The following is a 57,671-nucleotide window of genomic DNA, read 5'->3' as shown; positions in this document are numbered from 1 at the left end:
TTTCAGGATCACTTAGTTATTTATTCAATCGATTTTCTTCTGAAGAGGTTCCTTTTTCACAATTGATTAAAGATGCCAAAGTAAACGGTTACACAGAGCCTGACCCGCGTGATGATTTAAGCGGAAAAGATGTGGGTAGAAAGCTCCTAATTCTCGCGCGAGAACTTCAGCTTGAAAAAGAGTTTAAGGATGTACAGATTCAATCGCTTATTCCGCCTCACCTCAATGGAGAATCTACAGTAGCACAGTTTGAAGAGCGAATGGATGAACTAGATGTACTCTATGGCGAGGAGAAGTCAACTTCAACAGATAAGGTTTTACGGTATATTGGCGAATTAGATGTAAGTAAAGAAGCGCTGTCGGTCTCTCTGCAAAATGAACATACCGGTAGTGCCATCGGGCAGTTACAGGGAGCAGATAATGTGGTCGAAATTTATACAAAGGATTATGATCAACATCCACTAGTGATTAAAGGTGCGGGTGCAGGAGGAGCAGTGACAGCACGTGGCGTTTTTAATGATATTCTAAAGGTGGTTAGTCAATGCTGAAGAAACAACTTCGTTCAATATAGTATCCAGTTCTTTTTTTATTTGAAAAGGAGTTTCTCTAAAAAGCTCAGCTAATTCTAATTGTATACGATCACTAACATCGTCCTTTTTTAAGTCAATTACTTCCTTAATAGAGTTCCTATAAGAGGTATTGAATCTTAATGTGGCTTTATCAACTATTCCTTTTTGAAGTAATATTTTAGTCTTTTTTGGACAGCGGCAGGGGTTTGTTGAATCAATTAAACCGCACCTGCCTGAAACATATTGAAATAGGTCCTTCTTGGCACGATATAATCTTACTCTATAATTCTGTGGACTTATATTAAATAAAGTTGCTCCCAGCTGATGGTCTGCATTGAACACCTCGCCAATAATATATAGCAGACGTTGTTCTCGATTTAAACACATCAACATGGCGGTAGAGCATAGAATTCGCACTTCTTCTATAACTTTTTCGGGAATAAATTCATGACTTGATTCTTCTATGTAAACAGATCTTTTGTATGTTTCCAAGGACTCCATTTTTTGTTTTGGCATTGCTAAAAAATGATTAAAGGTAATGCGGTAGAGCCATGTTCTAAATTGGCTTTTACCTTTAAAAGTCTTCAAATGAGTAATCACTTTGATAATTACCTCTTGGGTGGCGTCTTTGGCGTCTTCGGGATCTAAAAAAAGCTTGAGAGAAATATTATAGATATAATTTTGATGATTTTGTATAAGTCTGGTAAGTGCCTGTTTGTTGCCGCTTAAAGAAGCTGTGATCAATTGTTGATCATTTAAATCGTCATATGTGGATTTAAATATCATAAAGAAGATTAAAAATAGAGCAACAGGTCAAAAAAGTATATTGATTCTTCATTTGAAAAGTGGTAGTGCGCGTAACTGGAATCTGTCCAGGTAGAAAGATAGTAAATTGTTTGATTGGAATCGTATAAGGTAAAGATGGTATTTAAACCTATTGGTGGATTAGCCAAGATTTTTGAGCTGCTTTTTTCGGCGCTTAATACAGCGTAGGTGGATTGGGATATTTTGCCAAATTGATATTTTCCTTTTAATGTATAATAAAGCACTGTGCCGGTTTCTCCATATTCTTTTTCAATGCGTTCGTGCCACTGCTTATTAAACCAATTCTCTACAGACGCTTTACTCTCCCAAAAATAAATTCCGCCAAAGTTAGGCTCACCATCTAATAATGTATAGAACTTATGATTTAATCCCTCAATGGATTTAAATTTTTCAATGGTTTTATTCATTCTGTTTTTAATAATTCCTCGCCATGCGTACCAGGGTTTTTTAACTAACGTAATGGCTAAGACGGCAGTTTTTTCATCAGCATAAATAGTTTCTTCTGCATTGGTTGTGATTGGGGTTTGATCTTTTGACTGAGCGGTACACTTAAAGGTAAAAACAACAAGTAGTGCTGTAATAAAGTTAAGTAAGGTGTGAATTCTAAGCATTTTATTTTAGTTTATATGTTTTAGATAGAAAATTGAGAATGTGTTACAAAAGTTGTCTGGAGATCAAGCTTAAGTACACAATAAAATGTTCAAAGTATTCTATTACATTTGCGATAATGAATCGTTTTATTTCCTTACTACTAGGAGTGCTGTTTTTTTCTGCAAACGCGCAAGAAGAAAAGGTAAATCCGTTTTCAATTACAGCATCCTATGGATATGGAACCCTATTAGAACATTCGCCAGATATTGGTCACCTCATTACCGCACATCCTACCGTTCTTTTTGTGTCTTATGATCGCAAAACCTTTGGGGATGATAATTGGTCGCAGGCATTTAATTACCCAGATTTTGGCGCGTCATTTGCGTATCAAAATACAGGGAATGTTTCTCTTGGAGATTTATATGGACTTTATGGTCATTTTAATTTTTACTTTTTTCAGCGTCACTTAATGCTCGGTCTGGGTACAGGGATGGCATATGCCACCAATCCTTATGACGCAGATGATAATTTTAGAAATACAGCATATGGAACCCGTTTTACAGGTTCGACATATATTAAGTTGGTGGGGAAGAAAGAGCAGCTTTTAGAAAATCTAGGTGTTGAAGGTGGTCTAACGTTGATTCATTACTCCAACGGAAATTTTAAAGCACCTAATAACAGTACGAATAGTGTCTTATTTAACGTTGGATTAAACTATGTACTAGGTAAGGATAATAAAGCTTATATCCAAAAAGAAGATAGTACATCATACAGAGAACCAATTAGGTTAGTTGCAGCCTTGCGTGGCGGATTTCATTCCAGTGATGTAATTGGGAGCGGTCAATATCCTTTTTATATCATTACGGGTATGGCAGAAAAGAGATTAAGCCGAAAAAGCGCCGTGCAAGCCGGGGCCGAGATTTTTTTTAGCGAGATGTTAGAAGAGTTCATACGCTACAGGGGGATTGCTTTTCCCGAAGATAACATACAAGGAGATGAAGATGCCAAGCGTGCGGGAATATTTATTGGATATCGACTCATATTTAATAAAATTTCAACGTATGCTAATGCTGGATACTATGTCTATTATCCGGTAGATTTTGAAGGAAGATTTTACACAAGACTTGGACTACAGTACGATATAAATGATCAATGGTTTACTTCGGTTAGTGTAAAGTCCCACGCGGCGAATGCCGAAGCAGTTGAATTGACACTAGGGTATCGTTTTAAAAAGTGATAAAATAATGAGCTGGAGGATAACAGATAACAATATTGTAAACAGGGTTCACGCGCTCATTACTGTTATACTATTTTCAGGATTGATATCATGTGATACAGAGACCGCTCCTGACTGCTTTCAAGTGGAAGGGGATATTATTGAAAAAGAGATTGATCTTCCTCCTTTTAGTAAGATTACGGTCAATGAGAAAATACAACTATTTGTCTCTTATGGTGAAAATCAACTGGTGACGTTAGAAACCGGAGAAAATTTATTAAATGAGATCGAACTGCGTGTAGAAGGAGACCGATTGATCATGACCAATTCTAACGGGTGTAATATTTTTAGAGACTATGCGGTTACAAAAGTATACGTCACATTACCAGAATTTACAGAAATTCGTCATTTTAGTGAGTTTACGGTTACGTCAACCAATACCATAAAAAGTAATAATCTTCGCTTGTTAACTGAAGATAATCAGGAAGAAGAAGAGCAGCATACGAATGGTGATTTTGATCTTACACTAGAAGTTGAAACCTTACGTATAACAAGTAATGGTAATGGTAATTATATATTAGATGGCACCGTTGCTCAGGCATCATTTGGCATTTTTAGTGGTGATACCCGTATTGAAGCTGGGAATTTGTTGATTGATGATCTAGAGCTATTTCACCGTGGATCAAATAAGATGATTGTTAATCCTTTACTTTCAATCAAAGGAGAATTATACAGTACAGGAGATGTTATTGCTAAAAATGAACCTGCTATCGTTGAGGTAGAAGAATTTTATACTGGACGACTTATTTTTGAGTGATTCGTAAACTTTTGAATTTATAAACTAGTAGAAATTACGGTACTAGTCAGAAAGCCCTGTTAATTCCACAAATAAATCTTCTAAGGTTTTGTTTTTTTGCGTAAGCTGTAAGGTTTTTAGTTGATTGTCGTGAGCAAAATCAAATACGGCAGGGCGCATGTCTATTGAAGAATCAAAATGAAGTTCATACACAAAGCTATTAGTATTAATGACTTTCTTAAGATTTGGGATTTGCTGTAAGGCAACTTCTTCTACCCTGTAATCAAACTCTACCACAATTATTTGCTGGCTATTGTCTTTTAAATCGGCTAACTTTTTATCGGCGACTATTTCACCTTTGTTGATAATAATCACTCGATCACAAATAGCCTCCACTTCTTGCATAATGTGGGTAGACAAAAAAACGGTTTTAGTCTGCCCAATTTTTTTGATAAGTCTTCTAATTTCAATCAATTGATTTGGATCTAATCCGGTGGTTGGTTCATCTAAGATCAAAACGCCGGGATTATGCAAAAGCGCGTGGGCTAATCCTACCCGTTGACGATATCCTTTAGAGAGCTGCCCAATTTTTTTGTTCGCTTCAGGTGTTAAGCCTGTTTGAGTAATTACTTCTTCAATTTTGTTTTTATCTATGTTATATACTTTTGCATTAAAAGCAAGATATTCTCTAACATACATTTCCAGATATAATGGATTATGCTCTGGGAGATACCCTACATTTTCCTGAACCTTTAATTGTTCTGTAGTAATGTTAAATCCGTTCACAGTTGCTTCACCTTCCGAAGGGGACAGATAACCTGTTAATATCTTCATCAACGTAGACTTGCCGGCTCCATTAGGTCCTAAAAAACCAACTATTTCTCCTTGATTTATCTCAAATGTAACTTGATCTAATGCTTTTTGTGAGCCATACGATTTGGATATTCGATTAACAGTAATTGACATAGAGGTGGTATTGAGTTGTGCTAAAATACTAAATTGAAAAATCGGGTTAAACCTACATATAAAGTTTTTATCATTCTCTTTTGTAAATTCGACATTATGATTACATTAGCCACTTAATTATATATGAAAACAATAACTGTATATAACGCCTGGTATTATGTGTATTTCTTTTTTAAGAGATGACGCCGGGTGGATTATGCATTAACATAATTGAAAATTTTAAAAATCCCGGACAATTTGTTCGGGATTTTTCATTTAAACCAAGTGAGAAAAAATATTGCCATACAAGGGATTAAAGGTTCATTTCACCATCTTGTTGCACAACAGTATTTTGAGGTAAATATTGAGGTACTGGAGTGTCGTTCATTTATGGATGTGGTAAAAGAACTCAAAGAAGGACATGCAAGCCATGCAGTAATGGCGATTGAGAATAGCACGGCAGGAACTATACTTCCTAACTACGCTATGATTGATGAAAATCAGGTTGTTATCACTGGGGAGCATTATGTTCCTATTCGTATGGATTTGATGACTATTCCCGGTCGATCTCTAAATGACATAGCCGAAGTTCACTCACACCCCATGGCATTACTCCAGTGTAAAGAGTTTTTTAGATCGCAACCTCATATAAAATTGGTGGAAGATGTAGACACTGCTGAAGCCGCTCAACGTATTTCAAGGAATAAACTCAAGAATATCGCAGCCATTGCTAGCGAAATTGCCGCAGATATTTACGGGCTAGAGATTATAAAAAAGGGTATTCAAACCATCTCAAATAACGTAACTCGTTTTTTGATTTTAGAAAACGCAAAAAATGAGGAACTCCATGGAAACAAAATTTCCCTTAAACTTGAATTACCTAACAACCACGGTAATCTGGCTACAGTACTTCATTTGTTGAGTGATTATAACCTTGATTTAACTAAAATTCAATCATTACCGGTTATTGAAACACCATGGACGTATTCATCATTTATCGATGCTACATTTCAAGATAAAAAAGAATTAGAGAAGGCCTTATCTATTTTAGATATCATGGCAACCGAATTAAAAGTTTTAGGCATTTATAAAAATTCCAGGCCATGAAACCTGCAGATCGTTTAGAGCATATCACAGAATATTACTTCTCAAAAAAACTTAGAGAAGTTGGACAGCGCATGTCAAACGGTGAGCCAATCATCAATCTTGGAATTGGTAGCCCTGATCTTGCACCGCCAAAAGAAGTAAGCAGTGCCTTGGTAAAAGCATTGGAGCATCCAAACGCACATCAATATCAGTCATATAAAGGAATTTCGGCGCTTAGAAAGGCCTACGCAGATTTTTATCAACGAAAATATTACGTTTGGCTGAATCCCGAATCAGAGATTCTTCCATTAATTGGCAGTAAGGAGGGGATTATGCATATCTCAATGGCATTTCTTAATCCGGGTGATCGTGCCTTAATTCCAAATCCTGGGTATCCTACCTATTCTTCGGTGACTCGATTGGTTGGAGCTAATCCGTTATATTATGATCTAAATGAAGAGAATAACTGGTTCCCAGATCTTGAAAGGCTGTCTCAACACGACTTTTCAAACGTAAAAATTATGTGGCTCAACTATCCGCATATGCCGACGGGTGCAAAAGCTAGCATCAAAAATTTTGAACGACTCATTGAATTTGCAGAGAAGAATAATATTTTACTCATTAATGACAATCCCTATAGTTTTATTCGTACTACCAATCCGCTCTCAATTTTTAATGCCAAAAAAGCAAGCCATCATTGTCTTGAATTAACTTCATTAAGCAAAACGTTCAATATGGCAGGATGGCGCATGGGAGCATTAATAGGTAGCGAAACGTTGATTAATACGATTTTAAAGGTAAAAAGCAATATGGATAGCGGCCAGTTTTATCCCTCTCAGCAAGGGGCAGTAGCTGCATTACAGCTAGATGAAAGCTGGCTAAGAATGATTAATGCAGAATATACATCACGCTTTAAAGCCATGAAGAAATTGGTACGTGTGTTGGGTTGCAATATCGTTGCTTCAAAAACAGGAATGTTCATCTGGGCAGAGTTGACCAATAATCAAACTTCGGTAGAATTTGTCGATGCCTTATTGGATGAGCATCATATTTTTATTGCTCCGGGATCAATTTTTGGTAGTAATGGAGAAGGGTATGTACGCTTTTCACTCTGTACACCTGCAGGTAAAATTGAAAAAGCAGTTAAACGCTTAACGCAAAAAAAAGTATGAAGGTAACAATTGTAGGAGTAGGTTTGATAGGAGGATCAATGGCAATTGATATCAAAGCGGTATACCCTAACGCAGTAGTTTCTGGCATTGACCTGGATAAAAATAATTTGCAGAAAGCGATGGAACTACATGTGATTGATCAAAAAGGAGATTTTCAATCCTTATTTGAAGAAGATATCGTGATTATAGCAATTCCTGTGGATGCTTCGGTCAATATATTGCCGAAGGTTCTCGACCAGGTAGGAGATAGCACGATTGTCATTGACACAGGTTCTACCAAAGCTGATATTTGTAATGTGCTTCGGGATCACCCCAAAAGAAGAAACTTTTTAGCGGCTCACCCCATCGCCGGAACAGAATTTTCTGGAGCTCAGGCTGCACTTGCAAATCTTTTCAGAAATAAAACCAATATCATTTGCGAAGTAGAAAAAACGGCGTTTACATTACAGGAAAGAGCATTGGAGCTTTTCCAAAAACTGGGGATGCGAATTCGATATATGGATCCTGCATCTCATGATAAACACATCGCCTTTGTATCTCATTTATCGCATATTAGTTCATTTATGTTGGGAAAAACTGTAATTGATGAAGAAAAAAATGAACGAGATATTTTTGATATGGCCGGCAGCGGATTTGAATCTACTGTTCGCCTGGCAAAGAGTTCGCCCGCCATGTGGACGCCGATATTTAAACAGAATAAAGATAATGTAATTCATTCGCTGGATAAATACATTGAAAATCTGGTTCAGTTCAAAAGACTGATGGAGCAGGATGATTTTGAATCACTATACCATGAAATGAATGATACTAATCATATTAAAACAATCTTAAACGGAATGAAATAAAAAAACTATGAATAATTCACCAAAACTTAGAAGCTGGTTAGATGACTTTGGGTTAAGCCATCCACTGGTTATTGCCGGACCTTGTAGTGCAGAGACTGAAGATCAGGTCGTTAAAATTGCGCATCAATTAAAAGACAGTGATGCCACTGTCTTGCGTGCAGGAATTTGGAAACCTAGAACACGCCCCGGAAATTTTGAAGGGGTAGGAGCGCTGGGTTTAAAATGGATGCAACGTGCAAAAGAAGAAACTGGCATGCTAACAACCACAGAGGTGGCGAATGCAAACCACGTAGATTTAGCATTAGAGCATGACATTGATATCCTTTGGATAGGAGCCAGGACGACCGTTTCGCCTTTTATCGTACAGGACATTGCAGATGCGCTTAAAGGAACCGATAAAATTGTACTGGTTAAAAATCCGGTAAACCCTGATCTTGCTTTATGGTTAGGAGCCGTGGAGCGTTTAGATAGTGCTGATATTTCTAAGTTAGGAGTAATTCACAGAGGGTTCTCTACGTATGAAAAAACACGTTACCGTAACAATCCAGAGTGGCAAATTCCTATCGACCTGCAGCAGCGATTCCCGGATCTACCTTTAATTTTGGATCCCTCTCATATCGCAGGACGCAGGGACTTAATCTTTGATTTATGTCAAACTGCGTTGGATCTAAATTACGACGGGTTGATGGTTGAAACCCATTACGATCCGGATAACGCCTGGAGCGATGCCAAGCAACAAATTACTCCAGCTACATTAATACAAATGATGGTTGATCTTAAAATTAGAAAGACAGAAAGCCAAGATCAGGAGTTTAAAAATAAACTCAATACCCTACGGACTCAAATAGATGTGGTAGATCATCAGCTCATTGAACAACTGGGAAAGCGTATGATTATCGCAGATAAAATCGGTAAACTCAAGGCTGAAAATAATGTGGCTATTCTTCAAACTAAGCGCTGGAATGAAATTTTAGGTAAAATGATCTTAATGGGTGAAGAGGCTAATTTAAGTGAAGAATTTATTTTGAGGGTTTTTAAAGCAATTCATCAAGAATCGATCAATCATCAAAAAAAGCTGGGGAATGGTTAAACTTTCTCATCTTTGTAGTTCATGTTAGGAACTGTCTATAAATCAACCGGAAGCTGGTATGCCGTCAAGGCTAAAGATGGTACGTTCTACAATTGCAGGATCAAGGGTAAATTCAGGATCAAGGGAATAAAAAGCACCAATCCCGTGGCTGTTGGTGATGAGGTTGAATTTGATCTGGATAAAGAAAGTGACGAAACTATTGGTGTGATTTATGCGATTAGAGATCGAAAAAACTACATTATTAGGCGATCTGTAAATTTGGCTAAACGCACTCATATTATAGCAGCTAATATTGATATAGCATTTTTACTGGTTACCATTGTGAATCCTGAAACATTTACAACGTTCATTGATAGGTTTTTGGTTACGGCAGAGGCATATCACATTAAGGCAGTCCTACTATTCAATAAATTAGATCAGTATACTGAAGGTCAGCTGCTGGAAGCAAAATACTTAGCAGCTATGTATCGTGATATTGGATATGAATGCATAGGAATTTCGGCGAAGACCGGAAAAAACATTGATAAAGTGATTGACCAGATGAAGGACAAAACCAGTATGTTTTCTGGTCATAGTGGGGTAGGTAAGTCCACGCTAATTAATGCGATTGATCCAACACTTGACCTCAAAACAGCTCAAACATCAGAGCAGCATCAGCAAGGACAGCATACCACAACTTTTGCGCAAATGTTTGATTTGCCTTTCGGCGGAAGAATTATTGATACGCCGGGAATTAGAGGTTTTGGAATCGTAGATATCGAAAAAGAGGAAGTCACTGATTATTTTCCTGAGTTTTTTGAGCTGAAGCAAGATTGCAAGTTTAATAATTGCCTGCATGTGGAAGAACCAGGCTGTGCGGTTAAAGACGCATTAGAGAAAGACAAAGTGGCTTGGTCAAGGTATAAGAGTTATTTGCAGTTGATTGAAGGCGATGACGAGGGTTATCGCATAGACCCGTACAAGACAGATTAGATGAGGGTAGTTATTCAACGTGTTTTGAATGCTTCGGTAGAAGTCGATCAAAAGATTATTTCAAGTATTTCTCAGGGGCTATTGGTGTTTGTTGGGATTGAGCAGGATGATCAAGAAGAGGATTGTTCATGGTTAACCAATAAGATTATTCACTTAAGAATTTTTAGTGATAAAGAGGGTAAGATGAATCGCTCAGTCCTTGATATGAGTGGTGAAATCCTTGTGGTAAGTCAATTTACACTCCATGCCTCTACTAAAAAAGGTAATCGTCCATCTTACATCAAAGCAGCTAAGTTTGATTCAGCTATACCGTTATACAGGAATTTTATAAAACAACTACAAGCAGTCTTGGCTAAACCTGTTAGATCCGGTATTTTTGGGGCCGACATGAAGGTGAATATTTTAAATGATGGACCTGTTACGATTATCATAGATTCAAAACACAAGGAATAATGCAAATCACTAACGCACAAAAAGTAGTAGACGACTGGATAAAAGCACATGGGGTTCGCTACTTTAATGAGCTCACCAACATGGCTCAATTAACCGAAGAAGTTGGTGAAGTTGCTAGAATTATCGCCAGACGCTATGGAGAGCAAAGTGAAAAAGAAAGTGATAAGAATAAGGATTTGGGAGAAGAACTCGCCGATGTATTGTTCGTAGTATTGTGTTTGGCTAATCAAACAGGTGTTGATCTGCAACAGGCTTTTGACAAAAAGCTTGATCTTAAAACAAAAAGAGATCACAAACGACATCACTCCAATAAAAAACTAAAATAAGATGCTTAAGACAAAGATCTTTTGGAAACTTACCTTGAAATTTGGATTAAGTTTCTTGGCTTTATTTGTAGTGATTTCATTTATCATGGATTTGATGGGATGGCAGTCCAGTTTAGTGGATAATATTAAGGCAGGAAACTGGGCTTTAGTCGTTGGCGTATATACCGCAATGGGATTTTTCTACGGAATGGTCATGGCATTTCTTAGACTTAGAAACAATCAAAAAAAGTGAGTTTCAAAAAAATCATACAAAAATCTAAGGATACTCAAGGATCGTTAGAAATAACAGGTTCTAAAAGCGAAAGTAATCGTGCACTAATTTTAAGTGCTCTGTTTAAAAATTTGTCGTTAAAGAATATTTCTAACAGTGATGATGCGAACGTCCTGCAAAGAGCGCTATTGCCTTCGTCACCAGTCATTGACATCCATCACGCTGGTACTGCGATGAGATTTTTAACAGCTTATTTTGCGGTACAAGAGGGCACAGAGGTGATCCTTACCGGTAGCTCCAGAATGAAGGAGCGACCTATCAAAATATTGGTGGACGCCCTAAGATCTTTAGGGGCTAATATCAGTTATCTGGAACAAGAGGGCTATCCCCCTCTAAAAATAAAAGGTAAAAACATCACAACGTCAAAAGTAGAGCTAAGTGCAAATGTAAGTAGTCAATACGTGACCGCATTAATGCTTATAGCACCATCTTTGCCGCAAGGATTAGAGATAAGCTTGTTACAGCAAATCACCAGTATGCCGTATATTGAAATGACACTTAAATTACTTCGGCAAATTGGCGTAAAAGCAAATTTGATAGAAAATAAAATCACTGTTCCTCACACCAACACCATAGAGAGTCAAACCTTCATCATTGAATCAGATTGGAGTTCGGCTTCCTATTTCTACAGCATTGCTGCTTTATCATCTTCAGCAGATATCATTTTGTCTAATTATAAAGCAGATAGTCTTCAGGGAGATTCGGTGCTTTCAATATATTACAAGCATTTTGGAGTAGAAACTTCGTTTGATTATAGGAATAAGCGTGTGCGTCTTATAAAGAAAGCTGACTTCCGCTTACAGCGAAATAATGCCAAGGTAGATATTCAATTAAACTTGGTGGATTCGCCAGATATCGCTCAAACCATTGCTGTGACCTGTCTGGGGCTGAGAATTTCATGCAGGCTTACTGGCTTGCACACCTTAAAAATTAAAGAAACGGATCGTTTAGTTGCGCTAAAAACTGAAATGGAAAAATTAGGTGCAGCTGTAGATATAACAAAAGATCAGCTTACGCTTCACCGCGTTAGTAATTTGCGTAAAGATATTACCATAGAAACCTATAATGATCACCGTATGGCCATGGCTTTTGCTCCGATGGCATTAAAAATTCCAATTCAAATCAACGATGCGAATGTAGTTTCAAAATCATATCCAGATTTTTGGAATGATCTTAAAAAACTCGGTTTTCAATATGCCGAAGATGAGTAGATAGCGTTAAAATTTGATCGACTAAGTTTCAAATACCTGCAATAGGGAAGCTATTTTATGTATAGAGTATTTCTCAAAGCTTTTGATTTTGAGATAAACCTTAAAAGACTTGACAACCCCTATGTTGAGATCGTATATTTGCCATCTTTTAATTAAAACCTATACGTGTGAAATTATCTCAATTTGGCTTTGACCTCCCTGAAGAACTTTTAGCAGAATATCCCAGCGAAAATCGTGACGAATCCAGACTCATGGTTGTCAATCGTAAAGAGGGTAGCATAGAACATAAACTTTTCAAAGATATCATTGATTATTTTGATGAGAAAGATGTGATGGTACTCAATAATACAAAGGTGTTTCCAGCCAGGTTATTTGGAAATAAAGAAAAAACCGGAGCACGTATTGAAGTCTTTTTATTGAGAGAATTAAATCCTGAAACTAAGCTTTGGGATGTGCTTGTGGACCCGGCGAGAAAAATAAGAATTGGGAACAAGCTTTATTTTGGTGATGATGAAAGTCTGGTTGCCGAGGTGATCGATAACACCACATCAAGAGGGAGAACACTACGTTTTCTATACGATGGATCTTACGAGGAATTTAGAAACAAACTTTCAGAATTAGGAGAGACACCACTACCTAAATACATCAAGCGTGAGGTAGAGCCCGAAGATCAGGAACGTTATCAAACTATTTATGCCAAAGAAGAAGGCGCAGTTGCTGCACCAACAGCAGGACTTCACTTTTCTAAACATTTATTAAAGCGTCTTGAAATTAAAGGTATTGACTTTGCTGAGGTTACCCTGCACGTTGGACTAGGAACCTTTAGCCCGGTTGAGGTAGAAGACCTTTCTAAACACAAAATGGACAGTGAAGAAGCTTACATTGAATCTAAAGCCGTTAAAACGATCAATAAAGCCCTTGCTGAAAAACGCAGAATCTGCGCAGTAGGAACAACTGTAATGAGAACACTAGAAAGCTCTGTAAGTTCAGACAATACGTTGAATGAATTTGGAGGGTGGACGAACAAATTTATTTTTCCACCATATGATTTTAGCATTGCGAATTGTATGGTAACGAATTTTCACTTGCCAAAGTCAACGCTCATGATGATGACAAGTGCCTTTGCGGGTCATGACTTAATGAAAAAGGCCTATGCTGAAGCCGTTAAGGAAAAATATAGGTTCTACACTTACGGTGACGCTATGTTGATTATATAATCAAGAAGTTGATAAATTTAAAAAATCCCGCTGCTTCAAGCGGGATTTTTCATTTTAGGTATCTCCAATTAAACCCAGTATTTTTGCACTGTGAAAATAGACAAGAAAGACATACGCGGATTGACCAAACCAGAGCTCCAAACATTTTTTGTAGAAAAGGGCGATAAGGCTTTTAGAGGAACCCAGGTGTACGAATGGTTGTGGCAAAGAGGGGCACATACGTTTGAGGAGATGACCAATCTTTCTAAAGAGACCCGCGCCATGCTTGATGAATATTTTGTGATTAATCACATTAGGGTTGATCAAATGCAGCGCAGTAGCGACGGCACGATTAAAAATGCTGTCAAACTTCACGATGGATTAACCGTAGAATCTGTATTGATCCCAACACCAACCAGAACAACTGCTTGCGTATCTTCACAAGTAGGTTGTAGTTTAGATTGTATGTTTTGCGCCACTTCAACCTTAAAGCGTATGCGAAATCTTAATCCAGATGAAATTTACGATCAGGTAGTGGCAATTGATCGTGAAAGCAGGTTGTATCAAGGTATGCCACTTTCTAATATTGTATTTATGGGAATGGGCGAACCCCTCATGAATTACAATAATGTCCTCAAGGCAATAGACAAAATTACATCACCAGAAGGTTTAGGAATGTCACCACGTAGAATCACAGTATCCACCAGCGGAGTCTCAAAAATGATTAAAAAAATGGCAGATGAAGAAGTCAAATTTAATCTTGCCGTTTCATTACATTCTGCTATTGAAGAAATACGCAACGATATCATGCCATTTACAAAGCGATTCCCTTTGACAGAACTAAAGGAGGCACTGAATTACTGGTACGCTAAGACAAAAAAGATAGTAACCTTCGAATATGTGGTGTGGAAAGGTATCAATGATCGCAAAGAAGATGTGCAAGCCCTAATTGCTTTTTGTAAAGGGATACCCAGTAAAGTGAATTTAATTGAATACAACCCTACAGATGCGGGCAGATTCGTGCAAGCAAGCAACACAGCGGTTGATATGTACGTAACTATGTTGGAACAAAATAATATTACGGTTACCGTTCGTCGCTCAAGAGGAAAGGATATCGATGCTGCCTGTGGGCAATTAGCGAATAAGTCTGAAGTGTAACTTTTTATAATTTCACTCACCACTCACCACTCACCACTCACCATTACTTCTCAATCTCGACTTCATACCTCCAGCCAAAGGGATCTTCAGCGCGGTTATATTGAATATCCAGCAGATTTGCCTTAAGCTGCTTGGCATAAGAATTTTCCAGTTGTGGTAATTCAAAATCTTCTCCACCATGTCTAAAGGCAGAAACAGGAACGACCACAGCAGCTGTGCCTGCGCCAAAGATTTCTTTAAGTTCACCCGCGCGTGCTGCATCTTTAATTTCTTTTACAGATACTCTTCTCACCTGTACATCAATTCCTTTTTCTTCTGCTAGGGCGATGATACTTTTTCTAGTGACGCCATCAAGAATACGATCATTGGTCGGCGCAGTAACTAAACTGTCTCCTATTCTAAAAAAGATGTTCATGGTACCTGCTTCTTCCAGGTACTCATGTGTATCAGCATCTGTCCATATAATTTGATCAAAACCTTCAGCTTTAGCAAGATTAGTAGGGTAGAACTGGGCACCGTAATTTCCCGCGGCCTTTGCAAAACCTACACCACCATCAGCCGAACGGCTATATTCTTCAGCAAAAATAACTTTTACAGAGCCTTCGTAATATGCTTTTGCAGGCGCCGTGATGATCATAAAGCGATATTTATTAGAGGGAGAAGCAGATACTCCATTCTCAGTAGCAATAACAAAAGGCCGTAGGTAAAGTGAATTGCCAATCCCAGGCTTAATCCATTCGTAATCCAGGTTTAGTAATTTTTCTAATGCCGAAAAGAAATACTCCTTAGGGAATTCAGGAATCGCCATTCGTTTTGCAGACGTATTGATACGCTCAAAATTTTGCTGTGGTCTAAAGAGCCATACTTTTCCATCCCCATCTTTGTAGGACTTCATACCTTCAAACACTGCCTGACCATAATGAAAAACTTTAGCAGAAGGTTCCATGAGCATAGGGCCATATGGAATGATTTCTGGTGTTTTCCATTCACCATCTTCATAATCGCAGATCATCATGTGGTCACTGCACGTTTTTCCAAACATGAGGTTGTCAAAATCGACTTGATCAATTCTGGATTGATCTACCTGTGTGACTTTTAAATCTACAACGTTTTCGTAGTGCATTTACCGTGTTTTTTGAAGTTTCTGCAAAAATAACATAAATGACAAAATAAAATGCTTGTAAAATCCCTATTTTTGACTTAAATTTTGTCAAAATCGTAATGTATGAAACGTATTATTTCAATTTTAATAGTAGTGCTTTTATTTTCAGCCTGTAACGAAAAAGTTGAAAACGAAAAAACATCTTCAAATCAAGAGAAAGAAATTGCTCAGGTTGATTACGAGTCTTTTGGTGAGTCATTCAATGCTAAAAATTTTAAAAGCATGAAAGAGGTATCTACCATGTATGAAGATTTACAAAAGGGAGACTCAACGACCGTAAAATTCAAAGCTACCGTGAACGAGGTTTGTCAAAAAAAAGGTTGTTGGATTACTGTTGGTGAAGACAGTTTGATGATTCGCTTTAAAGATTATGGGTTTTTTATGCCCAAGGATATTGCTGGTGAAGACGCTATTATCAACGGAGTAGCTTATTGGGAAGAGACCGATGTTGAGACGCTGCGTCACTATGCTGAAGATGCGGGTAAATCCCCCGAAGAAATTGCTGCCATTACAACACCTAAAATGGAAAAGAAATTTTTAGCTCAAGGGGTACTACTAACAAAGTAGATTGAGACGAGAAATTCTCATCACTAAGGATGGTTCTACCACCATCCATATGCCCGAGTTGGATGAACAATACCATTCAAAACATGGTGCGATACAGGAAGCCTATCACGTCTTTTTGAAAATGGGTTTGTTTCATTATGCCGAAAAATTTTCAGATCAACAAAACATCACTGTTCTTGAAATGGGTTTTGGCACCGGGCTAAATGCGTTCATAACGCTGTTTGAAGCTCAAAAACGTCAGATTACTATTCATTATAAGGGTATTGATGCATTTCCGGTCTCCGCCGAAGAAATTACATCTCTCAATTATGTAGCGCAGTTAAATGCTGAAGCGTATGCAGATCAATTTTTAACTATGCATGCTGTTTCTTGGGAAGAAGATCATCGTATTAATAATCTTTTCAGTTTAAGAAAAGAACAAAAGGACTTTACACAAGTCGATCTTACCAAAGCGGTAGATATTGTTTATTTTGATGCCTTTGGAGCCCGTGTTCATCCTGAAGCCTGGACAGAAGAAATTTTCAGAAAAATGTTTTCAGCATTAAAATCCAACGGAGTTCTGGTAACCTATGCAGCCAAAGGTAGTGTACGCAGAGCGATGCAAGCAGTAGGATTTGTGGTGGAACGCTTACCCGGTCCGCCCGGTAAACGAGAAATGCTACGGGCGACAAAACCTTAGTGACCGCGTTAAATCACTCCTAATTACACGTAGCAAAAAAAGAGATATGCGTACCTTGAAAATTAAAAATGCGGGTACTCATCACAGGAGCTACAGGATTAATTGGATCCCAAATTGTCAAAGATTGTCACAGCAAGGGGATTAACGTAAATTACCTCACTACCAGTAAATCCAAACTTGAAAAAGCTGATAATTACAAAGGTTTTTATTGGGATCCTTATCAAGGAGAGATTGACGAAGATTGCTTCTATGGAGTATCTTCTATCATTCATCTAGTCGGCGCATCTATTGCAGAGCGCTGGACAGATGCATACAAAGATATTATCATTAAAAGCCGCGTTCAAACAACAGGACTGTTGGTTGAGGTATTAGGAAATATCGATCACGAAATCACTCATGTAGTTTCGGCAAGTGCTATTGGTTACTACCCAGATTCGCTCCATAAAATATATGATGAGACCGAGCAGGAGATAAATTCATCGTTTTTGGGAAAAGTAGTTGTAAAATGGGAATCGGCCGTAGATAAATTTATGCAAGTAGGAATAAAGGTTGCAAAAGTTAGAATTGGAGTAGTCATGGCAAAAGAAGGCGGGGCGCTACAAAAATTAATGCAACCTGTTAAATATTATGCGGGAGCTCCATTAGGTAGCGGAAAGCAATGGCAGTCCTGGATTCATATCAATGATTTATCACGTCTCTTTATTTATATTTCGCAGCATTCTTTTGCGGGAATATTTAATGGTGTATCTCCAAACCCTGTAACGAATGAACGCTTAACAAAAGAAATAGCCTCTGTTTTAGAAAAACCTATTATTTTACCTAAGGTTCCCGCTTTTATGTTAAAGCTGATGTTGGGAGAGATGTCTGCGGTGGTACTGGAGAGCCAGTTGATTAGCAGTAACAAAATTGAAAGTGAAGGTTTCGAATTTGATTATACCAATATCACCAAGGCACTTCAAGATTTACTAAAATAAAAAAAACCACTTCTGTTGAAGTGGTTCGTCCTTATACTTATATACGTCTCTTTCTTATGCCTTATTGGCCACAAGGGAAATTTTCAATTTGATGTCATCATTGACAAAATTGTCTTTTAGATCATCAAAAACAGACTTTGAAGCGTAGTTTACACCCCATTCTGTTCTGTTGATCATAAACTCATCACTGGTCAACATCATTTTATTTCCGTCAAAAGTTGTGGTAACAGGAATTGAGATATTCTTTGTCTTTCCTTTCATAGTTAAATTACCCGAAAGCATTTTTTGTCCGTCATTTTCTGAAATACCGGTAACCTCAAATTTAGCAGTAGGATATTGAGACACGTTAAAGAAATGATCTTCTTTTTCTTTAGTTGATCCTTTTAAGTGCCCTTCTAAAGATGCTTTTTCATCTCCTTCAAGATCAGTGACATTGATCGAAGTCATATCAACGACAAACATCCCGCTTTGTAGTTTATTTTCCTGTACGCTTACTTGACCTTCTTTAAGCTTTATGGTGCCTGTATGATCTTCGGTCGGTTTTGACCCTACCCAGTTAATAATTGATTCGTCTGTATTTACCGTGTAGTCTACGGCGGCAGCTTCAGCTTTAGCTACTTCTTCGGCAGCACTGGTTTCTGTTTCTTTATTCCCATCTTTACAGCTTGTTACTCCTAACATTAGAGAAGAGGCTACAAAAAGATGTACAAATACTTTTTTCATTTTATATATAGATTAGTTTAAGTATGCAAAATTAATTTTGCTGCGATGAGACAGTCTTAAATATTTATTAAAAATATACATGTGACATTTTGACATTTCTCATTTATTGGCAATACTTTTGCCCTCTAGAAGAAAATTTAATTATCATGAGTGAAAAAGAGCACGCTTTAGAAGAAGAGAATGAATTGCATAAAGCCGCGGCAGAAGTTCAAAATGAAGGAAATGAGCAAGAGAGCGAAGTGCATGAGGAGCTTTCAAAAGAAGAGCAACTAAAGAATGAGTTAGCCAAAGAAAAAGATAAATTTTTACGTCTTTTTGCAGAATTTGAAAACTATAAACGTCGTACAGCTAAAGAGCGATTAGATTTATTTAAAACGGCAAATCAAGAGGTTATTCAAGCTATGTTGCCAGTGTTAGACGATTTTGACCGTGCAGCTAAAGAAATTTCTAAAAGCGGAGACAAGGAAGCCTTGAGCGGGGTGGAATTAATTTACAGTAAATTTAAGAATATTCTTACCAATAAAGGATTGACTGAAATGGAGGTAGAAGAAGGTGAATCTTTTGATGCAGAATTACATGAAGCTATAACACAAATTCCTGCTCCATCAAAAAAATTAAAGGGTAAGATTATTGATGTAGTTGAGAAGGGCTACAAGCTGGGTGATAAGATTATACGATTTCCTAAAGTAGTAACAGGCCAGTAAACCTTTGATCAACGACTAACAACATCTAATGAAACAAGATTATTACGAAATACTAGGAATTTCTAAAAGCGCATCTGCAGGTGAGATTAAAAAGGCTTATCGCAAAATGGCGATCAAGTACCATCCAGATAAAAATCCTGATGACAAGGAGGCAGAAGAAAACTTCAAAAAAGCAGCAGAAGCATATGAAGTGCTAAGTGATCCAAACAAAAAAGCACGCTACGATCAATACGGTCATGCAGCGTTTGAAGGTGGTGGATTTGGCAATGGCGGCGGTATGAACATGGATGATATTTTCTCTCAATTTGGGGATATTTTTGGTGGTGGATTTGGCGGCGGAGGTTTCTCTGGATTTTCAGGTTTTAGCGGCGGCGGTCAACGCAGAGTTAAAGGGAGTAACCTACGTATTCGCGTAAAGTTAACCCTTGATGAAGTTGCCAATGGTGTTGAGAAAAAAGTCAAAGTGAGACGTAAAGTTCAGGCTGCGGGCGTAACATACAAAACCTGTACAACTTGTAATGGATCCGGTCAAGTTACTCGAATCACCAATACGATTTTAGGGAGAATGCAAACCGCAACGACTTGTTCAACCTGTAGTGGTGCAGGACAGATTTTAGATAAAAAACCTGCTGATGCTGATAGCCAGGGATTAAAGGTTGAAGAAGAAACAGTTTCCATTAAAATTCCTGCTGGTGTAGTAGATGGGATGCAATTAAAAGTTTCAGGAAAGGGGAATGAGGCACCCGGTAACGGAGTTTCAGGTGATTTACTGGTCATGATCGAAGAAAAAGATCATGAATACCTGCAGCGTGAAGGAGATAACTTGCATTATGATTTATATGTGAGTTTTTCAGAAGCTGTATTAGGAACCTCAAAAGAAATTGATACAGTCACCGGTAAAGTGCGCATCAAAATAGAACCCGGTGTACAAAGTGGAAAAATTTTACGCTTGCGCGGAAAAGGTATTCCAAGTATCAACGGTTACGGAAAAGGAGATTTATTGGTGCATGTAAATGTTTGGACACCTAAAACACTTTCAAAAGAACAAAAAGAATTTTTTGAACGTATGGAAAAAGATGATCATTTTTCTCCTAAACCTGAAAAAGGAGATAAGTCCTTTTTTGAAAAAGTAAAAGATATGTTCTCATAATTACAAGATGATTTTTTTTAATCAAAGATTAAACAATATTTAAAAAAATGTTTATATTTGATCATCACTTTTACTTAAAGTGATATTTTCTTTTTCATAGCAATTTTTTTCCCATCCTTGGTTTTTCCAAGGATGGGTTTTGTTTTTTAGTGAAACCCAATAACTACAAGCTAAGCGATAGCAGTTATTTCAGGTTGAACTAACCCCGTCAAACGACGGTGTCTCATCTAACATTTAGTGAACATTAAAAACTGCTGGAACAGCAAATTCCATATAGGGGTTGAACCAGCCCCGTCGATTATGGGGTAGAACGTAACTTTTATTAACCGTGCAAAAAATGAAATACATTTCTCTGCCCTAAGTGAAATCCGACCTCCCCAAAAAAGAGTAGAGATTTTATTGATCCTAGCAGAAAAAGAAGCTAAAATATATCCCGTTTGCCAGAGATAGTTATCTTTAAGCCTTAATCTACTATCACTATATGTCAAATCTTTTGGTTGCTCGTGATGTTTGTAAAACCTACGGAAATTACACAGCACTTAATAATCTATCACTGGAGATTCCTAAGGGAAGTATTTTTGGACTTTTGGGCCCAAACGGAGCAGGAAAAACCACTTTCATTCGCATCATCAATCAAATCACAATGCCAGATAAAGGCAGTATAACATTTAACGGTGAAGCTTTACAACAAAAGCATATTGCTCATATTGGATACTTGCCAGAAGAACGGGGATTATATAAATCCATGAAAGTTGGTGAGCAGGCACTCTATCTAGCTCAATTAAAGGGGTTATCAAAACTTGAGGCTAAAAGAAAACTCAATGAATGGTTTGAACGATTGGAAATATGCGATTGGTGGAATAAAAAAATCCAAGAACTCTCTAAAGGAATGGCTCAAAAAGTACAGTTCATCGTTACTGTTCTTCATGAGCCTAGCTTATTGATCTTTGATGAGCCATTTAGTGGATTTGATCCCGTAAATGCGAATTTAATTAAAGATGAGATTCTAGCTCTAAGAGATAAAGGGGCAACCATTGTTTTCTCCACACACCGCATGGAAAGTGTAGAAGAGTTATGCGATAATATTGCTTTGATTCATCAGTCCAATAAAATTCTAGACGGCGAACTTTCTCAAATTAAGCGAAATTTTAAATCTAATACGTTTGAATTGGGAATTGAAGCACAAGATAAAGAGTACTTTAACGAACAACTTGCTGCTAATTATGAAGTAGAGCCTGCATATTTTAAGAGTATTTATGACGATGTAAAGTTGCAGGTAAAACTTAAGGAACATCAATCGACCAATCAATTGTTAAACGAAGTATCATCCAGAGGAAGGATAAATCATTTTAAAGAAGTGATTCCTAGTGTAAATGATATATTTATTCAAAGTGTAACCAATCATGAATAAACTTCCGCTCATTATAAAAAGAGAATTTAAGGCCAGAGTTAGAAACAGAACTTTTGTGGTGATGACTTTTGTGAGTCCGCTAATTTTTGTGGGTATGATCATGTTGATTGCATTTTTAAGTAATCTCAATAAAGGGGATCAAAAAGTAGTTGCGGTCTATGATGAAAATGACAGATTTTATGTTTTTTTGGAAGAGACTGATGAGGTGCGTTACATTGATTTATCTAACATAGAATTAGAAGATGCTAAGAATACCGTACGAGAAAGTGAATATTACGCATTACTCTATATTCCCAGAGATTCATTAGAAAAACGTCTCGCCGGGAAAATAGAATTTTTTGTAGACGAAACTCCCAATGCCTCTATTTTAAACAAAATAGAGCGGGCTATAGGGAATGAACTTACCAATCAACAACTTATTGAAAGCGGTGTCGATCTTTCAAAAATTGAGTCCTCTCAAACTAACGTTGATCTTATTATTGAAACTTTTTCTGGAGAGAAAACCTCAAAGCTTTCAGGATATATTAAAATGGGTTTTGGTGCTGCAGCGGGATATCTTCTCTTTATGTTTATTATCATTTATGGAAACATGGTGATGCGCAGTGTCATAGAAGAAAAGACTAATCGCATAATAGAAATTATTATTTCTTCGGTCAAACCTGTCCAGCTCATGATGGGTAAAGTATTGGGAACAAGTTTAGCCGGATTAACGCAATTTGCCATTTGGGCGATCTTGATACTAATCTTATTATTTGTGAGCTCCGCGGTACTGGGAATAGACATCCAGGGACAAAGTCCGCAGCAGCAGGTTGTTGAGGAAGCTATCGCTCAATCAAAAATAGAGCTTGTTTTTGCAGACATTGCGAGACTTCCGCTTACTACACTATTCATTACTTTCTTTATTTACTTTTTTTGTGGGTTCTTTTTATACAGTAGCATATATGCGGCAATTGGAGCAGCAGTAGATAATGAAACTGATACCCAGCAGTTTATGCTTCCGGTATTAATTCCTTTAATTTTGGGAATCTATGTAGGATTCTTTAGTGTAGTGGAGAATCCGCACGGTACAGTTTCGACCATTTTTTCATTCATACCGCTTACGTCTCCTGTTGTTATGTTAATGCGCATACCATTTGGCGTTGCCTTATGGGAAATACTATTATCTATATCAATTTTGATCATTACAATTTTTGGTGTAGTTTGGTTTGCGGCTAAAATTTATCGCGTAGGAATTTTGATGTATGGAAAAAAGCCTTCTTACAAAGAACTTTATAAATGGCTAAAGTATTAGTATGATCCAAGATTCATTACAAACGCAAAAAAACGTAACTATTAGCGAAGACTCAATTTCTACTGTTGATACCACTGCCGTAGAACAAAGTATGGTACAAGAGGGATTGGAAAAAGTAGGCGAAGTTATTGAACAGGATATATGGGGTAGTATAAAAAAGTTTTTAGACCTGGGATTGCATCTTGGTGAAGGAGATAAACAGGTTGATCTCACTATAGGACTTCTATTGCTTCTTGTAATATCCTTAATCGTAACCAATTTCTTTTTAAAATGGGTGCGGGGACTGGTCACTCGCAAAATGGTTGAAGAAGATAAGCACAAGTTTATCAGCTTGTTCAAGTTCATCAACTATGTGGTTTACATTGCGGTATTTCTTATTACGCTAAATATCGCCGGCGTTAATGTAACAGTCGTTTTAGCAGCATCTGCAGGTTTATTGTTAGGACTGGGATTAGCACTGCAAGAACTTTTTCAAGATGTTATTGGTGGCATTTTTATCATCTTGGATAAGTCTTTATTGGTTGGTGACATAATTGAGTTAGAGGATGGAAAGGTTGGACGTGTATTAGACATTAAATTACGAACAACACGTGCATTGACCAGAGATGATAAAATTATCATAATCCCAAACCATAAATTTATAAGTGACACTATATTTAACTATACTCAAAATCATAAGCAAACTCGGGAAAATGTTTCTGTGGGAGTGGCGTATGGTAGTGATACAGAATTAGTGCGTGACATTCTCTTAAAAGTAGCATCAGAGCAGCGCGGAGTATTAAAATCACCGCAACCTTTTGTTCTTTTTGAGGATTTTGGAGATTCATCTCTGGATTTTTCAATTTATTTTATCGTTAGGGATAGTTTCGTTGATCCTAAAATTAAGAGTGAAATGCGTTTTAGAATTGACAAAGAATTTAGAGAAAATGGGATTACAATTCCATTCCCGCAACGCGATGTACATCTCTTTCAGTATCCTAAAAAGGATGAGGAATAGTTTATGAGCAAATTCATTTTTATTTGTGTAATGGTTACTGCACTAAGTGTAGAGAGTCAAACCACTAACTTGGCACGTTTGGAATATACTCATTTTCCGCAATCAAGTTCTGATAATTCGTTTAGACGATGGCGCGGATTTATAAATATCCCTTTAAAAATTTGGAATGAAGATTACCTGGTTCCCGGATTTGGATATCGTAACATTGAGTTCGAGTTTGAAGATCCTGCTCCATTTGATACGGATAGACTTACCTCTTTTCAATCGGTGAGAACTTCACTAGGATATGTTACTAAATTGAATGAAACATGGCGTCTTGGAGTTGAGGCAGGTCTGCAAATTGCTTCAGATTTCCAAAATGACAAGATTGAAAGGGATGATCTGCTCTTGATTGGTTCAATTTTTTTTATTAAAACTAAGGACTCTTCAATTACACAAAAAAAGACGCGCTTAATTTTGGGATTACGCTATTCTACCGCTGCAGGAAGACCTTTTCCATTACCCGTAGTAAATTTTAATAAAGAGGTAAACGATAAATGGGCATATACCCTAGGGGCCCCCAAAACTGCAATTAAATATACGATCAATAAAAAGAATACATTGCAGGCATTTATAACCTTAGATGGTTTTTTTGCCAACCTTCAAAACGATCTTCAATTAGACGACGGTCAAGTGGCAGATAGTATGTCTATGACTATCTTTTGGGGTGGTGTAGGTTATGAATATTATTTTACCAAAAACTTATTATTCTTCGCGTACGCAGGTCATACCTTTATAAATGATATACGGTTACGGGATGAGAATACCGAAGATATTTATACTATTAATCAGGTTAACACCGCATATGTCAGAGGTGGATTTAAATTTAAATTATAGATGCAAAAGATATTAATTATAGAAGATGAAGCCGCCATACGCCGGGTATTGGTAAAGATTTTAGCCGAAGAAAGCGAGACCTATCAGGTTGAAGAAGCCGAAGATGGTCTAAACGGTATCGAAAAGATAAAAAATAGCGATTATGATTTGGTGCTTTGTGACATTAAAATGCCAAAAATGGATGGGGTTGAAGTATTGGAGGCTTCAAAAAAAATAAAGCCCGAAATTCCTTTTGTTATGATTTCAGGTCACGGTGATTTAGATACGGCGGTAAATACAATGCGATTGGGAGCGTTTGATTATATCTCAAAACCACCTGATCTTAATCGACTGCTAAATACTGTGCGAAATGCACTGGATAAAAAGGAATTAGTAGTCGAAAATAAACGCCTTAAAAAGAAGGTAAGTAAGAATTATGAAATGATTGGTGACTCAAATGAGATTCAACAGATCAAAGACATGATTGAAAAAGTGGCTCCAACTGATGCCCGCGTGCTTATAACGGGACCTAATGGTACAGGAAAAGAGTTAGTGGCACATTGGTTACATCAAAAAAGTGACCGCTCAGGTGGTCCTATGATTGAGGTAAACTGTGCTGCAATCCCTTCAGAATTAATTGAAAGTGAGCTTTTTGGTCATGTCAAGGGTGCATTTACATCAGCCAACAAAGACCGTGCAGGTAAGTTTGAAGCAGCTAACGGCGGGACCATATTCTTGGATGAAATTGGGGATATGAGTCTTTCGGCGCAAGCCAAAGTATTGAGAGCTCTGCAAGAGAGTAAAATCCAACGCGTGGGTAGTGATAAGGACATTAAAGTAAATGTAAGGGTCCTTGCTGCAACAAATAAAAATTTACAAAAAGAGATAGCCGATAAAAAATTTAGAGAAGACTTATACCACAGGCTAGCGGTAATCTTAATCAAAGTCCCGGGATTGAACGAACGCAGAGAAGACATACCTGAGTTGATTGATTTTTTTGCAGCGAAGATAGCCAAAGAGCAAGGCTCTGCTAAAAAAGAATTCTCTACTGAAGCTGTAAAACTGTTACAAGAATACGATTGGACAGGGAACATAAGAGAGCTACGAAACGTTGTAGAACGTCTTATTATTTTGAGCGGAAATGAAGTAACTAAAGATGAAGTTAAGTTGTTTGCCAGTAAATAGAAACATTCTTTGGGGACTGATTTTTTGCGCAAGTCTATTAACTGGCTACGCTCAAAAACAAATCTCTACCACAGCAGGTACCCTAATCAGTGTAGGTTTACAGGATGAATGGGCAATTAGCGTAGGGGCTATTTTTACCCCTAAAGAAAAAGTAGATTTTAGAGCAGCCTATAACTTATACTTTCGACGCGATGTGCGTAACCAAAACGCTGAAAACTTTCACGAAGTCCTTGCCACGGTACAAACCAAGTTAATTGATTTACTTGGATTTGAAATTGATGGAGGTGTAGGATATGTAGGAAATAATTTTTTTATTAATGAAAATGCCAGAGATACAGCTACTTTCTTTGTTCAATCTGGAGATTTTAATCATGGATTAGTCCTTAATTTCACCGGGGTTTATCAACTCTCTTATCGCTTATCACTTTATGCAGAATATAACTTTAAAAGCTTTGGAAAGCGTTTTGATACCTTTGGATTTGGATTGAGGTACACGATCCCCCTGATTTAATTTTTTAAAGAAGGAGGAATGTAGCGTAGAAACCACATTTTACTTCCATCTTCCATGGTCCATTCATGAAACATTTCAAAACCTAACCGCACGTAAACCAAAACATTTCGCTTGGTGCGTGTATCTGCATAAAAAGGGAGTTGTTGCTCTTCAGCCATCTCAAAGAAGGTATCTTTCATTTTTTTACCGACCTGTAATTCTGCTCCGCGATAAGGTGTATCAATTCCCCAAAACCAACAGTATAAATAAGGAGAATCAGCAGGACGTTGAGCCTTCACATATTTTTGTTTTTTGAGAATTTTGAAGACTTTTTTGATCCCTATTACGCGCCATGCAAGTTTTAGGTCTTCCCATAAATCTATTAAAGAGTCTTTTTCACCGGGTACGGTTTTAAATACAATAGCAACCCCGTGGCCATCTTCAGATATAATTAGCGCATCTTTTCTAATGGCTTTTTCTACCATATGGGTAGCCAATCTTAGAAAATGTTTATCCCTGTCTCCAACACTTTTCACCGTTTCTTCTGCAGATGGAGTTTCCTTCAACGTTTCTGCGACGATGCGTATTACATTATCTTTATCAATCGATTTAGCCACACTCGAAAATTTGAAGCTAAGATAAAAAACCCATAGCATGCATCCACAGGATTTTTTGTTCAAAAAAATAAATATACCTTTATCCCTTACGCATACCTCATGAAAGAAATCCAGGCCTCAGCTTATAAAGTAAAAGATTCAGTCCATTTAGATGAAACGCCCACCTTAGTTGATCTGGGTGCCGGCGAAGAAGAAATTGAGCAAGAACTTAAAAGAGTAAGAAAGGAATTAGGAAAATGGCAGGACAAACTATATGCGCACGGTAAGTATGCGGTTTTAGTGTGTTTACAGGGGATGGATACCGCCGGTAAAGATAGCTTGATCAGGGAGGTGTTTAAAGACTTTAATGTTCGTGGTATTGTTGTGCATAGTTTTAAAGTTCCCACCCCATTAGAGAGGAAACACGACTATTTATGGCGTCATTACATCGCCTTACCGGCACGCGGCAAATTTGGTATTTTTAATAGAACCCATTATGAAAATGTTTTGGTAACCCGCGTGCATCCAGAGTATATCACGGGCGAGTTATTGCCAGATGTAAATGAAGTTTCAGATATCGATACAGAATTTTGGGACAAGCGCTTTGAGCAAATCACAAATTTTGAGAGGCACATCGCAGAGAACGGAACCATTATCTTCAAATTCTACTTACATCTTTCAAAGGCAGAGCAACGCAATCGATTATTAAGACGTTTAAACAAAAAAAGTAAAAACTGGAAATTCTCTGCGGGGGATTTAGAAGAACGTAAATTTTGGAACGAATACAAAAAATACTATGAAGATGCCATCAACCGTACCAGTTTTGATCATGCACCCTGGTATGTGATTCCTGCTGACGATAAACCTACTGCTAGGCTTATTGTAGCTAGCATTTTATGTAATGAACTTAGAACATATAGTGACGTTCAAGAACCAGAACTTGACGAAGAAACTCTGGAAAACCTGCACCTGTATAAGGAACAATTAAATAAAGAAAAAGAATAAGATGTATAGATATAGTATGTTCATTTTGATGGTGGCGTTTTGCCTTACGGCGGAAATTAACGCACAACAAACCAACGCATCAGATTCTACCATGCTGCGAAAAATTTACAGTGAGGCGTTAACAAACGGAAAAAGCTACAGCTGGTTAGATCATTTATCCAACAAAATCGGCGGAAGGCTCTCCGGAAGCAGTAATGCACAAAAGGCCGTTGAATATACTAAAGCTCAGTTGGAAGAACTGGGATTAGATAAGGTCTGGCTTCAGCCGGTTATGGTTCCTAAATGGACTCGTGGAACGCCGGAGTATGCATACGTTTCTACATCTACCGGAGGGACAAAAAATGTCAACATTTGTGCTTTAGGAGGATCTATTGCAACAAAAAAAGGCGGACTTAAAGCCCGGGTGGTTGAGGTTAGTAGTTTTGAAGAACTTGAAGAACTGGGAGAGGAAATAATCAAAGGTAAGATTGTCTTTTACAATCGTCCTATGCAAGCTGACTTGATTTCGACCTTTTCGGCCTATGGAGGTTGTGTTAATCAACGATATTCAGGTGCGCAAGAAGCCGCAAAGTATGGTGCCGCCGGTGTTATTGTACGTTCTATGAACTTGCGTTTAGATGATTTGCCACATACCGGCTCTATGAGTTATGGAAATATCAAACCAAAAGACCGCATCCCGGCTGCCGCAATAAGTACAAATGATGCAGAATATTTAAGCAGCGCCTTAGCCTTAGATCCAAGTTTGGAGTTCTATTATACCATGAGCTGCCAGCAGTTTCCAGATGCGCAATCGTATAATGTGATTGGAGAAATTACTGGAAGTGAATTTCCTAATGAAATAATTATTGTAGGGGGTCATTTGGATTCATGGGATTTAGGAGATGGTGCTCATGATGATGGAGCGGGAGTAGTTCAATCTATGGAAGTATTGCGTTTATTCAAAGAGAGCGGTATACAACCAAAGCGTACCTTAAGAGTAGTACTTTTTATGAATGAAGAAAATGGATTACGAGGTGCACGAAAATATGCGCAAGTCGCACAACAAAAAAATGAACGCCATGTATTTGCCTTAGAAAGTGATGCGGGAGGTTTCACACCACGTGGATTCTCATTTGACTGTGATAAAGATAATTTTGTTCAAATACAATCTTGGAAACCACTGTTCAAGCCTTATCTCATTCATTATTTTGAACAAGGTGGTAGTGGGGCAGATGTTGGTCCGTTAAAGGGAGAAAATGTTGTCTTGGCTGGACTTAGACCAGACTCACAGCGGTATTTTGATCATCATCATGCTGCTAATGATACCTTTGAACATGTCAATAAAAGAGAACTGGAGTTAGGAGCAGCGACCATGACTTCTTTAGTTTACCTCATGGATACATATGGTATTGTAAAGTCGCCTCAAAAGACAAAGATTAAAGGATAGTTTAGGGATTAGTTTGTATTGGGTAAATAGAATTGAGTTGAAAAAAATGAAACCTATTTTCCTTAAATATATCTTTACAAAGGATCTTAATTTTTTAATTCTCACGATTTTTTATATATCACCTTTACGTTTATATTGGGATATGTATTTTACGATGAATTTTATACAGGTGCAATGGCAGTAGTTATCGGACTCATTCTTGCCTTTCCAGTGTTTATACCAAATTCTATAGCGTTATTTTATTCAGATATGATAAAAAATAACATATGGCGCTGGACATTGGTCTATTCACCAATACTTCTACTGCTGATTTTTCTATCGTTTACTTCTCTAAATTTAGCACATACTCCGTTAGTATTGATTTTGAGCTTGCTAATTTCTACTACACTCTGAAATTTATCCTATCGTAAAAGCCTGAAACAACAAAGTGGCCAAGCCCATGATAAAATTTAATTAATAAAAACTTCTCACGGTGATTTGGTATCGTATTCATCTTCTCCTGATACTTAAGGATCAAGTTTCAGCTTTATCCTTATTATTTGCAACTGCAATTTCTGTTTTTGGCTCAGATTTGTCTTGATTCATTTTTCCAAAAGCGCAGCGGTCTTGATTCTTACAATTATCTTTGTCCGATAAATCTTGACAGTGAATCTTTCACTTTACACCAAAGAGTTTAGTAAAAACCTTCAAATTGCCTATCCCATCATGTTGGGGCAGTTGGGGCATATCTTGGTAGGTTTTGCCGATAATTTAATGGTGGGGCAGCTAGGAGCAGCTCCGCTGGCAGCAGTGTCTTTAGGGAATAGTCTGGTATTTATAGCGCTATCGTTGGGCATTGGGTTTAGCTTTGCTATTACACCACTTATTGCAGAGACTGACGGAGCAGATGACATAGAAAACGGCCGAAAGTTTTTTCATCATGGCGTAATCATGTGTACCATCAATGGCGTGATGTTGTTTGTCTTACTTTTGCTGGCAAAGCCCATTTTATATCAGTTAGATCAACCTATTGAGGTAGTACAACTTGCCATCCCTTATCTGGAGATTGTCGCGTTTTCTATGATACCATTAATGGTTTTTCAAGCGTTAAAACAATTTGCAGATGGCCTCTCACAAACCAACTATGCCATGTATGCTACCTTGCTGGCAAATGTGGTGAACATTGGCTTTAATTACGTGTTGATTTACGGTTTTTGGATTTTTCCGCGTATGGAGGTTGAAGGAGCTGCATTGGGAACTCTGATTTCACGATTTTTTATGTTGGGACTACTTTATATTATTCTAAAGAATCTTAAGGTGTTTAAGCCTTATTTTAATTGGTCACGCAAGGAAGGAGTGGATGGGACCATCTTTAAACGCTTATTTAAACTTGGTTTTCCCACCGCATTACAAATGCTTTTTGAGGTGTCTATTTTTACAGCTTCTATCTTTTTGGCAGGGATGCTTGGTACCAATCAACAAGCAGCGAATCAAATTGCACTCAATCTTGCTTCTATGACATTTATGGTAGCTGTAGGATTAAGTGTAACGGCAACCATACGAGTTGGAAATCAAAAAGGTAAAAAGGATTACGTAGCCTTGAGAACGATCGCTTTTTCTATCCTGTTACTCATTTTCATTATTGAGTCTCTTTTTGCGGTTGGTTTCATTTTATCAAAAGATATTTTACCCCAAGTATATATTGATAATGCAGAAGTAATCACAATTGCTGCGCAACTATTGGTCGTTGCAGCGTTATTTCAATTAAGTGACGGAATCCAAGTAGTGATTTTAGGATCATTGCGTGGATTACAGGATGTATATATTCCTACACTAATTTGTTTTATCGCGTATTGGATCATTGGATTTCCTATAAGTTATTATTTAGGAAAAGCCGAAGTAATGTCAGCCACCGGGATTTGGATAGGATTACTTTCTGGGTTAACGGCATCTGCTATTATGTTATACGTGCGATTTAATTATCTTACCAAAAAATTAATCAGAACCAAACAGCAGCTAGTTACTGCGTAATGTAGATAAGCTCATGACCTTACCCCGTTTTATTTTAGGAGACAACACCGATTTCCCCGAAGCTATTTTTGTGATTCATACTGAATATCCTCGATTTATCATCAACCTGCAAAATGATGAAGTAGAATGGCTAGAAGATTTTGATCCCAGTGATGAAGAAGAATTAACGGAAGAATCTGCAAAACTTATTGATGAAGCTTCAGTTTTTTATGACAGGGAAGTAGCCCGATATCAGGAGTAAGTCATGTTAGAACGTCTCATCGAATACGATCAGGAGTTGTTTCTCTATCTCAACAATTTAGGAAATGAACACTGGGATTGGTTATGGTTGATGATTACGCATAAGTTTGGCGTTCCTGCGATAAGCATTTATGTAATCTTACTTTTTCTACTCTATAGAACATTTGGTGCTAAGGGATTATTCACAATTGTCGTTGGCGTTGCCGTAATGATTACTTGTACAGATCAACTGGCCAATCTCTTTAAACACAGTTTTGAGCGGCCCAGACCTTGCCGCGCAGATGGTGTGGAAGAGTTTACCCGTTTTATAGCAGAACGCTGCGGACGTTTTGGCTATTTCTCCGCCCACGCTGCTAGTAACATGGCTTTAGCCATTCTCAGCGGACTTCTACTTAAACCAACCGCAAAAGCTGTCTTACCCTTAATGATGTTATGGGCGATCACCGTTGGCTATAGCCGAATATATGTGGGTGTACATTATCCCCTAGACGTAATTTCAGGGTTTTTGATTGGGGGAGTGATTGGGTTTCTTATCTATCGCTTGATCCGGGGATTTCTTTCTGAAAAGTTGAAGTATAAATTTTAGGATCAATTATCTTTTAATTTTAGCAGAAACGTAGCAGCCACGAAAGGAGTGGTCTTTCCTTCTTCAATCAGTTGCAGCTGAAGCGGTAATTCTTTTTTGATGTCAGGATGTTGGTAAAAATTACGTTTTAGGTGTTCTTCAATGGTCTGTAACAGCCAAAACTTATTTTGATCCCTGCGTTTTTGTTCAAAATAACCGTTCTCTTTGGTAAGATCAAGATAAGAGAGAATAAGTTCATAGACGTTATCAATACCGGTATTCTCTAGCGCACTGCATAAGGCTACTTGAGGAGTCCAGCCGGTATTTTTGGTAGGGTAGAGGTGAAGGGCACGTTGAAATTCAGACTTTGCTTGGGCGGCTTTTTTTTGATTGTCGCCATCTGCTTTATTAATAATGATGGCATCGGCCATTTCAATAATACCCCGCTTGATGCCTTGTAATTCATCGCCCGCACCGGCAAGTTTCAAGAGCAGAAAAAAATCGGTCATGCTATGCACAGCAGTTTCGCTTTGACCCACGCCAACGGTTTCAATGAGAATGTGGTCAAAGCCTGCTGCTTCGCACAAAATAATACTTTCACGTGTTTTACGGGCAACGCCACCTAAGGTCTCTCCTGATGCTGACGGACGAATAAATGCATCTTGCTCTTTAACCAATGTCTCCATGCGAGTCTTATCCCCAAGGATACTGCCCTTAGTCACAGAGCTGGTAGGGTCAACCGCTAGTACAGCAACTTTTTTGTCTTGCGTAATTAAAAGGTTTCCAAAGGCTTCAATAAAAGTACTTTTTCCTACTCCGGGAACACCGGTTATGCCTATTCTAATAGATTTATTTGCTTTTGGAAGGCAATACTCGATGAGTTGTGCGGCAATATACTGATGCTTAGCCTGCTGACTTTCAATAAAAGTGATTCCGCGACTTAAAGCTGTTTTGTTTCCCGCAATGATTTGCTCAGCGAGTTGTTGAGCTTCGGGTGTTTTTTTTCGCAATTGCCTAATGCGTTGCGATGAAGTCGCACTTACGTTGTCTTGGGGTGGAGTGCCTGCGGCATTTGATAATGCTGATGTAGATTGCTGTTTTTTCAAGTGTACCTTGATTTAAAGACTAAATTACGTCATATTCTCTTAATTTAAAGCAATAGAAAAAAATCTCATCCTTACGCCGAGGTTTCCACCTAAACTTAACAAATAATTAAAAGCCTAGCCCGCATAAAGCATGTATTTTCATGTTTATATAACTAGTTGATTAATCAACATAAATTATTTCTTATGAAAACGATGTACACCGCAAAGGCAACAACCACTGGTGGACGTGGAGGACACGTCCAGTCAGACGATCATACCATTGATATGAATTTAACGGTCCCTAAAGGATTAGGAGGACCAGGCGGTGATGGAACGAATCCAGAACAACTTTTTGCGGCAGGATATTCTGCTTGCTATGGCAGTGCGCTTGCAGCAGTTGCAAAAAATCACGACGTTGATCTGGGGGACTATACAGTCACAGCCGAGGTTGGGATAGGTAAAGATGACGATGATAACTTTTTGCTTGAAGTTACATTAGACACTTATATTCCCGGGATTGATTTAGAAACCGGCGAAAAACTAATCAATGAGGCGCATGAGGTATGCCCGTATTCAAGAGCAACCAGAGATAATATTGACGTTACACTCAATCTATTACTGGACGAATAGATTATACTTAATGTAGTGAAGAGATGCTCTTTTAGAAGTTGTTGAAACAAATGACTTTTAAAAGAGTTTTTTATGTCATAAGATCTTTGCTCTGTATATCAGTCTTACTCGGCAAATGTGAATGGAATATGCACAGCTGTTTCTTGCCAGGCAATAATCAATATATGCTGATCAAAAGCAGATGTAAAATACATGGTAAGTTCTTCAAGAGGGGCATAGTTTTTAGTCACTGGGCGCTGGATTACCAGCGCATCAAAGTCTGGGTCATAGGCATTTTCTTCTATAAAGTCCTCAGTCAAGTCATATTCTTTTGTATTGAACATGATTTTCCATGAGTCTTTCATTGGAATACTCCATAAAGTGTAATTCCCCGCTTTAAGATAAGAACCATCAACCACTAAATTTTTATTGGTGCTAAAAATAGCGGGTTCTTTATCACTGGTTTTCCATACTTTGCCATAAGGAAGGTACTCCCCAAAGACGATTTGATCTTCTTCTAAGTGAGGTTTGTAAAAAACGGTATTCACCAGAGTGTCACCGTTTTTCCAGGTCACCGTCGTTTCAGAATGACTAATTGCATTGTACCCGCTAATAAAGAGAAATATTCCTACCATGACCAAGATAGTAACGACGGTAATCAGTACGATAACTCTAATTCCCCGTATGTTCATATATTCGTTTTGATCTAAAAAAATAAAATTACTAAAAATTTTAAAGTGATTTGCAACATGATAAAGTTGGCATCGTCTTTATACTGAATAGCAACTAACCAAGCTAAAATTGTTACAAACGGGACTCATCGATCGATGTCGTGAAAACGACCGTAAAGCTCAACTTACGTTATACAACAAGTATAGCGAAGGCATGTATTATGTCGCCTACAGATTCTTAAAGGATTCTTTTGAGGCAGAAGATGCCATGCAGGAGGGTTTTATCAGTGCGTTTTCAAAACTGCACCAGTTTACCGGCGATGTAACTTTTGGAGCTTGGTTAAAGCGTATCGTTATCAATAAAAGCATTGATAAGCTAAAAGCAAAAAAAGCGACGTTAGTTTCTATTGATGAAGGAGTTATGGCTGTGGCCGAAGAGGATCAGGGATGGGAAGTTTCAGAAGGTATTGAAATGGATCACATTAAGGCTGAAATTGAAGCTCTGCCAGAAAAATACCGTTGTGCCATTATGCTTTTTTTGGTAGAAGGATATGATCACGAAGAGATTTCAGAAATTCTGGGAATCACACAAGTTACCTCAAGAACATTGGTGCATCGCGGAAAGAAAAAATTAATAAATGCATTACAAGAAGTAAGATATGGGACAGGATCTTAAAGATAAAATTAGCAAGTTGGGAGAGGATACGTCTTCAATACCACAATTACAAAAAGGTCATCAGGCACGTTTTGAAGAACGACTAGAATTAGCATTACCCCAAGGCAATAAAGATAAAAACGGCACTGCTTCTTTCTTTTGGATGAAGATAGCCGCTGTTCTGGTAGTCGCCTTAACAGTTGGTTATGTGTTTTTGTTCCCGCCATCGTCAACCAATCAGGTAGAACAAGTAGTGACCAAAGAAACTAAAGAGGCAAAGAAAGGAATTAATGAAGAAACTCAAATTGCCTTGAGTGATGTATCGCCAGAATTTAAGAAAATAGAAGATTTTTATATGGGTACAATCAATGCAGAATTGACCCGCTTAGAAATTACCGAAGACAATAAAGCTTTAATCGATTCTTTTATGGCTCAGCTAGCAGAGTTGGATGAAGAATATACACGATTAAATACCGAGGTTGCAGAATACGGCATCACAGAGGAAAATGTGGAGGCCATGATCGAAAACCTAAAGTTGCGCTTAGAGTTGCTATTCAAACTTAAAAGCAAACTAAACGAATTAAAAAGCCAAAAAAATGAAACAATTGCATAAAATCGCTGCTGCACTACTATGCGCAGTAGCAAGTGTATCGTCTATTACAGCACAAAAAAAAGCTGAAAAATTAAAAGAAACCTTTTTAGTAAAAGATGAGGTTACCGTATCTGTAGATACGCGCTACGCCAATATTGTTTTTGAAACATGGGACAAGGATAAAGTAGAAGTAGAAGCTTATATTGAAAGTGAAGATGGAGATGCAAAAGAGTTGTTGGATTCTTGGGACGTAAATGTTACAGGAAACAGTTCAAAAATCAACATACGATCTACTAAGCGAAACCCTTCCTATCCTATATCATTTGATACTTCTACCAGTGGATTAGAGGATATTATTGCAGGATCACTTCAAATTATAGAACCTACAATTAATAATGTACTTACTCCTTTAATGGAAAGCCTAACAGGAGCTCCATTACCGCCAGAGTATTATCGTGAGATGAATAAAGTGAAGTTTGATTACGATGAATACAAAAAAAGAGGTAAATCCTATCTAAAGGAATACAATGAAAAAGTAGAAAAAAGCTTTGGTAAGGATTATGAAAAAGCCATGGAAAAATGGGAAAAACAACATGCGCAAAGCGACGATGTTCGCGAACGTTTTCTAGGGATTCCCGCAAGTCCATTTGGCAATAATGTCAATATTAACACCAGTGATTATGAAGAAGATCCAAAAGGCTGGTTAAAAAAGATGAACGATAAACACGACACCAATGTTTCTAAAAAAGAAATGGATGAATGGTTAGAAAGTGTTGAAGCCTGGGGCGAACGTTTTGGAAAACGTATGGAAGTTTGGGGCGAAAATTTTGGAGCTAGATTTGGAAAAAGCATGGAGGCTTGGGGAGAAAGCTTTGGTAAAGATATGGAAGTCTGGGGAGAGGATTTTGGTAAACGAATGGAGGTCTGGGCAGCAGATTTTGAGAAGGATGTAGAGCGTCAATTTCCTAATAGCTCCAATCAATCTGGTGGAGTATTTTTTGTAAATCCAAAAAAAGAAAATGCTAAAGATATTAAGCGAACTATAATCGTAAAAATGCCAAAAGGCGCTACACTTGATCTCAATGTGCGCTATGGAAATGTCAAATTAGCAGATCTTACCACAGATTTAAAAGCAGTGTTATCACACACAAGCTTATTAGCCAACGCCATTGACGGGAGGAATACTTCCGTCAAAGTGGCGTATGCGCCAATTAAGATAACTACTTGGAAAAATGGCGTACTCACTACTAAACATGTAAAAAACTGCGAAATTGAATCAGCAGATGTGATTAAACTCAACTCTAATGCCAGTAATGTACTGATCAAGCAATTAAATGAACGTGGCCAGGTGTTTGGTAGTTTTGGTAGATTACAAATACCAAATGTAGGGAAGCAATTTAAAGCGCTAGAGTTAAATCTGGAGAACAGCGATATGCTATTATCCCTGCCTCAAGTTGCCTTTACGTTTAGTTATATTGGTAATCACAGCAAGATAAAATACCCTAAAACCATCAATGTAAAACAGTTACAAAGTTATGATAGTGAGGTGTTAAATGGGTTTTATAAATCCCGAAGTTCGGACAACCTAATTACCATTAATGCTAAATTTAGTGATGTGGTGGTAGAATAGTAAAATTTTGCTTTCGCGGAAGCTTACTCCTAGGAAAGCATTTTATCACTTCTTACTTTAGCATCATGAACTTTGATGCTTTTTTACACTCACTTACCTCTTCATTTACCCCGGTGATTGATTCTTCATTCAACCCGGAAGATTATATTCATGTCGACCTTTCTCCCTCAAATGCTTTGTTGAACCAGGTTAATCTCTCTTCAGCAGAAGACATTGAGCTTTTTTTAGAAAATTTCCTTCGCCAAAATCAAAAAAAAGTGGCCTATGGCGGTTACCTTGAGAAAAGATCTATTTACGACCGTAGTGAACACTTTTCTTCGGGATCTTCAGTTCAAAGAAGAAATATTCATCTTGGAATGGATGTGTGGTGTGCAGCTAATACGTCAGTTTTACTTCCGCTTGACGGGAAGATTCATAGTGTTAGAAATAATAAAAATTTTGGAGACTACGGGCCTACAATTATTGTTGAGCACCAAGAAAATGAACAAACTTTCTATACCCTATATGGGCATTTAAGTCTGGAGTCTTTAGACAGATTAAACGTGGGTGTAAAAGTTGTCAAAGGAGAGAAACTGGGTGAACTTGGTGATGCAACAGTCAATGGTAATTATGCGCCACATCTTCACTTTCAACTCATCAAAGATATGCACAATCACGCAGGAGATTATCCCGGTGTATGTACAAAAGCTGAATTAAAGTTCTATTCTTCAAATTGTCCTGATCCAAATACACTTTTAAAAATTTATTAGTTTACTTTGTAATCCCAACTAATGATGAACCAAGCTTGAAGAAAGTTGTTTTAGCACTTCTAATTATCTCCTTCGTAGGATATTTTAGCTGTGGAATTTTAATTCCGTCAGAGAACTATCTTTTCTTTAAACCCTGGATCACTCCGTTGATTTTCATTTATTTTTACACGCCTAAGCACTATAATTTTACCATTCATTTCTTGTTGCTGTTTATCTTTATCTATATAGGTGAACTGTGTTTTAGTCTTTACAACATTGCCTATTTCACAGAGGTGGGTGTTGTAGCCTATTTCTTTTCTTACTCCATTTTGGCCTATCTTGGGTTATCTAGATTAAAGACTTCAATTTATCAAGGATTTACAACAGTTTACTTGATATTGGTATTCTTAATATCGGCAGTCTATTTATATAAGCTGGTCGTGATCATTCAGGACGATGATCAAACTTCTTTATTCACTGAATATTTTGTTTACCTAAATGCTTTAGCCGCACTTACATTGATCGTCGTCGCAGGGAGATATATTTATCAGTATAACGATCTCAAGTCAATATTGTATTTTCTTATAGCACTGGGATTTATCATGTCTGATGTGATCAGTGCCATAGTGACGTATTACTATAATAGTTTTACACTCAACTTATTTGATCGAATATTTCATTACTTGGCAGTGTTCTTAATCTATTTTTATATGATATCAGAACATGATACAAAATCATTGAGCGTGCAAGAACAGCTCAAAGCTTTAGACGAGGATGCTAGGTAATTGAAGATTCTCGCTTTCGCATAATCAAAGCAACTATGGCAGAGGTCAATAGTCCCGCCGCCAATGCTGAAACTACTGATTGAACTATATAATTCTCCAGGCTAAAATAGGATTCGGCATCGGCTTGTGTCATTACCTTATTCTCTACGGCATAAGCGGTAATATTTTTAAAATAATCTGGCGTGATGAACTCACTAATGACATACTGGGCGGGAGCTGATAATAAGGCTACAACTACAGTAATGATTAATCCCGAAACGAAGCCCTGCTGCCAGGTCATTGTGCCGTCATAGTAGTTTTTGCGTTTGTCTCTTAGCGCCAAAACATAAACGGCCACAGCCACAAAGAAGAATAGATTAGTATAAATGGCGTGTTTAGCGATATATTCATCATGTAATCCAACGGCACGTTCTCCTACCATCCATAGTAAAAGAGAAACGATAAAAATGATTCCCCATTTAATTTCGATGCTAAATTTGTTCATGATACTGTGGTTGTTAGTAGGTTTAAAAGTAAAAAAATAGTAATAATAAAAAAACCTGATGCATCACATCAGGTATTATGAACTCTAAAACATTTATATTTATTCTTCAACAAGTACCCATTCACCTTTTTCAATAAGTGGAATTGCCTGCTTATATTTCATGGTTCTGTTTTCACCGTTCATAACATTCTTAACGGTTACTCTATCATTACGACCAATTTTAGGTTGTTCCCTAACGATAGTCTCAACCGTTTGGCGATGTTGAGGTTGGGTTTGTCCTGCAGCTCTGCTTTGAGCCGCACGCTCATCCAGATTCTGAATTTCTTCTTTACTGGTTTGAGTGCGTTCGCGCTGGCGTTGTCTCGCTTCACTTACCTGCCCAGGATTTTGGTTAGGTAATTCTCCTTTAAACAAGAATGAAATAATCTCTTTGTTCACCTGATCAATCATGGTTTTAAACAGTTCAAACGCCTCAAATTTATAGATCAATAACGGATCTTTTTGCTCATGCACAGCCAACTGTACACTCTGCTTTAATTCGTCCATTTTTCTCAAATGATTCTTCCAGGAATCATCGATGATCGCCAGTGAGATGTTCTTTTCAAAATCTGTAATTAACTCTTCACCTTCGGTTTCGTAAGCTTTTTGAAGATCTGTAGTGACCTGTAAGGTTTTGATACCATCGGTAAATGGAACAGCAATACGTTCAAACTTGTTGTTTGGATCTTCATGGATTTGCTTGATTACTCTATACGCAATCTCTGCGCTATGCTGCATTTTCTTTTCATAATGCTCATAGGCAACGTCGTAGACTTCTTCGGTAATTTTAGCAACGTCCATTTTCTCAAACTCCTCTGCCGTTATAGGAGAACTCATGGAGAAAAAGCGAATCAACTCAAACTCAAAGTTTTTATAGTCTTGAGCCGCTTTATTTGTTTCTGTAATTACCTCTACGGTATCGTAGATCATATTTGCAATGTCCACGCTTAAGCGTTCTCCATATAAGGCATGACGACGACGTTTGTAAATTACTTCACGCTGGGCGTTCATTACATCATCGTACTCTAATAGACGCTTTCTTATCCCAAAGTTATTTTCTTCCACTTTCTTTTGCGCGCGCTCAATAGATTTGGTGATCATAGAGTGCTGGATCACTTCACCTTCTTGAAGTCCCATACGGTCCATCAATTTTGCGATACGCTCACTACCAAATAAGCGCATCAAATTATCTTCTAGCGAAACGTAAAACTGTGAGCTTCCCGGATCCCCTTGTCGACCAGCACGACCACGCAACTGCCTATCTACACGACGTGAATCATGACGCTCTGTACCAATAATGGCCAAACCACCCGCTTTTTTCACCTCATCGCTGATCTTGATATCGGTACCACGACCTGCCATATTGGTTGCAATCGTCACAGTACCTGCTTTACCTGCCTCTTCAACAATATCTGCTTCCTTTTTATGTAGTTTTGCATTTAATACGTTATGCGGCACTTTTCTAATGGAAAGCATTCGGCTTAATAATTCACTAATCTCTACAGATGTCGTACCGATAAGCACAGGTCTACCGGCTTGCGTTAAGGTCACAACTTCATCTATCACTGCGTTGTATTTTTCTCGCTTGGTCTTATACACTAAATCCTCACGATCATCACGTGCGATAGGGCGGTTAGTAGGAATTTCTACCACATCTAGTTTATAGATTTCCCATAATTCACCAGCTTCGGTCACCGCAGTACCCGTCATACCTGATAGTTTGCGGTACATTCTAAAGTAATTTTGCAGGGTTACCGTAGCGAAGGTTTGCGTGGCATCTTCAATCTTTACATTTTCCTTTGCTTCAATCGCCTGGTGGAGTCCATCACTATAACGTCGCCCATCCATAATACGACCTGTTTGCTCGTCTACGATCTTCACCTTGTTTTCCATCACGACATACTCCACATCCTTTTCAAATAGCGTGTAGGCTTTGAGTAACTGGCGCATGGTGTGAATACGCTCACTTTTGACTGAAAAATCTTTAAAAAGTTCTTCTTTTTCTTCGGCCTCTTCTTCTTTAGAAAGTCCTTTGTCTTCAATCTTGGCGATCTCGATCCCAATTTCTGGCATCACAAAGAAGTCTGGGTTTTCTTTTCCAGAAAGATGTTCAACTCCTTTATCGGTAAGATCAATCTGATTATTCTTTTCTTCAATCACAAAATACAACTCCTCATCTACCTTGGGCATTTCGCGGTTGTTGTCCTGCATGTAGAAATTTTCGGTTTTTTGCAAGAGCTGCTTGATCCCTTCTTCAGACAGGTATTTAATTAAGGCTTTATTCTTCGGAAGTCCTCGGTATACCCTAAGGAGTAAGAATCCTCCTTGTTTGGTGTCTCCTTCAGCAATTAATTTTTTGGCTTCGGCTAACACCCCGGTTAAATATTTACGCTGGATTTCAACGATGTTTGCCACCTTCGGCTTTAATTCATCAAACTCATGCAAATCTCCTTTTGGCACAGGACCCGAAATGATCAAAGGAGTACGCGCATCATCGACAAGAACTGAGTCAACCTCATCTACAATCGCATAGTTATGTGGGCGCTGTACTAAATCTTTTGGAGCGTGGCTCATGTTATCCCGCAGGTAATCAAAACCAAATTCATTGTTTGTACCGTAGGTAATGTCTGCGTTATAGGCCTTACGCCTTGCGGCGGAATTGGGTTTGTGATAGTCGATGCAGTCGATACTCAATCCATGAAACTGAAAGATAGGAGCCATCCACGCACTATCCCGTTTTGCTAAGTAATCATTTACTGTAACTACATGAACTCCGTTACCCGTAAGTGCATTGAGATACACCGGAAGGGTCGCCACCAAAGTTTTACCTTCACCGGTTTGCATTTCGGCAATTTTACCTTCGTGTAAGGCCACACCACCAATAAGCTGCACATCGTAATGTACCATATCCCAAGTGACTTGCTTACCAGCAGCATCCCATGAATTTTGCCAAATGGCTTTATCGCCTTCAAGTGAAACGTAAGCCTTATCAGCAGAGAGCATTCGGTCAAATTCTGTTGCGGTGACGGTAAGCGTTTCATTCCCTACAAAACGTTTAGCCGTTTCTTTGATTACTGCGAATGCCTCTGGTAATATATCTGCGAGAACCTGTTCGCTAATTTCATACGCCTGATCTTTGAGCGTATCTATTTCGCTATAAATAGCTTCTTTACGGGCGATATCTTCAGAGGTTTCAGACTCTTTAGTAAGCGCTTCAATTTGATCATTGACTTCTTTGGTTGCCTCTGCGATACGGGCTTTAAAGTCGGCTGTTTTTTGTCTTATCTCGTCAATTGAAAGTGCCTCAATTTCGGCTTCAAATGACTTAACTTTTTTTACTAAAGGCGAAATGGCCTTAATGTCTTTTTCAGATTTATCTCCTACAAATACTTTAAGTACTGAATCTAATAATCCCATGCGATCTGTTTTGTGTTTCAAAAATAACGAAATAACAGCAAAATGTGTGAGGTAAGTCTCGTTACTTATTGAATAAAAAAAAGCCTCAATAGTGAGACTTTTTTTGATGATATTGTTATGTGTTTAATACTCGTCTTCGTTCCAAAGGTAGTCTTCATCTGTAGGATAATCCTGCCAGATTTCTTCAATTGACTCGTATGAATCGCCCTCATCCTCAATGGATTGAAGGTTTTCAACTACCTCAAGTGGCGCCCCGGTTCTAATGGCATAATCTATTAATTCATCTTTTGTTGCCGGCCAAGGTGCATCACTTAAATACGAAGCCAATTCTAATGTCCAGTACATACTAAACTGTTTTAATTTTTTGCAAAAATAAATTTTTAACTGAAATAGACAAGTGAAAGCTTCACTAATTTGACATGATTTTTATGAACGTGTTCAATAAGGCGAAAACTTTTACCGATATATCTTTTAAAAAGATGTCTTTGCGGTTACTTATTGTTTTTGAGGAATCCATTTGATTTCCTCTGCTTGGTTATCTTTTGACAACTTTCGTGCCAGCACAAAAAGGTAGTCAGATAGGCGGTTGAGGTATTTTAAAACCCGTTCATCAAACGGCTCTTGTTCATGTAACGCCACCGCATTACGCTCTGTTCGCCTGCATACACAGCGCGCAATGTGACAATATGACACGGTGGGATGTCCGCCGGGGAGTACGAAATGTGTCATGGGAGGTAGCTCTCCATCCATACGATCCATTTCGTGTTCAAGAAGCACAATGTCCTCATCACTTACCTTTGGAATATTGAGACGTTCTTTTCCGCTTTTTAACGTTGACTTAGCAGGATCTGTCGCTAGAATTGCGCCAACGGTAAATAATCGATCTTGGATGTGCAAGAGAATTTCTTTTGATCTGGGATCCAGGGGCTGATCTCGAATCAATCCTAAGTGTGAATTAAGTTCATCTACAGTACCGTAGCTCTCTATACGTTGATGATGTTTTGGTACTCTGGTACCACCAAATAGTGAAGTTTGTCCCTCATCACCGGTTTTAGTATATATTTTCATGGGCAGATCGCATTAGAATGCGAAAGTAGAGAATTATCCCCCTAACCCCCAAAGGGGGAATGAAAATTACTTTTTGATAATGATCAACGAATAAGGAAATTCCTAAGATTCTTCTTCTCTGCCTTTTCGTTTTGCGATTCGCTCACCAAATTTTCTTGTTTTACGATTACGAATAGAGGTGTTGTTTTTTCGGCTATTAGCGATTACGGCAAAAAAGAGCACGACCAGTCCAATGCCGATTATGAGGAGTTCAGTTTTGTCTGATAGATTGCCCATGCTTATTTATCGTATACGCTTATCGCTTTCAATGATTCCGTCACGTAGTCTGATGATACGATGTGCTTCTTTTGCTACTTCTTCCTCGTGTGTTACGAGAATCACAGTATTACCCGCTGCATGAATCTCTTCAAAAAGCTTCATGATTTCTACAGATGTTTTTGAATCCAGGTTTCCGGTAGGTTCATCAGCTAAAATAATAGAAGGTTTATTGACCAATGCACGCCCCACAGCTACACGTTGGCGTTGCCCACCAGAGAGCTGATTAGGTTTGTGGTCCATTCGATCTGCTAGTCCAACTTGAGTAAGTACTTCTGCCGCACGTTCACTTCTGGCTGATTTAGATTCGCCGGCATACACCATAGGCAAGGCGACATTATCAAGGGCGGTAGTTCTTGGGAGAAGATTAAAGGTTTGAAAGACAAAGCCTATTTCTTTGTTTCTAATTTCAGCCAGTTCATCGTCACTTAGCTGGCTCACATCCTGACTGTTTAAAACATAGGAGCCAGAGGTTGGCGTATCCAAACACCCTAATAGATTCATTAAGGTAGATTTACCCGATCCCGAAGGTCCCATGATCGCGATATATTCTCCATGTTCTATATCTAAGTCAATCCCTTTTAGTACATGAACTGTTTCCTGGCCTAGTTTAAAATCCCTAATAATGTCTCTAATCTTAATTACGCTACTCATGGAGTCTGTATTGTTGTCTGTTCATAAGACGCGATCGTCTTGATCTTGTTACACTCTAATGGTAAAATGTTCTTTCTCTTGTTCTGCTCTAAAAAAAACCAGGCCCCAATGGTAAGTGTCAATGGTTACTTTTACCTTAGGATGTTGTTTGATTTCTTTCCAAGCCACCTCCATTCCGCTTGACCAATAGATATCATCAAAGATAAAAATAGTATCATTATGAGCGCAGGGGATAAGCTGTTCAAAATAGCGGAGTGTTGATTCTTTTTGATGATGACCATCTATAAACACCAGATCGTATTTTCTATCAAGTAGCGATGGTAACACCTGATCAAATTGACCGGTTTTTGAAGCGATATTACTTAGACCAAAATTTTTAAATAGGTTTTTTGCGATGTGAGCAACTTCCATACTCCCTTCTATCGTAGTGATCTTATTATCTTTTTTTTGTGCTAACGCGGAGGTTGCTAATCCAAGCGAGGTACCAAGTTCAAGGCTAGCGTGAACGTTTAAATATTGAGCAAGCCGGAAGAGAAGTTGTTGTCTTTTTGAAGAAGTACCCACTTTTTTTGCTAAAGCTGAAACTTTACGTTTTACCGAAGATGATGTTCTGCTTCCAGCCCCGTAATCTTTAATAAAAATGATTTTATTGTTTTCAAGCAGGACGTGGCGATACTTTTTTAATTGATCGTAAGCCTTATAATGCGTTTTGTCATAAAAACACTTAGTCACTAACTGAAACACGAATGGGGAATGTACCCCATGCTGATTGGTGGAGTTGAGCAAAAATCTAAAATAAGATCTAATACGCTGCCACATGTTATGCTTCCATTTTCGCCGAAAGTTCAAACCAACGTTCGGTTTTTTCTTCAATGTTATTCTCCACTTCACTTAGTGCAATAGAGGTTTTTTCAATTTCTTCGGGTGAGAGCTCTTTTAAAAATTTATGCTGAATTTCTTGCTTCTTTTGCTCTAATTTGAAAATCTCTTTTTCAAGCTTTTTGAATTCCTTCTGTTCAAGATAAGAGACTTTAGGGGAAGCTGGTTTCGTTACTTTTGCTGTGACTGAATTATCTACTTGAGCTTTAGTTGTTTTTGGAGCATTTTCCGCGTAAGCGCGATAATCAGAATAATTACCTGGAAAATCTTTGATCATCCCGTCACCTTGAAATACAAAAAGATGCTCCACAATCTTATCCATAAAATAACGGTCATGAGATACCACCAGCAAGCAACCCGGAAAATCCATCAAAAAACTTTCTAACACATTGAGCGTAACTACATCTAAATCATTGGTAGGCTCATCTAAAATCAAAAAGTTAGGATTTTGAATTAAGACAGTACAAAGATAAAGGCGCTTACGTTCACCACCACTTAATTTTTCTACGTAATCATATTGCTTTTTACGATCAAAGAGAAAACGCTCTAAAAGTTGTTGCGCCGATATCTGTCGGCCCTTTTTTAATGGAATGTATTCTCCAAATTCTTTGATGACTTCAATGACCTTTTGTCCTTCCTTGACTTTGATCCCGCCTTGGGTGTAATATCCAAATTTCACGGTTTCGCCTATAACGATCTTGCCGGTATCTGAAGGGAGAGCACCAGTGAGCATATTGAGAAAGGTGGATTTACCGGTTCCATTTTTTCCAATAATACCAATGCGGTCCCCATGTTGAATATTATAGGAGAATTTTTGTAACACTTCTAACTCACCAAAGGATTTAGAGATGTTATGAAGCTCAACAACTTTATTTCCAAGTCGTTCCATATTGATTTCTAACTGGACTTCATGTTGTTGTCTCCTAGTATGTGCTTTTGCTTTGATTTCGCTAAAGTCATCAATACGCGATTTTGATTTGGTGGTGCGTGCTTTAGGTTGGCGACGCATCCATTCTAATTCTTTTTTAAAGAGCTGCTTCGCTTTTCCCTGCGAAGTAGATTCTGCTTCGAGACGATGTGCTCTTTTTTCTAAAAAGTAGCTGTAATTACCTTTATACGAGAAAAGGTTGCCTTGATCCAATTCAATAATCTCATTACAAACCCGTTCTAAAAAATAGCGATCGTGTGTTACCATGAAGAGTGTGATTTGTTCACGTTCAAAATAAGCTTCAAGCCATTCAATCATCTCAAGATCAAGATGGTTAGTAGGTTCATCTAAAATGAGAAACTCTGGATTATTTAGGATAATTATAGCTAATGCAAGACGTTTTTTTTGTCCTCCTGAAAGTGTACTGATTTTTTTAGACAGATCATCCAGTTTGAGTTTGGAAAGAATTTGCTTGTATTGGGTTTCAAAGTCCCAGGCATTGGTGTGTTCCATTTGCTCAAACGCCTGCTGATACGCTTCAACATCTTCAGGATATAGGAGTGCTTTTTCATAGGCTGCAATGACTTTTAGTGTGTCATTTTCTGCCCTAAAAACAGCCTCTTCTATCGTTATATTTGGTTCAAAAACAGGATTTTGAGATAAAAATTCAACCTTTAGTTCATTACGATAAACCACCTGACCTGTATCAGGAGATTCTTGCCCGGAAAGAATGTTGAGTAAGGATGTTTTGCCTGATCCGTTTGGGGCAATAAAGCCAATTTTTTGACCTTGATTGATACCAAAAGAAATTTGGGAGAACAAGGTATGTTCTCCATAGGATTTAGAAATATTTTCGACCGATAGAAAATTCAATGATATATTTTTGCTGCAAAGTACAGCTTTTCCTTAGGATTTGTCAATGGGTAAAGTTTCGTTTTCATTACTTAAAAAGCTATATTTGCGGCTTACTTTGTACGAAACTACATGCGATTATCTCATATTATTTGTATTGGGCTACTGTTAGGGCTATTTTCATCATGCATACCAACAAAACGGTTGACCTATTTGCAACAGGATGACACAAAAATGGATAGTATTATATCTGTAAATCGTGTTCAAAAACCATATAGAGTACAAATAAATGATCTACTCAGTGTACGAGTTAAAGCGCTAGATCAAGAGGTTGTGAGCATGTTCAATCCTGTAGATGAAACAGTAAGCACTGCAACAACCGAGGAAGCGCTTTTTTTTAATGGATATACAGTGGACGATAGGGGAAATATTAGGATTCCCAGATTAGGGAATGTATTTGTTCTAGGTCTTACTACTGAAGAAATTCAGGAACTATTAAAGGAGAAGTTACTGGCGAGTTTTTTTAAGCCTACCGCAAATATTTTTGTCACCGTTAAATTACCAGGTATACGCTACACGACGCTTGGTGAAATAGGCTCTGGCAGCCAAGTTATTTATAAAGAACAGATTACGATTATGGAAGCGATTGCCCAGGCAGGAGGTATTGACGATTTGGGAGATCGGACCGATGTAGTAATTGTTCGTCAAAATCCGGAGGGTCAACAAATTCATCATATCAATCTAACCCAAATCGAAGCAGTTAATTCACCGGTTTACTATATCCAGCCTAATGATTTGATTCTCGTCAATCCTTTACCCCAAAAATCTACCGGATTTGGGATTACGGGCTTAAATACATTTCAAAGTATCGCCAGCATCGTTACTCTTTTTACGTCAATCGTTTTACTATCAACACGGCTCTAATGGAGAAAGAGGAGTTTGAAGTATCTGAGTTAGGAACAACATTTGATTTTAAAGGCTTTTTACTAAAGCTTTTAAGTTATTGGTGGTTATTTCTTATTTGTATTTTGATAGGATTGGGTATAGCCTACTATATTAATGTCAGAAAATTACCAGTATATAAATTAGACACATTGATTATTGTCAAAGATGATCAAAATCCATTTTTTACCACAAATACCAGTTTAACCTTCAATTGGGGAGGAACTTCTGAAAAGGTTAACACAGCCATAACGACGTTACAAACCCGATCTCATAATGAAAAAGTGGTAGATCGACTTGATCTCTATATAAATTATGCGGTAGATGGTGAGTATCAACAGATAGATGCTTATGGAAAAGTTCCATTTGAGGTAAACATTGATACATCTTCTTATCAACTTATTGATCAGCAATTTAAGGTGATTTTCAAGGATGAAAATACGTTCGTGTTGTCAATTACTATTCCTGAGCCCGATAGGTATAAACAGTACAATTTTTCAAAATTATCTTCACAACGAATCGAACTAAAGCCCGTTCAGTTTGAGCAGGAATTCAAAATAGGTGAATTTATTAAGACACCTTATTTTTCTGGGACTTTGGAGAAGGTAAAGAAGAATTTCAAAAATGATTATCCTTACTACTTTTCGTTCACCAACTTCTATGATGCTGTAAAGAGTGAGAGCGATATCAGGATAAAGCCTGAAAGCGATGGGTCTTCTATACTAGCTTTGTCTATGACGGGTAATAACAAGAAGAAAATTGTAGACTACCTCAATACAACAGTGCAAGTCTTAAGTGACGATGTACTAAAAAGAAAAAATCTTTTTGCTACTAAAACCATTGAGTTTATTGATAGTACGCTGCAAATACAGTCTGGCGAACTTAAAGATACGGAGCAGAAACTAAATTCTTTTCTCGCTAAGAATAAGATATATAATCTGGATGAGGAAGGGGCCTATTTATTCCAACGCATCAGTGAGTTGGATATCATTGTAGAGGAAGCACAACAACAATTACAAAATTATGAAAATCTAGAAAATTATTTGCTTACACATAATAATTATGAAAATATACCCGCTCCTACTGTTGCTGGTATTACAGAGGTCAGTATTGCCACTGGCGTAGCAAATATTTTAGAATTGGCTGCAGAACGAAGTGCGTACGAATTTACATTAAGAGAGGGAACAGATTTATTGACTGATATTGATCGAAGAATAGATGCAGCGAAAGACGTACTTCTAGAAAATATCTCTTCTAGTCAACGACGACTAAATCAAGAAATAAGAACGACACAAAATCAGATAAGCCAATTAGAGAGGGAAATAAAGCAATTGCCAAAAGATCAACAAGATCTTCTTAAGATCCAACGGGAATTGTCCATCAATGAATCCAATTATAGTATTTTTCTATCTAAAAGAAATGAGGCGAAGTTGATAAAAGCAGCTAATGTAAGCGACGTACAGGTAATTGATGTAGCCAAGGATACCGGCGGTGGACAAATAGGGCCCAATACTCAGCTTAATTATGTGATGGCACTATTATTTGGCGGCTTCATCCCGATTCTCCTCGTCTTTATTAAGATTTTAGCAAGTAACAAGATCAATAATGTTCAGGAAGTAACGCGATTAAGCCCTGTTCCTGTATTGGGTGTTATTGGTAAGAGCAAATCTTCCTCTAATCTGGTTGTTTTTGATAAATCAAAGTCTCCTATTGCAGAATCTTTTAGATCGCTTAGAACTAGCCTTCAGTTTTTGTATCGTCAGCAAGGTATTTCGGGAACTAAAACTGTTATGATTACTTCTTCAGTAAGCGGAGAAGGAAAAACATTTTGTTCCATTAATCTGGCAACTGTTTTTGCGCTAAGCGAAAAAAAGACTGTCTTACTTGGAATGGACCTTCGTAAACCCAAGATTTTTGACGATTTTGAATTAACGAATGATAGAGGAATAGTCAATTATTTAATAGGTCAAAGTAAGATGGATGAGGTGATTCAACATACGAGAATACCTTATTTGGATGTGATACTTTCTGGTCCCATCCCCCCAAATCCATCAGAGTTGCTCATGAATGAGAGAATGGCTCAACTTATTGAAGAGCTTAAGCAAGAATATGATTATATTATTTTGGATACTCCTCCTATAGGATTAGTAGCAGACGCTCTTACCTTAGCTAAATTCGCAGACGCTTCGATTTATGTGGTTAGACAAAATTATACTAAAAAGGGGATGTTAGGTGTAATCAATGAAAAGTATAAATCAGGTCAGATTGAAAATATAAGTTTTGTCTTGAACTACTTCCAACAAAAGGCAAAATATGGCTATGGTTACGGCTACGGCTATGGTTACGGATATGGGTATGGTCAATATGCTAATGGATACCATGAAATTGACAAAAAGAAAACTTTTTTTCAACGTTTGAAAAAGTCATGGCAAAAAAGATCTAATTGAATCAAATGTTGTCAAAAAAGCAGAGGTTCGTAAAAAGAACATTTGATCTTATAATTAGCATGGCAGGAATTTTTGTATTGAGTCCATTAATGAGTCTGATTTTTTTGATTGGACTTTTTAAATTTAGGGGGAAGCCTTTTTTTAAAACAGCGCGTATAGGCCAATATGGTAAAGAATTTATACTTATTAAATTTAGAATCATCTCGGGAGATGAACACATAGATCATAAGGCTGTGAATGACATATCGTGGTACGGTAAAATTTTACATCAATCGAAATTAAATGAGCTTCCTCAACTATGCCAGGTAGTGATGGGAAGTATGAGTATGGTGGGCCCTAGGCCAGACGTTAGAGGTTTTGCAGATCAGCTAAGCGGTGAAGAAAGAAAAATACTCTTCCTAAAACCAGGTGTTACAGGTCCTGCGACTATAAAATATAAGCATGAATTAAACATATTGAATCAGGTAGAAAATCCAGAAGTGTACAACAGAGAAATAATTTGGCCAGATAAAGTTCGTATTAATCTTCATTATCTTTTACATTGGTCATTAAAATTAGATTGTTATTATTTAATAAGAACATTAGCATAAATGAAAGAGAATAAACCAATACTGGCAATTATAGGGCTGGGATATGTAGGGCTTCCATTAGCTGTGGCTTTTGCAAAGAAGTACAGTGTTATAGGGTTTGATATCAATCAAGACAGAATTGATGAACTCAGTGAAGGTCACGATAGTACGTTAGAAGTATCAGACGATGAACTAAAAGAAGTACTCAATTCATCTACAGATGAAAAAGGCTTTTTTGCAACTTCATCAAAACAAGATATAGCTAAGGCTTCAATCTATATCGTGACTGTTCCAACTCCAGTAGATAAATTTAAACGTCCTGTGCTGACTCCTTTAATAAAATCGAGTGAGGTGATCGGGGAGTTCTTAAAAAAGGATGACCTAGTTATTTACGAATCTACGGTTTACCCTGGAGTTACGGAAGAGGTATGCGTGCCTATTTTAGCTGAAAAATCTGGGCTCACATTTAACGAGGATTTCTTCGCAGGGTATTCCCCAGAAAGAATTAATCCCGGAGATAAAAAACATACAGTTACAAAGATTTTAAAAGTTACTTCAGGTTCAACTCCTGCAATCGCTGAAAAAGTAGATCAGTTGTACGCCTCTGTCATTGAGGCTGGGACACATAAAGCGTCTTCTATCAAAGTAGCCGAAGCTGCTAAAGTCATAGAAAATTCACAGCGTGATATTAATATCGCATTTGTAAATGAGCTTTCTAAAATCTTTAGAAATTTGGATATAGATACTACAGATGTGATTGAAGCTGCTGCAACCAAATGGAACTTCATTAAATTTACTCCAGGTCTGGTAGGCGGTCACTGCATAGGCGTTGATCCTTATTATTTGGCTCAAAAAGCCGAAGAAACCGGTTATAATCCAGAAATTATCCTTGCCGGAAGAAGAATGAACGACGGCATGGGCAGATACGTTGCTCAAGAGGTAATTAAACTGATGGTCAAAAAAGACATAAAAATTAAAGATAGCAAGGCGTTAGTTCTGGGGATTACGTTCAAAGAAAATTGTCCAGATACAAGAAATACACGTGTTATCGATGTGATTGAAGAGCTAAAGACGTATGGAATAAATGTTACTGTAGCAGATCCATGGGCTAATGTAGAGGAAGTTAAGAATTTATTTGGTCTGGATTTAGTTTCTGATATACAAGATTTAAAAGAATCATTTGACAGTGTTGTTCTTGCTGTCTCTCACAACGAATTCTTAACGTTAGATTTTAATACCTTACAAAAGAAAAACAGCGTGCTCTTTGATGTAAAATCTATTTTACCTAAAGAAATTGTCGACGGAAGATTATGATGTATACCTCTAAATATCATGACATTAATTTAGCAGATTTTTCTTTCCTCATTACGGGGGGAGCAGGATTTATAGGCAGTAATCTGGTAGAATATTTACTCAAGTATAATGCTAAGAAAGTAAGGGTTCTTGATAATCTTTCAACAGGGTTTCAATCGAATCTTGAAGAATTTATAGACAATCCATCTTTTGAATTTGTAGACGGAGATATTACACGATTAGAGGACTGTGTAGATGTTATGAAAGGAATTGATTTTGTCTCCCATCAGGCCGCGTTAGGGTCTGTTCCAAGATCCATTAAAGATCCATTGGCCTCACACAATGCGAATGTCAATGGATTTTTAAATATGCTCATTGCTCAAAAGGAAAGTGAAAGTGTGAAAAGAATGGTATATGCCGCATCTAGCTCTACCTATGGTGATAGCACAGAGTTGCCTAAAGTAGAATATACCATAGGTAAACCACTATCTCCATATGCCGTAACAAAATATGTAAATGAGTTATACGCAAACGTATTTGCTACTACCTATGCTATTGAAACTGTTGGCCTACGATACTTTAATGTCTTTGGACCTAAGCAATCACCAAACGGAGCATATGCAGCGGTAATTCCACTATTTATCGAGGCATTACAAAAAAATCATTCACCAACAATACATGGGGATGGCGAGCAAACTCGTGATTTTACCTTTGTAGAAAACGCAGTTCAGGCAAATATAAAGGCCTTTTTTTCAGATAAATCTGCAACAAACCAGATATTTAATGTGGCCTATGGTGATCGCATAAGTTTAAATGAATTATGGAATATATTGAAGAATATTTCAGGTAAAACATCAGCAAAAGCAGTTCATGGACCTAAACGGCAAGGAGACGTAAGAGATTCACTTGCTAATATTGATAAAGCAAAGAATTTACTTGGGTATAATCCAAAATACAGTGTAGAAGAAGGTTTGAGATTAACCTGGAAATTGTAAAATGTTATGAGTGATACAACAGATAAATGGTTATTTGAAATAACTCCTAAACGTAAGTTAATTGATCTCAATCTCAAAGAAATTTGGAGATACAGAGATTTATTGATGCTTTTTGTACGTAGGGATATAGTCACGGTTTATAAACAAACTATTTTAGGACCCTTATGGTTTTTGATCCAGCCATTATTTACGTCAATTATATTCACCTTGGTATTTAATAATGTAGCAAATATTTCTACGGGGAGTGTTCCTCCTTTTTTATTCAACCTGGCCGGTATTACATTATGGAGTTATTTCAAAGAGTGTCTTACCAAAACATCAAATACGTTTAGTAGTAATGCTAATATTTTTGGTAAAGTTTATTTCCCAAGAGCTATTATGCCCATCTCTGTGACCGTATCAAATTTACTGAAATTGGGTATTCAAATTGTCATTTTTGTATCATTCTACCTGTATTACAATCTAAGTAAAGATGCAGGAGTAGCTCCTAATGACTTGATTTTTTTATTCCCAGTTTATGTAATTATTCTAGCATTACTAGGTTTAGGATTGGGTATGACTATTTCTGCATTAACGACAAAATATAGGGACTTTAAAGTACTCATAGGGTTTGCGACCTCTTTACTCATGTATATTTCTGCTGTTCCATTTCCCTTGTCTAAAATTAGAAACGATTTACCGGAATATTATTTCATTTTTAAATATAATCCTATTGCTCAGGTCATCGAAGGATTTAGATATATCTCATTGGATACAGGGATATTCTCATGGGCAGGATTAATTTACGCCGGCGTGTTTTCGATTGTATTATTCCTGGTAGGTTTAGTGATTTTTAATATTACTGAAAAGTCATTTATAGATACAGTCTAACATGAATCTTAAGGGGAAAAATATTCTGGTTACAGGTGCAGATGGTTTTATAGGATCGCATCTGGTAGAATATCTTATTTCTAAAGAGGCAAATGTTACTGCTTTTTGTTTATACAATTCCTTTAATTCTGCAGGATGGCTGGATCTAATTCCTAAAGAAACTAAAGAGAAAATCAAGTTTAATTTTGGTGATATAAGAGATGCAGAAATAGTATCTCAATCTGTTCAATCAATTGATATTATCTTTCATTTAGCCGCATTAATTAGTGTGCCTTATAGTTTTACTTCTCCCCGATCGTTTATCAAAACTAATGTGTTGGGTTTGCTTAATGTTTTAGAAGCGGCTAAAAGGGAGTCAGTCAAAAAGATTATCTGTGTTTCAACCTCTGAGATTTACGGAAATGCTCAACACCTCCCCATTACAGAAGATCATCCTAAAATACCACAATCACCCTATGCCGCTTCAAAAATTGGAGCAGATGCACTAGCATACTCTTACGCTAAAAGTTTTGATCTGCCTATCATAATTGCACGCCCTTTCAATACCTATGGTCCACGACAATCACTAAGGGCTATAATTCCAACTGTCATTTCTCAATATATCAATGGAGAACAGGTTCTTAAGCTAGGTGATACTAAACCTAAAAGAGATTTTGTATATGTAGAGGATACAGTGAAAGGATTAATCAATTGTTGTTCAGATGGACTGCCCTATGGACACGATTTCAATATATGTAGCAATGAAGCCATTTCTATAAACGATTTAGCATATAAGATAGGAGACTTATTTGGTAAACGTATTGATATAGCATTTGACACTGATAGGTTAAGACCTCTAAAAAGTGAGATTCAGCATTTAGTGGGAGACCATAAAAAGCTTTATGACTATACTCGATGGAAACCTATAATCTCAATGGATGAAGGACTTAAAAGAACAATAGAGTGGATGAAATCTGATTGGGATAACAGACCTTATCGTAATAATACTCATCATGTATAAAGACATTGTTGAATTTATTAAGGAAAGCTACCCCAATAAGGATAAAATAGCGCTATACGAACCTTCATTTCGAGGGAATGAAATCGCTTATCTATCACAAGCAATTAATGATGGGTATGTTTCAGTTCATGGCAGATTTTTGAAAAAAGTTGAAGATCAATTAAAAAAAATTACATCGGCAGATTATGTAGTGTTGACTAACTCAGGTACCTCGGCCCTACATTTATCTCTTTTAGCATTGGGAATAACTAAGAATGACGAAGTGCTAGTGCCTTCTTTTACGTATGTAGCTACTTCTAACGCAATTTCTTATGTTGGAGCCACTTCTCATTTTGTTGATATTGAAAGGGAAACTCTGGGGATTTGTCCTAAAAAGCTTAAGTTTTTTTTAGAAAATCATACAGAAATAAGAGACGAACAATGTTATAATAAAAAAACAAATCGTAACATCAGAGCATGTATTCCTGTTCATGCATTTGGAAACCCGTGTAAGATAAAAGAACTTCGAGAAGTTTGCGGCCTTTATAACATTAGCATAATTGAAGATGCAGCAGAAGCACTGGGAAGTACCATATCAAAAGAACATGTAGGCACATTTGGTCATCTTGGTATTTTAAGCTTTAATGGAAATAAGATTATCACTTCGGGAGGAGGAGGTGCAGTGCTAACGAATGATAAAAAACTATTTAATCAAATTAGACATCTTGCTGCTCAGGCTAAAACAAACAGTCTGGGATACGATCATGACGCACTGGGTTACAATTATAAAATGAATAATTTAAATGCAGCACTTTTATTAGCTCAACTAGAACAGTTAAACGATAAATTAAGAAAGAAAAAACTACTGCATGAGCGCTATAAGTTTTTTTTTGACTCCTATGATCAGATCGATTTATGTACAACCAACCAACCTAACATTACTCCAAATTACTGGTTGAACGCCCTATTTTTTAAAGATGCCTACAGCAGGGATATATTTGTATCTATATCAAACAAATCGGGTGTCGAAACAAGAAAAGCCTGGACTCCATTACACATGTTTGATTGGATAGATGCATATAATGATGGAGATTTTAATATAACGGCATCAGTGAGTGAGCAATGTGCATTACTTCCCAGCTATATTTGAATACACTAACGTTTTGAAAAAGAATATAATATTAAAAGTAGAAAATTTATCTAAGCAGTACCGGCTTGGGCTGGTGGGTACAGGTTCTTTAAAAGATGACCTTACCAGGCTCTATTATCGCTTACGCGGAAAAGAGGATCCTTTTAGCCAAGTTGGAATTGAAAATGACAGAGAAGCAACATCAGGCGGGGATTATGTCTTGGCCTTAAAAGATATTAGTTTTGAGGTACATCAAGGAGATGTTTTAGGGATAATAGGAAGAAATGGAGCAGGTAAATCTACC

Annotated in this window: 61 protein-coding genes (2 of these 61 cut by a window edge); 45 read left to right on the top strand and 16 right to left on the bottom strand. The window is 37.5% G+C overall.

The annotated features are described in order from the left end of the window. Positions 1-548 carry the 3' portion of a homoserine dehydrogenase family protein gene (locus ABD000_RS02320; protein ID WP_343763285.1) on the top strand. The gene continues 517 nt to the left of window position 1, outside the view, so 548 of the gene's 1,065 nt are visible here — the last part of the coding sequence; the start codon falls outside the window, past its left edge; its stop codon occupies positions 546-548. Here the strand turns inward: ABD000_RS02320 and ABD000_RS02315 are convergent. Both ABD000_RS02315 and ABD000_RS02310 read right to left on the bottom strand, forming a co-directional pair. Next, a complete protein-coding gene (locus ABD000_RS02315) occupies positions 525-1,355 on the bottom strand; it encodes an RNA polymerase sigma factor (protein ID WP_343763284.1) in 831 nt (276 codons plus the stop codon). The genes ABD000_RS02320 and ABD000_RS02315 overlap by 24 nt on opposite strands. Positions 1,356-1,363: 8 nt before the next feature. Beyond that, positions 1,364-2,005: a hypothetical protein gene (locus ABD000_RS02310; protein ID WP_343763283.1), complete on the bottom strand. Its 642-nt coding sequence runs from the start codon at positions 2,003-2,005 to the stop codon at positions 1,364-1,366. A gap of 116 nt (positions 2,006-2,121) precedes the next feature. Between ABD000_RS02310 and ABD000_RS02305 the strand changes: the two genes are divergently transcribed. Both ABD000_RS02305 and ABD000_RS02300 read left to right on the top strand, forming a co-directional pair. Beyond that, positions 2,122-3,222 (top strand): acyloxyacyl hydrolase, encoded by a 1,101-nt coding sequence (locus ABD000_RS02305; protein ID WP_343763282.1) that lies wholly within the window; start codon positions 2,122-2,124, stop codon positions 3,220-3,222. A gap of 7 nt (positions 3,223-3,229) precedes the next feature. After that, the gene (locus ABD000_RS02300; RefSeq protein WP_343763281.1) at positions 3,230-4,018 is read left to right on the top strand and encodes a head GIN domain-containing protein; all 789 of its coding nucleotides are present in this window, start codon (positions 3,230-3,232) and stop codon (positions 4,016-4,018) included. Between the two features lie 42 nt (positions 4,019-4,060). On the opposite strand, the gene gldA is transcribed toward ABD000_RS02300, so the two are convergent. Beyond that, positions 4,061-4,963 carry a gliding motility-associated ABC transporter ATP-binding subunit GldA gene (gene gldA, locus ABD000_RS02295; protein ID WP_343763280.1) on the bottom strand — a complete coding sequence of 301 codons (903 nt, stop codon included), beginning with the start codon at positions 4,961-4,963 and terminating at the stop codon, positions 4,061-4,063. Positions 4,964-5,227: 264 nt separating this feature from the next. Between gldA and ABD000_RS02290 the strand changes: the two genes are divergently transcribed. The 11 genes from ABD000_RS02290 (at position 5,228) to rlmN (ending at position 14,722) form a co-directional block, all read left to right on the top strand. After that, a complete protein-coding gene (locus ABD000_RS02290) occupies positions 5,228-6,049 on the top strand; it encodes a prephenate dehydratase (protein ID WP_343763279.1) in 822 nt (273 codons plus the stop codon). Next, a complete protein-coding gene (locus tag ABD000_RS02285) occupies positions 6,046-7,200 on the top strand; it encodes a pyridoxal phosphate-dependent aminotransferase (RefSeq protein ID WP_343763278.1) in 1,155 nt (384 codons plus the stop codon). Before ABD000_RS02290 ends, ABD000_RS02285 begins: the two co-directional genes overlap by 4 nt. Then, positions 7,197-8,045, top strand: a complete 849-nt coding sequence (locus ABD000_RS02280) for a prephenate dehydrogenase (protein WP_343763277.1) — start codon at positions 7,197-7,199, stop codon at positions 8,043-8,045. Before ABD000_RS02285 ends, ABD000_RS02280 begins: the two co-directional genes overlap by 4 nt. Before the next feature lie 7 nt (positions 8,046-8,052). Then, complete coding sequence (locus ABD000_RS02275; protein ID WP_343763275.1) at positions 8,053-9,135, top strand: chorismate mutase; 1,083 nt, start codon at positions 8,053-8,055, stop codon at positions 9,133-9,135. Positions 9,136-9,156: 21 nt separating this feature from the next. Continuing rightward, a complete protein-coding gene (gene rsgA / locus ABD000_RS02270; RefSeq protein WP_343763274.1) occupies positions 9,157-10,107 on the top strand; it encodes a ribosome small subunit-dependent GTPase A in 951 nt (316 codons plus the stop codon). Next, the gene (gene dtd / locus ABD000_RS02265; protein WP_343763271.1) at positions 10,108-10,560 is read left to right on the top strand and encodes a D-aminoacyl-tRNA deacylase; all 453 of its coding nucleotides are present in this window, start codon (positions 10,108-10,110) and stop codon (positions 10,558-10,560) included. It begins immediately after the preceding gene. Then, positions 10,560-10,886 carry a nucleotide pyrophosphohydrolase gene (locus tag ABD000_RS02260; protein WP_343763269.1) on the top strand — a complete coding sequence of 109 codons (327 nt, stop codon included), beginning with the start codon at positions 10,560-10,562 and terminating at the stop codon, positions 10,884-10,886. The genes dtd and ABD000_RS02260 overlap by 1 nt, the downstream gene beginning before the upstream one ends. Position 10,887: 1 nt before the next feature. After that, positions 10,888-11,118 (top strand): hypothetical protein, encoded by a 231-nt coding sequence (locus ABD000_RS02255; protein ID WP_343763267.1) that lies wholly within the window; start codon positions 10,888-10,890, stop codon positions 11,116-11,118. Next, the gene (gene aroA / locus ABD000_RS02250; RefSeq protein ID WP_343763265.1) at positions 11,115-12,368 is read left to right on the top strand and encodes a 3-phosphoshikimate 1-carboxyvinyltransferase; all 1,254 of its coding nucleotides are present in this window, start codon (positions 11,115-11,117) and stop codon (positions 12,366-12,368) included. The genes ABD000_RS02255 and aroA overlap by 4 nt, the downstream gene beginning before the upstream one ends. Before the next feature lie 167 nt (positions 12,369-12,535). Further along, positions 12,536-13,585, top strand: a complete 1,050-nt coding sequence (queA, locus tag ABD000_RS02245) for a tRNA preQ1(34) S-adenosylmethionine ribosyltransferase-isomerase QueA (RefSeq protein WP_343763263.1) — start codon at positions 12,536-12,538, stop codon at positions 13,583-13,585. Between the two features lie 90 nt (positions 13,586-13,675). Further along, the gene (gene rlmN, locus ABD000_RS02240) at positions 13,676-14,722 is read left to right on the top strand and encodes a dual-specificity RNA methyltransferase RlmN (RefSeq protein WP_343763261.1); all 1,047 of its coding nucleotides are present in this window, start codon (positions 13,676-13,678) and stop codon (positions 14,720-14,722) included. 43 nt (positions 14,723-14,765) lie between these two features. Here rlmN and ABD000_RS02235 read toward each other — a convergent pair whose 3' ends face one another. Continuing rightward, positions 14,766-15,845: a branched-chain amino acid aminotransferase gene (locus ABD000_RS02235; RefSeq protein ID WP_343763259.1), complete on the bottom strand. Its 1,080-nt coding sequence runs from the start codon at positions 15,843-15,845 to the stop codon at positions 14,766-14,768. Between the two features lie 102 nt (positions 15,846-15,947). Here ABD000_RS02235 and ABD000_RS02230 point away from each other — a divergent pair, with 102 nt between their 5' ends. The 3 genes from ABD000_RS02230 to ABD000_RS02220 all read left to right on the top strand — a co-directional run bounded on the left by ABD000_RS02230 (position 15,948) and on the right by ABD000_RS02220 (position 18,104). After that, on the top strand, positions 15,948-16,451 hold the full coding sequence (locus tag ABD000_RS02230; RefSeq protein ID WP_343763256.1) for a DUF4920 domain-containing protein: 504 nt from the start codon (positions 15,948-15,950) through the stop codon (positions 16,449-16,451). 1 nt (position 16,452) lies between these two features. Continuing rightward, on the top strand, positions 16,453-17,130 hold the full coding sequence (mnmC2, locus tag ABD000_RS02225) for a tRNA (5-methylaminomethyl-2-thiouridine)(34)-methyltransferase MnmC2 (RefSeq protein WP_343763254.1): 678 nt from the start codon (positions 16,453-16,455) through the stop codon (positions 17,128-17,130). A 68-nt stretch (positions 17,131-17,198) separates the two neighbouring features. Beyond that, positions 17,199-18,104: a TIGR01777 family oxidoreductase gene (locus tag ABD000_RS02220; protein WP_343763251.1), complete on the top strand. Its 906-nt coding sequence runs from the start codon at positions 17,199-17,201 to the stop codon at positions 18,102-18,104. A gap of 54 nt (positions 18,105-18,158) precedes the next feature. On the opposite strand, the gene ABD000_RS02215 is transcribed toward ABD000_RS02220, so the two are convergent. After that, positions 18,159-18,827: a YceI family protein gene (locus tag ABD000_RS02215; RefSeq protein WP_343763249.1), complete on the bottom strand. Its 669-nt coding sequence runs from the start codon at positions 18,825-18,827 to the stop codon at positions 18,159-18,161. A gap of 146 nt (positions 18,828-18,973) precedes the next feature. Between ABD000_RS02215 and ABD000_RS02210 the strand changes: the two genes are divergently transcribed. The 8 genes from ABD000_RS02210 to ABD000_RS02175 all read left to right on the top strand — a co-directional run bounded on the left by ABD000_RS02210 (position 18,974) and on the right by ABD000_RS02175 (position 26,931). Next, positions 18,974-19,531: a nucleotide exchange factor GrpE gene (locus tag ABD000_RS02210; RefSeq protein WP_343763247.1), complete on the top strand. Its 558-nt coding sequence runs from the start codon at positions 18,974-18,976 to the stop codon at positions 19,529-19,531. A 28-nt stretch (positions 19,532-19,559) separates the two neighbouring features. Next, a complete protein-coding gene (dnaJ, locus tag ABD000_RS02205) occupies positions 19,560-20,681 on the top strand; it encodes a molecular chaperone DnaJ (RefSeq protein ID WP_343763245.1) in 1,122 nt (373 codons plus the stop codon). A gap of 481 nt (positions 20,682-21,162) precedes the next feature. Beyond that, positions 21,163-22,092, top strand: coding sequence for an ABC transporter ATP-binding protein (locus tag ABD000_RS02200; RefSeq protein WP_343763243.1), 930 nt, complete (start codon positions 21,163-21,165; stop codon positions 22,090-22,092). Next, positions 22,085-23,383: an ABC transporter permease gene (locus tag ABD000_RS02195; RefSeq protein ID WP_343763240.1), complete on the top strand. Its 1,299-nt coding sequence runs from the start codon at positions 22,085-22,087 to the stop codon at positions 23,381-23,383. Before ABD000_RS02200 ends, ABD000_RS02195 begins: the two co-directional genes overlap by 8 nt. 91 nt (positions 23,384-23,474) lie before the next feature. After that, a complete protein-coding gene (locus tag ABD000_RS02190) occupies positions 23,475-24,380 on the top strand; it encodes a mechanosensitive ion channel family protein (protein ID WP_343764006.1) in 906 nt (301 codons plus the stop codon). A 3-nt stretch (positions 24,381-24,383) separates the two neighbouring features. Then, positions 24,384-25,256 (top strand): DUF6268 family outer membrane beta-barrel protein, encoded by an 873-nt coding sequence (locus ABD000_RS02185; protein WP_343763238.1) that lies wholly within the window; start codon positions 24,384-24,386, stop codon positions 25,254-25,256. Further along, positions 25,257-26,420: a sigma-54-dependent transcriptional regulator gene (locus ABD000_RS02180; RefSeq protein WP_343763234.1), complete on the top strand. Its 1,164-nt coding sequence runs from the start codon at positions 25,257-25,259 to the stop codon at positions 26,418-26,420. Then, positions 26,392-26,931 carry a hypothetical protein gene (locus tag ABD000_RS02175; protein ID WP_343763232.1) on the top strand — a complete coding sequence of 180 codons (540 nt, stop codon included), beginning with the start codon at positions 26,392-26,394 and terminating at the stop codon, positions 26,929-26,931. The genes ABD000_RS02180 and ABD000_RS02175 overlap by 29 nt, the downstream gene beginning before the upstream one ends. Here the strand turns inward: ABD000_RS02175 and ABD000_RS02170 are convergent. Next, positions 26,928-27,527 carry a hypothetical protein gene (locus ABD000_RS02170; protein WP_343763229.1) on the bottom strand — a complete coding sequence of 200 codons (600 nt, stop codon included), beginning with the start codon at positions 27,525-27,527 and terminating at the stop codon, positions 26,928-26,930. The genes ABD000_RS02175 and ABD000_RS02170 overlap by 4 nt on opposite strands. A 99-nt stretch (positions 27,528-27,626) precedes the next feature. Between ABD000_RS02170 and ABD000_RS02165 the strand changes: the two genes are divergently transcribed. The 5 genes from ABD000_RS02165 (at position 27,627) to ABD000_RS02145 (ending at position 32,773) form a co-directional block, all read left to right on the top strand. Beyond that, entirely contained in the window at positions 27,627-28,511 is an 885-nt protein-coding gene (locus ABD000_RS02165; RefSeq protein WP_343763227.1) for a PPK2 family polyphosphate kinase, read from the top strand. A gap of 1 nt (position 28,512) precedes the next feature. Then, positions 28,513-29,937: a M20/M25/M40 family metallo-hydrolase gene (locus ABD000_RS02160; protein WP_343763225.1), complete on the top strand. Its 1,425-nt coding sequence runs from the start codon at positions 28,513-28,515 to the stop codon at positions 29,935-29,937. A 645-nt stretch (positions 29,938-30,582) separates the two neighbouring features. Next, entirely contained in the window at positions 30,583-31,947 is a 1,365-nt protein-coding gene (locus ABD000_RS02155; protein ID WP_343763223.1) for an MATE family efflux transporter, read from the top strand. A gap of 13 nt (positions 31,948-31,960) precedes the next feature. Next, positions 31,961-32,188 (top strand): hypothetical protein, encoded by a 228-nt coding sequence (locus tag ABD000_RS02150; protein WP_343763221.1) that lies wholly within the window; start codon positions 31,961-31,963, stop codon positions 32,186-32,188. Positions 32,189-32,191: 3 nt separating this feature from the next. Then, positions 32,192-32,773, top strand: coding sequence for a phosphatase PAP2 family protein (locus ABD000_RS02145; RefSeq protein ID WP_343763219.1), 582 nt, complete (start codon positions 32,192-32,194; stop codon positions 32,771-32,773). Between the two features lie 2 nt (positions 32,774-32,775). Here ABD000_RS02145 and meaB read toward each other — a convergent pair whose 3' ends face one another. Beyond that, entirely contained in the window at positions 32,776-33,858 is a 1,083-nt protein-coding gene (gene meaB / locus ABD000_RS02140) for a methylmalonyl Co-A mutase-associated GTPase MeaB (RefSeq protein ID WP_343763217.1), read from the bottom strand. A 183-nt stretch (positions 33,859-34,041) separates the two neighbouring features. Here meaB and ABD000_RS02135 point away from each other — a divergent pair, with 183 nt between their 5' ends. After that, positions 34,042-34,467 (top strand): organic hydroperoxide resistance protein, encoded by a 426-nt coding sequence (locus ABD000_RS02135; RefSeq protein ID WP_343763215.1) that lies wholly within the window; start codon positions 34,042-34,044, stop codon positions 34,465-34,467. Positions 34,468-34,571: 104 nt separating this feature from the next. Here the strand turns inward: ABD000_RS02135 and ABD000_RS02130 are convergent, their stop codons facing one another. Beyond that, positions 34,572-35,138, bottom strand: a complete 567-nt coding sequence (locus tag ABD000_RS02130; protein ID WP_343763212.1) for a DUF2911 domain-containing protein — start codon at positions 35,136-35,138, stop codon at positions 34,572-34,574. 109 nt (positions 35,139-35,247) lie between these two features. Here ABD000_RS02130 and ABD000_RS02125 point away from each other — a divergent pair, with 109 nt between their 5' ends. The 5 genes from ABD000_RS02125 to ABD000_RS02105 all read left to right on the top strand — a co-directional run bounded on the left by ABD000_RS02125 (position 35,248) and on the right by ABD000_RS02105 (position 39,507). Further along, positions 35,248-35,793 (top strand): RNA polymerase sigma factor, encoded by a 546-nt coding sequence (locus ABD000_RS02125; protein WP_343763209.1) that lies wholly within the window; start codon positions 35,248-35,250, stop codon positions 35,791-35,793. Continuing rightward, positions 35,777-36,385 (top strand): hypothetical protein, encoded by a 609-nt coding sequence (locus tag ABD000_RS02120; RefSeq protein WP_343763207.1) that lies wholly within the window; start codon positions 35,777-35,779, stop codon positions 36,383-36,385. The genes ABD000_RS02125 and ABD000_RS02120 overlap by 17 nt, the downstream gene beginning before the upstream one ends. Beyond that, positions 36,369-37,994: a hypothetical protein gene (locus ABD000_RS02115; RefSeq protein ID WP_343763205.1), complete on the top strand. Its 1,626-nt coding sequence runs from the start codon at positions 36,369-36,371 to the stop codon at positions 37,992-37,994. Before ABD000_RS02120 ends, ABD000_RS02115 begins: the two co-directional genes overlap by 17 nt. Positions 37,995-38,059: 65 nt before the next feature. Next, entirely contained in the window at positions 38,060-38,743 is a 684-nt protein-coding gene (locus ABD000_RS02110) for a peptidoglycan DD-metalloendopeptidase family protein (protein WP_343763203.1), read from the top strand. Positions 38,744-38,778: 35 nt separating this feature from the next. Further along, on the top strand, positions 38,779-39,507 hold the full coding sequence (locus ABD000_RS02105) for a hypothetical protein (RefSeq protein WP_343763201.1): 729 nt from the start codon (positions 38,779-38,781) through the stop codon (positions 39,505-39,507). Here the strand turns inward: ABD000_RS02105 and ABD000_RS02100 are convergent. From ABD000_RS02100 to ABD000_RS02065, 8 genes are all read right to left on the bottom strand, one after another. Further along, positions 39,500-39,991, bottom strand: a complete 492-nt coding sequence (locus ABD000_RS02100) for a DUF4199 domain-containing protein (protein WP_343763199.1) — start codon at positions 39,989-39,991, stop codon at positions 39,500-39,502. The two genes, ABD000_RS02105 and ABD000_RS02100, sit on opposite strands and share 8 nt — an antisense overlap. Before the next feature lie 99 nt (positions 39,992-40,090). After that, positions 40,091-43,447, bottom strand: coding sequence for a preprotein translocase subunit SecA (gene secA, locus ABD000_RS02095; protein WP_343763196.1), 3,357 nt, complete (start codon positions 43,445-43,447; stop codon positions 40,091-40,093). A gap of 123 nt (positions 43,448-43,570) precedes the next feature. Next, the gene (locus tag ABD000_RS02090; RefSeq protein ID WP_343763194.1) at positions 43,571-43,792 is read right to left on the bottom strand and encodes a DUF2795 domain-containing protein; all 222 of its coding nucleotides are present in this window, start codon (positions 43,790-43,792) and stop codon (positions 43,571-43,573) included. A gap of 150 nt (positions 43,793-43,942) precedes the next feature. Next, on the bottom strand, positions 43,943-44,515 hold the full coding sequence (locus ABD000_RS02085) for a cob(I)yrinic acid a,c-diamide adenosyltransferase (RefSeq protein WP_343763192.1): 573 nt from the start codon (positions 44,513-44,515) through the stop codon (positions 43,943-43,945). Positions 44,516-44,617: 102 nt separating this feature from the next. Further along, the gene (locus ABD000_RS02080) at positions 44,618-44,791 is read right to left on the bottom strand and encodes a hypothetical protein (protein ID WP_343763190.1); all 174 of its coding nucleotides are present in this window, start codon (positions 44,789-44,791) and stop codon (positions 44,618-44,620) included. 6 nt (positions 44,792-44,797) lie between these two features. Next, the gene (locus ABD000_RS02075) at positions 44,798-45,484 is read right to left on the bottom strand and encodes an ABC transporter ATP-binding protein (protein WP_343763188.1); all 687 of its coding nucleotides are present in this window, start codon (positions 45,482-45,484) and stop codon (positions 44,798-44,800) included. A 48-nt stretch (positions 45,485-45,532) separates the two neighbouring features. Then, positions 45,533-46,303, bottom strand: a complete 771-nt coding sequence (locus tag ABD000_RS02070) for an O-methyltransferase (RefSeq protein WP_343763185.1) — start codon at positions 46,301-46,303, stop codon at positions 45,533-45,535. Between the two features lies 1 nt (position 46,304). Next, complete coding sequence (locus ABD000_RS02065) at positions 46,305-48,164, bottom strand: ABC-F family ATP-binding cassette domain-containing protein (RefSeq protein ID WP_343763182.1); 1,860 nt, start codon at positions 48,162-48,164, stop codon at positions 46,305-46,307. Between the two features lie 213 nt (positions 48,165-48,377). Between ABD000_RS02065 and ABD000_RS02060 the strand changes: the two genes are divergently transcribed. The 9 genes in view from ABD000_RS02060 to ABD000_RS02020 are tightly spaced (at most 13 nt apart) and all read left to right on the top strand, a layout consistent with a single transcriptional unit that may run on beyond the window. After that, the gene (locus ABD000_RS02060) at positions 48,378-49,067 is read left to right on the top strand and encodes a polysaccharide biosynthesis/export family protein (RefSeq protein ID WP_343763180.1); all 690 of its coding nucleotides are present in this window, start codon (positions 48,378-48,380) and stop codon (positions 49,065-49,067) included. Then, positions 49,067-51,532, top strand: coding sequence for a GumC family protein (locus tag ABD000_RS02055; protein ID WP_343763177.1), 2,466 nt, complete (start codon positions 49,067-49,069; stop codon positions 51,530-51,532). The genes ABD000_RS02060 and ABD000_RS02055 overlap by 1 nt, the downstream gene beginning before the upstream one ends. Positions 51,533-51,537: 5 nt before the next feature. Further along, entirely contained in the window at positions 51,538-52,122 is a 585-nt protein-coding gene (locus ABD000_RS02050; protein WP_343764003.1) for a sugar transferase, read from the top strand. Further along, the gene (locus tag ABD000_RS02045; RefSeq protein ID WP_343763174.1) at positions 52,123-53,415 is read left to right on the top strand and encodes a nucleotide sugar dehydrogenase; all 1,293 of its coding nucleotides are present in this window, start codon (positions 52,123-52,125) and stop codon (positions 53,413-53,415) included. Next, entirely contained in the window at positions 53,415-54,389 is a 975-nt protein-coding gene (locus ABD000_RS02040) for an SDR family oxidoreductase (RefSeq protein WP_343764000.1), read from the top strand. Before ABD000_RS02045 ends, ABD000_RS02040 begins: the two co-directional genes overlap by 1 nt. A gap of 6 nt (positions 54,390-54,395) precedes the next feature. Further along, a complete protein-coding gene (locus ABD000_RS02035; RefSeq protein WP_343763172.1) occupies positions 54,396-55,259 on the top strand; it encodes an ABC transporter permease in 864 nt (287 codons plus the stop codon). 1 nt (position 55,260) lies between these two features. Continuing rightward, entirely contained in the window at positions 55,261-56,259 is a 999-nt protein-coding gene (locus ABD000_RS02030) for an SDR family NAD(P)-dependent oxidoreductase (protein WP_343763170.1), read from the top strand. Continuing rightward, positions 56,252-57,388, top strand: a complete 1,137-nt coding sequence (locus ABD000_RS02025) for a LegC family aminotransferase (protein WP_343763167.1) — start codon at positions 56,252-56,254, stop codon at positions 57,386-57,388. Before ABD000_RS02030 ends, ABD000_RS02025 begins: the two co-directional genes overlap by 8 nt. A gap of 13 nt (positions 57,389-57,401) precedes the next feature. Continuing rightward, on the top strand, positions 57,402-57,671 hold the 5' portion of the coding sequence (locus ABD000_RS02020) for an ABC transporter ATP-binding protein (protein ID WP_343763165.1). The gene runs 1,020 nt beyond the window's last position; 270 of the gene's 1,290 nt are visible here — the first part of the coding sequence; the start codon lies at positions 57,402-57,404; its stop codon lies beyond the right edge, outside the window.

The organism is Gangjinia marincola, from assembly GCF_039523415.1.
Classification (GTDB): Bacteria; Bacteroidota; Bacteroidia; order Flavobacteriales; family Flavobacteriaceae; genus Gangjinia; species Gangjinia marincola.
This window is presented reverse-complemented; position numbering and strand designations above follow the sequence as displayed.

Excerpts from the sequence above, each read along its gene's own strand:
- ABD000_RS02180 (WP_343763234.1), top strand. The coding sequence starts at position 25,257 with ATGCAAAAGATATTAATTATAGAAGATGAAGCCGCCATACGCCGGGTA.
- dnaJ (WP_343763245.1), top strand. The coding sequence starts at position 19,560 with ATGAAACAAGATTATTACGAAATACTAGGAATTTCTAAAAGCGCATCT.
- ABD000_RS02040 (WP_343764000.1), top strand. The coding sequence starts at position 53,415 with ATGTATACCTCTAAATATCATGACATTAATTTAGCAGATTTTTCTTTC.
- ABD000_RS02165 (WP_343763227.1), top strand. The coding sequence starts at position 27,627 with ATGAAAGAAATCCAGGCCTCAGCTTATAAAGTAAAAGATTCAGTCCAT.
- secA (WP_343763196.1), bottom strand. The coding sequence starts at position 43,447 with ATGGGATTATTAGATTCAGTACTTAAAGTATTTGTAGGAGATAAATCT.
- ABD000_RS02185 (WP_343763238.1), top strand. The coding sequence starts at position 24,384 with ATGAGCAAATTCATTTTTATTTGTGTAATGGTTACTGCACTAAGTGTA.
- ABD000_RS02090 (WP_343763194.1), bottom strand. The coding sequence starts at position 43,792 with ATGTACTGGACATTAGAATTGGCTTCGTATTTAAGTGATGCACCTTGG.
- ABD000_RS02175 (WP_343763232.1), top strand. The coding sequence starts at position 26,392 with ATGAAGTTAAGTTGTTTGCCAGTAAATAGAAACATTCTTTGGGGACTG.
- ABD000_RS02280 (WP_343763277.1), top strand. The coding sequence starts at position 7,197 with ATGAAGGTAACAATTGTAGGAGTAGGTTTGATAGGAGGATCAATGGCA.
- ABD000_RS02260 (WP_343763269.1), top strand. The coding sequence starts at position 10,560 with ATGCAAATCACTAACGCACAAAAAGTAGTAGACGACTGGATAAAAGCA.
- ABD000_RS02145 (WP_343763219.1), top strand. The coding sequence starts at position 32,192 with ATGTTAGAACGTCTCATCGAATACGATCAGGAGTTGTTTCTCTATCTC.
- ABD000_RS02215 (WP_343763249.1), bottom strand. The coding sequence starts at position 18,827 with ATGAAAAAAGTATTTGTACATCTTTTTGTAGCCTCTTCTCTAATGTTA.
- ABD000_RS02305 (WP_343763282.1), top strand. The coding sequence starts at position 2,122 with ATGAATCGTTTTATTTCCTTACTACTAGGAGTGCTGTTTTTTTCTGCA.
- ABD000_RS02210 (WP_343763247.1), top strand. The coding sequence starts at position 18,974 with ATGAGTGAAAAAGAGCACGCTTTAGAAGAAGAGAATGAATTGCATAAA.
- ABD000_RS02160 (WP_343763225.1), top strand. The coding sequence starts at position 28,513 with ATGTATAGATATAGTATGTTCATTTTGATGGTGGCGTTTTGCCTTACG.
- ABD000_RS02070 (WP_343763185.1), bottom strand. The coding sequence starts at position 46,303 with ATGTGGCAGCGTATTAGATCTTATTTTAGATTTTTGCTCAACTCCACC.
- ABD000_RS02030 (WP_343763170.1), top strand. The coding sequence starts at position 55,261 with ATGAATCTTAAGGGGAAAAATATTCTGGTTACAGGTGCAGATGGTTTT.
- ABD000_RS02115 (WP_343763205.1), top strand. The coding sequence starts at position 36,369 with ATGAAACAATTGCATAAAATCGCTGCTGCACTACTATGCGCAGTAGCA.
- ABD000_RS02200 (WP_343763243.1), top strand. The coding sequence starts at position 21,163 with ATGTCAAATCTTTTGGTTGCTCGTGATGTTTGTAAAACCTACGGAAAT.
- ABD000_RS02045 (WP_343763174.1), top strand. The coding sequence starts at position 52,123 with ATGAAAGAGAATAAACCAATACTGGCAATTATAGGGCTGGGATATGTA.
- ABD000_RS02085 (WP_343763192.1), bottom strand. The coding sequence starts at position 44,515 with ATGAAAATATATACTAAAACCGGTGATGAGGGACAAACTTCACTATTT.
- ABD000_RS02110 (WP_343763203.1), top strand. The coding sequence starts at position 38,060 with ATGAACTTTGATGCTTTTTTACACTCACTTACCTCTTCATTTACCCCG.
- ABD000_RS02025 (WP_343763167.1), top strand. The coding sequence starts at position 56,252 with ATGTATAAAGACATTGTTGAATTTATTAAGGAAAGCTACCCCAATAAG.
- ABD000_RS02135 (WP_343763215.1), top strand. The coding sequence starts at position 34,042 with ATGAAAACGATGTACACCGCAAAGGCAACAACCACTGGTGGACGTGGA.
- ABD000_RS02275 (WP_343763275.1), top strand. The coding sequence starts at position 8,053 with ATGAATAATTCACCAAAACTTAGAAGCTGGTTAGATGACTTTGGGTTA.
- ABD000_RS02285 (WP_343763278.1), top strand. The coding sequence starts at position 6,046 with ATGAAACCTGCAGATCGTTTAGAGCATATCACAGAATATTACTTCTCA.
- ABD000_RS02120 (WP_343763207.1), top strand. The coding sequence starts at position 35,777 with ATGGGACAGGATCTTAAAGATAAAATTAGCAAGTTGGGAGAGGATACG.
- ABD000_RS02315 (WP_343763284.1), bottom strand. The coding sequence starts at position 1,355 with ATGATATTTAAATCCACATATGACGATTTAAATGATCAACAATTGATC.
- ABD000_RS02060 (WP_343763180.1), top strand. The coding sequence starts at position 48,378 with ATGGATAGTATTATATCTGTAAATCGTGTTCAAAAACCATATAGAGTA.
- ABD000_RS02080 (WP_343763190.1), bottom strand. The coding sequence starts at position 44,791 with ATGGGCAATCTATCAGACAAAACTGAACTCCTCATAATCGGCATTGGA.
- dtd (WP_343763271.1), top strand. The coding sequence starts at position 10,108 with ATGAGGGTAGTTATTCAACGTGTTTTGAATGCTTCGGTAGAAGTCGAT.
- gldA (WP_343763280.1), bottom strand. The coding sequence starts at position 4,963 with ATGTCAATTACTGTTAATCGAATATCCAAATCGTATGGCTCACAAAAA.
- ABD000_RS02150 (WP_343763221.1), top strand. The coding sequence starts at position 31,961 with ATGACCTTACCCCGTTTTATTTTAGGAGACAACACCGATTTCCCCGAA.
- rsgA (WP_343763274.1), top strand. The coding sequence starts at position 9,157 with ATGTTAGGAACTGTCTATAAATCAACCGGAAGCTGGTATGCCGTCAAG.
- ABD000_RS02055 (WP_343763177.1), top strand. The coding sequence starts at position 49,067 with ATGGAGAAAGAGGAGTTTGAAGTATCTGAGTTAGGAACAACATTTGAT.
- ABD000_RS02220 (WP_343763251.1), top strand. The coding sequence starts at position 17,199 with ATGCGGGTACTCATCACAGGAGCTACAGGATTAATTGGATCCCAAATT.
- ABD000_RS02255 (WP_343763267.1), top strand. The coding sequence starts at position 10,888 with ATGCTTAAGACAAAGATCTTTTGGAAACTTACCTTGAAATTTGGATTA.
- ABD000_RS02235 (WP_343763259.1), bottom strand. The coding sequence starts at position 15,845 with ATGCACTACGAAAACGTTGTAGATTTAAAAGTCACACAGGTAGATCAA.
- ABD000_RS02130 (WP_343763212.1), bottom strand. The coding sequence starts at position 35,138 with ATGAACATACGGGGAATTAGAGTTATCGTACTGATTACCGTCGTTACT.
- ABD000_RS02050 (WP_343764003.1), top strand. The coding sequence starts at position 51,538 with ATGTTGTCAAAAAAGCAGAGGTTCGTAAAAAGAACATTTGATCTTATA.
- ABD000_RS02310 (WP_343763283.1), bottom strand. The coding sequence starts at position 2,005 with ATGCTTAGAATTCACACCTTACTTAACTTTATTACAGCACTACTTGTT.
- ABD000_RS02230 (WP_343763256.1), top strand. The coding sequence starts at position 15,948 with ATGAAACGTATTATTTCAATTTTAATAGTAGTGCTTTTATTTTCAGCC.
- ABD000_RS02195 (WP_343763240.1), top strand. The coding sequence starts at position 22,085 with ATGAATAAACTTCCGCTCATTATAAAAAGAGAATTTAAGGCCAGAGTT.
- ABD000_RS02190 (WP_343764006.1), top strand. The coding sequence starts at position 23,475 with ATGGTACAAGAGGGATTGGAAAAAGTAGGCGAAGTTATTGAACAGGAT.
- ABD000_RS02100 (WP_343763199.1), bottom strand. The coding sequence starts at position 39,991 with ATGAACAAATTTAGCATCGAAATTAAATGGGGAATCATTTTTATCGTT.
- ABD000_RS02300 (WP_343763281.1), top strand. The coding sequence starts at position 3,230 with ATGAGCTGGAGGATAACAGATAACAATATTGTAAACAGGGTTCACGCG.
- ABD000_RS02075 (WP_343763188.1), bottom strand. The coding sequence starts at position 45,484 with ATGAGTAGCGTAATTAAGATTAGAGACATTATTAGGGATTTTAAACTA.
- ABD000_RS02035 (WP_343763172.1), top strand. The coding sequence starts at position 54,396 with ATGAGTGATACAACAGATAAATGGTTATTTGAAATAACTCCTAAACGT.